Annotated in this window: 55 protein-coding genes and 2 tRNA genes; 23 read left to right on the forward strand and 34 right to left on the reverse strand. The window is 60.6% G+C overall.

Going from position 1 to position 56852, the window contains the following annotated elements; genetic code table 11:
* The 4 genes from QP908_RS06900 to QP908_RS11820 form a co-directional block, all read left to right on the forward strand.
* Positions 1-235, forward strand: a 235-nt coding sequence (locus QP908_RS06900; RefSeq protein WP_502868892.1) for a transposase, incomplete at its 5' end; no start/stop codon positions are given.
* Positions 216-593, forward strand: coding sequence for an IS3 family transposase (locus QP908_RS06905; protein ID WP_284771955.1), 378 nt, complete (start codon positions 216-218; stop codon positions 591-593). The genes QP908_RS06900 and QP908_RS06905, both read left to right, overlap by 20 nt.
* A gap of 49 nt (positions 594-642) precedes the next feature.
* Positions 643-900 carry a hypothetical protein gene (locus QP908_RS11815; protein ID WP_350338375.1) on the forward strand — a complete coding sequence of 86 codons (258 nt, stop codon included), beginning with the start codon at positions 643-645 and terminating at the stop codon, positions 898-900.
* Positions 901-911: 11 nt separating this feature from the next.
* Positions 912-1139, forward strand: a complete 228-nt coding sequence (locus tag QP908_RS11820; RefSeq protein ID WP_232207993.1) for an integrase core domain-containing protein — start codon at positions 912-914, stop codon at positions 1137-1139.
* A gap of 312 nt (positions 1140-1451) precedes the next feature.
* Here QP908_RS11820 and QP908_RS06910 read toward each other — a convergent pair whose 3' ends face one another.
* The 4 genes from QP908_RS06910 to QP908_RS06925 are packed head-to-tail and all read right to left on the reverse strand — an operon-like array spanning position 1452 to position 5418.
* Positions 1452-1826, reverse strand: a complete 375-nt coding sequence (locus tag QP908_RS06910; protein ID WP_005276566.1) for a hypothetical protein — start codon at positions 1824-1826, stop codon at positions 1452-1454.
* A gap of 56 nt (positions 1827-1882) precedes the next feature.
* Positions 1883-2632, reverse strand: a complete 750-nt coding sequence (locus QP908_RS06915; RefSeq protein ID WP_284771956.1) for a succinate dehydrogenase/fumarate reductase iron-sulfur subunit — start codon at positions 2630-2632, stop codon at positions 1883-1885.
* Positions 2632-4647, reverse strand: coding sequence for a fumarate reductase/succinate dehydrogenase flavoprotein subunit (locus QP908_RS06920; protein WP_284771957.1), 2016 nt, complete (start codon positions 4645-4647; stop codon positions 2632-2634). The genes QP908_RS06915 and QP908_RS06920 overlap by 1 nt, the downstream gene beginning before the upstream one ends.
* 15 nt (positions 4648-4662) lie before the next feature.
* Complete coding sequence (locus QP908_RS06925) at positions 4663-5418, reverse strand: succinate dehydrogenase cytochrome b subunit (protein WP_284771958.1); 756 nt, start codon at positions 5416-5418, stop codon at positions 4663-4665.
* 372 nt (positions 5419-5790) lie between these two features.
* Here QP908_RS06925 and ramB point away from each other — a divergent pair, with 372 nt between their 5' ends.
* Positions 5791-7200: an acetate metabolism transcriptional regulator RamB gene (gene ramB / locus QP908_RS06930; RefSeq protein ID WP_284771959.1), complete on the forward strand. Its 1410-nt coding sequence runs from the start codon at positions 5791-5793 to the stop codon at positions 7198-7200.
* 92 nt (positions 7201-7292) lie between these two features.
* Here the strand turns inward: ramB and lpdA are convergent, their stop codons facing one another.
* Positions 7293-8705: a dihydrolipoyl dehydrogenase gene (gene lpdA, locus QP908_RS06935; protein WP_005276561.1), complete on the reverse strand. Its 1413-nt coding sequence runs from the start codon at positions 8703-8705 to the stop codon at positions 7293-7295.
* Positions 8706-9364: 659 nt separating this feature from the next.
* On the opposite strand from lpdA, the gene QP908_RS06940 reads away from it, so the two are divergent.
* The 6 genes from QP908_RS06940 to rfbA all read left to right on the forward strand — a co-directional run bounded on the left by QP908_RS06940 (position 9365) and on the right by rfbA (position 16958).
* Positions 9365-10444: an alpha/beta hydrolase gene (locus QP908_RS06940; RefSeq protein ID WP_284771960.1), complete on the forward strand. Its 1080-nt coding sequence runs from the start codon at positions 9365-9367 to the stop codon at positions 10442-10444.
* 39 nt (positions 10445-10483) lie between these two features.
* Positions 10484-11809: a M1 family metallopeptidase gene (locus QP908_RS06945; RefSeq protein ID WP_239268889.1), complete on the forward strand. Its 1326-nt coding sequence runs from the start codon at positions 10484-10486 to the stop codon at positions 11807-11809.
* A gap of 163 nt (positions 11810-11972) precedes the next feature.
* The gene (locus tag QP908_RS06950; protein WP_239268890.1) at positions 11973-13529 is read left to right on the forward strand and encodes an HNH endonuclease signature motif containing protein; all 1557 of its coding nucleotides are present in this window, start codon (positions 11973-11975) and stop codon (positions 13527-13529) included.
* Positions 13530-13663: 134 nt separating this feature from the next.
* Positions 13664-14668, forward strand: a complete 1005-nt coding sequence (gene rfbB / locus QP908_RS06955; RefSeq protein ID WP_239268892.1) for a dTDP-glucose 4,6-dehydratase — start codon at positions 13664-13666, stop codon at positions 14666-14668.
* A gap of 2 nt (positions 14669-14670) precedes the next feature.
* Positions 14671-16107: a dTDP-4-dehydrorhamnose reductase gene (rfbD, locus tag QP908_RS06960; RefSeq protein WP_239268894.1), complete on the forward strand. Its 1437-nt coding sequence runs from the start codon at positions 14671-14673 to the stop codon at positions 16105-16107.
* A 2-nt stretch (positions 16108-16109) separates the two neighbouring features.
* On the forward strand, positions 16110-16958 hold the full coding sequence (rfbA, locus tag QP908_RS06965; protein WP_239268896.1) for a glucose-1-phosphate thymidylyltransferase RfbA: 849 nt from the start codon (positions 16110-16112) through the stop codon (positions 16956-16958).
* On the opposite strand, the gene QP908_RS06970 is transcribed toward rfbA, so the two are convergent.
* From QP908_RS06970 to QP908_RS06980, 3 genes are read right to left on the reverse strand one after another with little or no spacing between them, the layout of a single operon-like run.
* Positions 16955-17569 (reverse strand): MBL fold metallo-hydrolase, encoded by a 615-nt coding sequence (locus QP908_RS06970; RefSeq protein ID WP_239268898.1) that lies wholly within the window; start codon positions 17567-17569, stop codon positions 16955-16957. The genes rfbA and QP908_RS06970 overlap by 4 nt on opposite strands.
* On the reverse strand, positions 17569-18654 hold the full coding sequence (locus QP908_RS06975) for an S-(hydroxymethyl)mycothiol dehydrogenase (protein ID WP_284771961.1): 1086 nt from the start codon (positions 18652-18654) through the stop codon (positions 17569-17571). The genes QP908_RS06970 and QP908_RS06975 overlap by 1 nt, the downstream gene beginning before the upstream one ends.
* Positions 18655-18706: 52 nt before the next feature.
* Positions 18707-19525: a GDSL-type esterase/lipase family protein gene (locus QP908_RS06980; RefSeq protein ID WP_239268902.1), complete on the reverse strand. Its 819-nt coding sequence runs from the start codon at positions 19523-19525 to the stop codon at positions 18707-18709.
* Between the two features lie 152 nt (positions 19526-19677).
* On the opposite strand from QP908_RS06980, the gene QP908_RS06985 reads away from it, so the two are divergent.
* Complete coding sequence (locus tag QP908_RS06985; RefSeq protein WP_284771962.1) at positions 19678-21300, forward strand: AMP-binding protein; 1623 nt, start codon at positions 19678-19680, stop codon at positions 21298-21300.
* On the opposite strand, the gene QP908_RS06990 is transcribed toward QP908_RS06985, so the two are convergent.
* The 3 genes from QP908_RS06990 to QP908_RS07000 all read right to left on the reverse strand — a co-directional run bounded on the left by QP908_RS06990 (position 21284) and on the right by QP908_RS07000 (position 23247).
* Entirely contained in the window at positions 21284-21601 is a 318-nt protein-coding gene (locus QP908_RS06990; protein ID WP_284771963.1) for a hypothetical protein, read from the reverse strand. The genes QP908_RS06985 and QP908_RS06990 overlap by 17 nt on opposite strands.
* A 247-nt stretch (positions 21602-21848) precedes the next feature.
* Positions 21849-21924, reverse strand: a tRNA-Thr gene (locus tag QP908_RS06995).
* A 123-nt stretch (positions 21925-22047) separates the two neighbouring features.
* Positions 22048-23247, reverse strand: coding sequence for a DNA polymerase III subunit delta' (locus QP908_RS07000; protein ID WP_284771964.1), 1200 nt, complete (start codon positions 23245-23247; stop codon positions 22048-22050).
* Positions 23248-23284: 37 nt separating this feature from the next.
* Between QP908_RS07000 and QP908_RS07005 the strand changes: the two genes are divergently transcribed.
* Both QP908_RS07005 and QP908_RS07010 read left to right on the forward strand, forming a co-directional pair.
* Complete coding sequence (locus QP908_RS07005; RefSeq protein ID WP_034659466.1) at positions 23285-24817, forward strand: adenylate/guanylate cyclase domain-containing protein; 1533 nt, start codon at positions 23285-23287, stop codon at positions 24815-24817.
* A complete protein-coding gene (locus tag QP908_RS07010; RefSeq protein ID WP_284771965.1) occupies positions 24817-26025 on the forward strand; it encodes a DUF418 domain-containing protein in 1209 nt (402 codons plus the stop codon). The genes QP908_RS07005 and QP908_RS07010 overlap by 1 nt, the downstream gene beginning before the upstream one ends.
* Here the strand turns inward: QP908_RS07010 and QP908_RS07015 are convergent.
* A complete protein-coding gene (locus QP908_RS07015) occupies positions 26022-26795 on the reverse strand; it encodes a hypothetical protein (RefSeq protein WP_284771966.1) in 774 nt (257 codons plus the stop codon). The genes QP908_RS07010 and QP908_RS07015 overlap by 4 nt on opposite strands.
* 26 nt (positions 26796-26821) lie before the next feature.
* Entirely contained in the window at positions 26822-29827 is a 3006-nt protein-coding gene (topA, locus tag QP908_RS07020) for a type I DNA topoisomerase (protein ID WP_284771967.1), read from the reverse strand.
* Positions 29828-30073: 246 nt separating this feature from the next.
* Between topA and QP908_RS07025 the strand changes: the two genes are divergently transcribed.
* Positions 30074-30712 (forward strand): DedA family protein, encoded by a 639-nt coding sequence (locus tag QP908_RS07025; RefSeq protein WP_239268918.1) that lies wholly within the window; start codon positions 30074-30076, stop codon positions 30710-30712.
* A 14-nt stretch (positions 30713-30726) separates the two neighbouring features.
* Here the strand turns inward: QP908_RS07025 and QP908_RS07030 are convergent, their stop codons facing one another.
* Positions 30727-30930, reverse strand: a complete 204-nt coding sequence (locus QP908_RS07030) for a cold-shock protein (RefSeq protein WP_005276524.1) — start codon at positions 30928-30930, stop codon at positions 30727-30729.
* Positions 30931-31110: 180 nt separating this feature from the next.
* Between QP908_RS07030 and QP908_RS07035 the strand changes: the two genes are divergently transcribed.
* On the forward strand, positions 31111-33483 hold the full coding sequence (locus QP908_RS07035; RefSeq protein ID WP_284771968.1) for a DEAD/DEAH box helicase: 2373 nt from the start codon (positions 31111-31113) through the stop codon (positions 33481-33483).
* Here QP908_RS07035 and QP908_RS07040 read toward each other — a convergent pair.
* The 8 genes from QP908_RS07040 to QP908_RS07075 form a co-directional block, all read right to left on the reverse strand.
* Positions 33480-33803 carry an Rv3654c family TadE-like protein gene (locus QP908_RS07040; RefSeq protein WP_284771969.1) on the reverse strand — a complete coding sequence of 108 codons (324 nt, stop codon included), beginning with the start codon at positions 33801-33803 and terminating at the stop codon, positions 33480-33482. The genes QP908_RS07035 and QP908_RS07040 overlap by 4 nt on opposite strands.
* Entirely contained in the window at positions 33796-34110 is a 315-nt protein-coding gene (locus QP908_RS07045; protein WP_284771970.1) for a hypothetical protein, read from the reverse strand. The genes QP908_RS07040 and QP908_RS07045 overlap by 8 nt, the downstream gene beginning before the upstream one ends.
* Before the next feature lie 33 nt (positions 34111-34143).
* A complete protein-coding gene (locus tag QP908_RS07050) occupies positions 34144-34347 on the reverse strand; it encodes a DUF4244 domain-containing protein (RefSeq protein ID WP_284771971.1) in 204 nt (67 codons plus the stop codon).
* A 66-nt stretch (positions 34348-34413) separates the two neighbouring features.
* Positions 34414-35037, reverse strand: a complete 624-nt coding sequence (locus QP908_RS07055) for a type II secretion system F family protein (RefSeq protein ID WP_502868893.1) — start codon at positions 35035-35037, stop codon at positions 34414-34416.
* A complete protein-coding gene (locus tag QP908_RS07060; protein WP_284771972.1) occupies positions 35034-35813 on the reverse strand; it encodes a type II secretion system F family protein in 780 nt (259 codons plus the stop codon). The genes QP908_RS07055 and QP908_RS07060 overlap by 4 nt, the downstream gene beginning before the upstream one ends.
* A complete protein-coding gene (locus QP908_RS07065; protein WP_284771973.1) occupies positions 35806-37008 on the reverse strand; it encodes a TadA family conjugal transfer-associated ATPase in 1203 nt (400 codons plus the stop codon). Before QP908_RS07065 ends, QP908_RS07060 begins: the two co-directional genes overlap by 8 nt.
* Positions 37005-38075: a septum site-determining protein Ssd gene (gene ssd, locus QP908_RS07070; RefSeq protein ID WP_284771974.1), complete on the reverse strand. Its 1071-nt coding sequence runs from the start codon at positions 38073-38075 to the stop codon at positions 37005-37007. The genes QP908_RS07065 and ssd overlap by 4 nt, the downstream gene beginning before the upstream one ends.
* 350 nt (positions 38076-38425) lie before the next feature.
* The gene (locus QP908_RS07075) at positions 38426-39142 is read right to left on the reverse strand and encodes an oxidoreductase (protein WP_284771975.1); all 717 of its coding nucleotides are present in this window, start codon (positions 39140-39142) and stop codon (positions 38426-38428) included.
* Positions 39143-39268: 126 nt separating this feature from the next.
* On the opposite strand from QP908_RS07075, the gene QP908_RS07080 reads away from it, so the two are divergent.
* Complete coding sequence (locus QP908_RS07080) at positions 39269-39772, forward strand: phage holin family protein (protein ID WP_502868894.1); 504 nt, start codon at positions 39269-39271, stop codon at positions 39770-39772.
* 78 nt (positions 39773-39850) lie between these two features.
* Complete coding sequence (locus QP908_RS07085) at positions 39851-40759, forward strand: alpha/beta fold hydrolase (RefSeq protein WP_284771976.1); 909 nt, start codon at positions 39851-39853, stop codon at positions 40757-40759.
* Positions 40760-40813: 54 nt separating this feature from the next.
* Here the strand turns inward: QP908_RS07085 and QP908_RS07090 are convergent, their stop codons facing one another.
* The 4 genes from QP908_RS07090 to nth all read right to left on the reverse strand — a co-directional run bounded on the left by QP908_RS07090 (position 40814) and on the right by nth (position 44025).
* Positions 40814-42010, reverse strand: coding sequence for a MarP family serine protease (locus QP908_RS07090; protein WP_284771977.1), 1197 nt, complete (start codon positions 42008-42010; stop codon positions 40814-40816).
* Positions 42011-42072: 62 nt separating this feature from the next.
* The gene (locus QP908_RS07095) at positions 42073-42774 is read right to left on the reverse strand and encodes an NUDIX hydrolase (RefSeq protein ID WP_284771978.1); all 702 of its coding nucleotides are present in this window, start codon (positions 42772-42774) and stop codon (positions 42073-42075) included.
* Complete coding sequence (locus tag QP908_RS07100) at positions 42771-43367, reverse strand: TlpA family protein disulfide reductase (RefSeq protein ID WP_284771979.1); 597 nt, start codon at positions 43365-43367, stop codon at positions 42771-42773. Before QP908_RS07100 ends, QP908_RS07095 begins: the two co-directional genes overlap by 4 nt.
* A gap of 4 nt (positions 43368-43371) precedes the next feature.
* On the reverse strand, positions 43372-44025 hold the full coding sequence (gene nth / locus QP908_RS07105) for an endonuclease III (RefSeq protein WP_239268938.1): 654 nt from the start codon (positions 44023-44025) through the stop codon (positions 43372-43374).
* Positions 44026-44366: 341 nt separating this feature from the next.
* Here nth and glxR point away from each other — a divergent pair, with 341 nt between their 5' ends.
* Positions 44367-45050 carry a CRP-like cAMP-activated global transcriptional regulator GlxR gene (glxR, locus tag QP908_RS07110; protein ID WP_005276495.1) on the forward strand — a complete coding sequence of 228 codons (684 nt, stop codon included), beginning with the start codon at positions 44367-44369 and terminating at the stop codon, positions 45048-45050.
* A gap of 88 nt (positions 45051-45138) precedes the next feature.
* Here glxR and QP908_RS07115 read toward each other — a convergent pair whose 3' ends face one another.
* The 4 genes from QP908_RS07115 to QP908_RS07130 form a co-directional block, all read right to left on the reverse strand.
* Complete coding sequence (locus tag QP908_RS07115; RefSeq protein ID WP_284771980.1) at positions 45139-45975, reverse strand: MBL fold metallo-hydrolase; 837 nt, start codon at positions 45973-45975, stop codon at positions 45139-45141.
* An 18-nt stretch (positions 45976-45993) separates the two neighbouring features.
* A complete protein-coding gene (locus tag QP908_RS07120; protein WP_284771981.1) occupies positions 45994-46452 on the reverse strand; it encodes a RidA family protein in 459 nt (152 codons plus the stop codon).
* Entirely contained in the window at positions 46453-46611 is a 159-nt protein-coding gene (sp36, locus tag QP908_RS07125; RefSeq protein ID WP_126318073.1) for a Sp36 family protein, read from the reverse strand.
* Between the two features lie 90 nt (positions 46612-46701).
* Positions 46702-47025 (reverse strand): WhiB family transcriptional regulator, encoded by a 324-nt coding sequence (locus QP908_RS07130; protein WP_005276491.1) that lies wholly within the window; start codon positions 47023-47025, stop codon positions 46702-46704.
* Between the two features lie 145 nt (positions 47026-47170).
* On the opposite strand from QP908_RS07130, the gene QP908_RS07135 reads away from it, so the two are divergent.
* Complete coding sequence (locus tag QP908_RS07135) at positions 47171-49642, forward strand: transglycosylase domain-containing protein (RefSeq protein WP_284771982.1); 2472 nt, start codon at positions 47171-47173, stop codon at positions 49640-49642.
* A gap of 3 nt (positions 49643-49645) precedes the next feature.
* Here QP908_RS07135 and QP908_RS07140 read toward each other — a convergent pair whose 3' ends face one another.
* Entirely contained in the window at positions 49646-50110 is a 465-nt protein-coding gene (locus QP908_RS07140; RefSeq protein WP_023025025.1) for a GatB/YqeY domain-containing protein, read from the reverse strand.
* Positions 50111-50153: 43 nt separating this feature from the next.
* Between QP908_RS07140 and QP908_RS07145 the strand changes: the two genes are divergently transcribed.
* Positions 50154-51041 (forward strand): metallophosphoesterase, encoded by an 888-nt coding sequence (locus tag QP908_RS07145; protein ID WP_284771983.1) that lies wholly within the window; start codon positions 50154-50156, stop codon positions 51039-51041.
* Positions 51042-51108: 67 nt separating this feature from the next.
* Positions 51109-51182, forward strand: a tRNA-Pro gene (locus QP908_RS07150).
* A 64-nt stretch (positions 51183-51246) separates the two neighbouring features.
* Here the strand turns inward: QP908_RS07150 and QP908_RS07155 are convergent.
* Positions 51247-52611 carry a CitMHS family transporter gene (locus QP908_RS07155; RefSeq protein ID WP_023025023.1) on the reverse strand — a complete coding sequence of 455 codons (1365 nt, stop codon included), beginning with the start codon at positions 52609-52611 and terminating at the stop codon, positions 51247-51249.
* A gap of 351 nt (positions 52612-52962) precedes the next feature.
* Positions 52963-54426 (reverse strand): YhgE/Pip domain-containing protein, encoded by a 1464-nt coding sequence (locus QP908_RS07160; RefSeq protein WP_284771984.1) that lies wholly within the window; start codon positions 54424-54426, stop codon positions 52963-52965.
* A gap of 84 nt (positions 54427-54510) precedes the next feature.
* Here QP908_RS07160 and QP908_RS07165 point away from each other — a divergent pair, with 84 nt between their 5' ends.
* Positions 54511-55068 (forward strand): hypothetical protein, encoded by a 558-nt coding sequence (locus QP908_RS07165; RefSeq protein WP_284771985.1) that lies wholly within the window; start codon positions 54511-54513, stop codon positions 55066-55068.
* Positions 55069-55212: 144 nt separating this feature from the next.
* Here the strand turns inward: QP908_RS07165 and QP908_RS07170 are convergent, their stop codons facing one another.
* Positions 55213-56763 (reverse strand): catalase, encoded by a 1551-nt coding sequence (locus QP908_RS07170; RefSeq protein WP_284771986.1) that lies wholly within the window; start codon positions 56761-56763, stop codon positions 55213-55215.
* Positions 56764-56852: the final 89 nt, after the last annotated feature.

Raw genomic sequence — 56852 nt, forward strand, 5'->3', positions numbered from 1 at the left:
GGCAGTAGCTGCAAAGTTGGGGTTTCATGGCACACGGCTCGTCTATGGACTTAAGTCTGCTCGTCGTGCGGGAAACATCCCAGAACCTGTGCCTGAAGATTTGGCTGCCGAAAACGCGAGGCTACGCCGTGAAAATCACCAGCTTCGAGATACCAATGAGTTGCTGAAGGCTGCGTCAGCTTTTTCGCCTCACGACCAGGCCCCAAGCCTCGGTTATGATCCGGTTCATCGATGAATACCGGAATTATTTCTCTGTCGAGTTCATTTGTAAGACGTTGAAAAATAACCGGGCTGGTGGGTTTATCACCTCGCGTGGTTATCGCCAGTCCAAGGCCCGTGGGTTAAGTGCTCGTCGACTTCGCGATGCTGCGTTGGTTGAACGCATTAGTGCTGTTCATCGGGATAATTACGGTGTCTACGGTGTGCGGAAAATGTGGCATGCGCTTCACCGTGACGGAATCGACATCGGTCGTGAGCACGCTACCCGGCTGATGCGCCTGGCCGGTGTTTCTGGCAAAGGCACAGGCGGATCACCAATCACAACCCGCACACCTCAACGTGCCGGATCTGCGCCCGGATTTAGTGGGGCGTGAGTTCAAAGCCCAAGGCCCGAACAAGCTGTGGGTGGCCGACATTACCTACGTGCGCACGAAGAAAGGCTTTGTCTACGCCGCGTTTGTCACCGACGTTTACTCCCGACGGATCGTTGGGTGGGCGTTATCAGATTCCATGCGCACTTCAGGCATTGCCGCTGCAAGCACTCAATCAAGCGATTGTGAGTGCGAGGGAAACAACAGGTCTCATTCACCATTCGGATCACGGCTTATAGTACGTCAGCGTTGTCTACAACGAGCGTCTCGCCCAGCACGGCATTATCGCTTCTACTGGGACTGTCGGTGACTGAAATGACAATGCTTTGGCTGAAAACGTTAACGGCCCCTCATAAGAACGAACTCATCCATACTCGCAGGTGGGATGACGTTGTCGAAGTGGAAATCGCGACGTTCGAGTGGGTGTCATGGTGGAACGAGACAAGGCTCCACCAAAGCTTGGGATACCGAACCCCGGTCGAGGTCGAAACCGAGTTTTGGAAGCAGAACCCGCCACAGGCAATAATAGAAATCAAGGCAAATGCCTAGGAACAAAACCCGGGGCACTTCAACATGATTGCCGCGGTCAAACAAGGTTTCACCGAATAAGCGTGCCGTGAATGCGACAAGGCCGATTGATTTCAGGACTTAAGAGGTCTTCCTGTGTGCTTTTATGTCCTAGCTGAAGGAACCGGCTGTTCCCGGCAGCAGCCCCTCCCCTAACGCGAGCAGATGCGGGGTGTGGGGTACTAAGGGGGCATCGCCAAGCGCCAGCTCCCCGTCAAAACAGGAACAGCCCCGCCTCCTGGCATGTTCTCAATGCTATTGGAGGCGGGGCTGGAGGTGTTTTAAGAGCGAATACTAGTTAACTCGGCCGGTTTCCTTGCGGTACTGGCGGTAGTAGCGGCGTCCATAGTGGATGGTGCCGGCGGCGGCGATGGCCACCACAACCAGGGAAATGACGCCGATGGCGATGGTCAGACCGTAGTTGCCTTCACCTGCGGTACCCAGCGGGGTGTCCCAGACGCCGAGGCCCCAGATGAGGATGCCGGCTGCTGGCAGGCAAGACAGGATCAAGCCCATGCCGACCCACGTGGAGGTGCGGAGAAGGGAAGAGTGAGGAGCTGCGAAGGATACCGGGTCGTAGCCTTCGATGTAGTTGTCCTGAATCTTGCCGGAGAACTCCGGATACGTTTCGCTCTGGTAGTCAGCAACTACGTGGGTGTTATCGCTCATGGCGGAGTCTTTCTGTCTTTCTCTCGTTCCTAGTATTCCTACGGAATAACTCTAGCTTAGTCGTCCTTGCCACGGAAAGCAGCACGTGCACGTTCGCGGGTAACGGCAGACACTGCGGTCAGTGGGACGCCAGCCGGGCAGACATCGGCGCACTCACCGTAGAGGGAGCAGTGGCCGAAGTTGGATTCCAAATCAGCAACCATGTTGCGGGCACGGCTACCGCGCTCTTCCTTACCCAGCGGCATCATGGACAGGTGCACCAGCTTGGCACCGGTGAACAGGTGTGCCGCACCGTTCGGGCAGGCAGCAACGCAGGCACCGCAACCAATGCATGCTGCGTGGTCCAGCGAGTACTCGGCGGTCTCGTGGTTGATGTGCATGGTATCGGCATCCGGTGCGGTGCCGGCGTCCATGGATACGTAGCCGCCCTGCTCCATCACGTGGTCCAGTGCGGAGCGGTCAACCACCATGTCCTTGATGACGGGGTACGCAGCGGAGCGGAAGGGCTCCAGCTGAATGGTGTCGCCATCGTTGAAGTTGAACAGGCGCTGCTGGCAGGCAGGGGTGTTCTGGCCCGGGCCGTGTGGGCGACCGTTGACGGTCAAACCACAGGTACCGCAGATGCCCTCGCGGCAGTCAGAGGCGAAAGCGAACGGCTCTTCGCCGCGCTCAATGTAGCCTTCGTTGACGTGGTCCAATAGCTCCAGAATGGACATCTGCTCGGAGGCATCATCCACCTGGACGGTTTCGAATTTACCTTCCTGGGTGGGTCCGGCTTGACGCCAGATCTCAAGTGTCAATTTCATTACTTGTAGTTCCTTGTCATCAGCGGGATCGAGTCAAAGTACAGGGGTTCTGCGTGGCGGATGAACTCGTTCTTGTTCGCGCCCGGCTCCCAGGCGGAAACGAAGCACCAGTTCTCATCGTCACGCTCGGCTTCGCCTTCTTCAGAAAGGTGATCTTCGCGGAAGTGAGCGCCGCAAGACTCATCGCGGTCAAGGGCATCGATGCACATGAGCTCACCCAGGTCCAGGTAATCGGCAACGCGCAGGCCGTATTCCAGGACTTGGTTCATGTCATTCGCCTCACCAGGGATGCGGACGTTCTTCCAGAAGTCATCGCGCAGCGCGCGGATCTTCTCGATGGTGTCCTTCAGGTCATCGACGTTACGGGACACACCGCAGCCGAAGTACAGCAGGTCACCCAGCTGGCGGTGGTAGTGGGACGGACCGTGCGGGTCATCGCCCTGGACCTGCATCAGCTTATCGATGCGCTCCTGGGACTTCTGCACGGCTTCCTGTGCCTCAGCGGAATCCTCGGCCAGCTTGTCCTCGTTGAGGTGGTCAGCCAGGTAGTTCGGGATGGTAAACGGCAGGGTGAACCAGCCGTCAACGGAAGCCGAAAGCAGGGAGTTCGCGCCCAGGCGGTTAGCGCCGTGGTAGGTCCAAGAGCACTCACCGGCGGCAAAGAGGCCGTCAATAGAGGTCATCTCGTTGAAGTCGGTCCACAGGCCACCCATGGTGAAGTGGCAGGTAGGAGCGATGCGCATTGGGGTCTCGTAGGCGGACTCACCAATGGCCTCTTCATACATCTGAATGAGGTTGGAGTAACGCTCGCGGATCTTGTCCTTGCCCAGGCGCTCGATGGCGTCACGGAAGTCAAGGTAGACCGAGTTATTCAGCGGTCCAACGCCCAAGCCCTTGTTGATCTGCTGGGAAATTGCACGGGAGGCAACGTCACGGGGAACCAAGTTACCGAAGGCCGGGTAGCGGCGCTCCAAGAAGTAGTCGCGCTCTTCCTCCGGAATGCTGTTCGGGTCGCGGTCATCGCCCTCTTTCTTGGGGGACCAGATGCGGCCATCGTTACGCAGGGACTCCGACATCAAAATGGTCTTGGACTGCCAGTCGGAGTTGACTGGCAGGCCCGTTGGGTGGAACTGCACGAACGCCGGGGAAGCCAGGTAAGCGCCCTTGTCATAAGCGCGCATCATGGCGCTGGCGTTGGAGTTCTTTGCCAGGGTGGACATGTGGTAGACGTTGCCGTAACCACCGGTACCCAGGATGACGGCGTGGCCGGTGAAGGCCTTGAGCTCACCAGTAATCAGGTTGCGGGTGACAATGCCGCCCGCGCGCTTCTTGCCGTTGTCATCGTAGGTGATGATGTCCTGCATATCGTTGTGGGCAAAAAGCTCCACATTGCCCAGGCCGATCTGACGGTACAGTGCAGAGGTCGTGGACAGCTGCAGCTGCTGACCTGTTTGGCCACGGGTGTAGTAGGTACGGGAGACCTGCACACCACCGAAGGAACGGGTGGCCAGGGTGCCGCCGTACTCACGGGCGAACGGGGCGCCGATGGCGTTCATGTGGTCGATAACACGAACGGACTCGTTGGCCAGGCGCCAGCAGTCGGACTCGCGGCAGCGGTAGTCGCCACCCTTCACGGTGTCCTTGGTGTGGCGGTAAGCGGAGTCATTGTCCACCTTCTTGGCGCGGGAGGCGTTGACACCACCCTGCGCAGCAATGGAGTGCGCGCGGCGTGGGGAGTCGTGGTAGGTAAAGACCTTGACGCCGTAGCCCAATTCACCAAGGGCTGCCGCAGCAGCACCCGCGGACAAGCCGGTACCTACGACGAGGACCTCGAACTTGCGGCGGTTCAGTGGGGAGACCAAGTTCATGTGGTCAACGTGGTGAGACCACATATCCTTCATCGGCACACCGTGCGGTTCCTGGGATTCCAGGATATTACCAGCGGAGACGCCCTCAACGATGGACTTTGGGTGCGAGAAGTTGGGGTGTTCACGCTTGAGTTCAGTAGTAGTCATGGGTTCCTATCTCCTTTAGCTGACCAAGCCCAGGGCAACGGACAAAGGCATAACGATGTTGCCGATGCATACAACGGCCGGGATGATGTACGCCAAGACCAAGAAGGTCTGACGCCATTTTGCACCGGTGATACCCAGGTCAGATGCGGCAAGGCGGATGCCGTGGGTCAGGTGCAGGAAGAGGCAGCACATTGCCAGCACGTAGAAGATAGTGACCGGCCAACGGCTAAAGGTTTCGATCATATTGGCCTTGACAGAACCTTCAACGAAGGCCTCTGGGGCCACCGGCTGTACGCCCAAGGTGAGGTCCAGCAAGTGGAAGATGATGAAGAGCAGCAGCACTACACCGGTTACCAGCATGGACTTGGTGGCGAAGGAATCCAGGCCACCCATCAGGTTGGTGCGCTTGAACTTGCCGCGGGATGCCTTGGAGCGGGAAGCCAAGGTAAAGGCACCGTAGATGTGGGCAAGGATTGCCACGATCAGCACGATGCGGATGACCCACAGGGCAGAGCCGTGCGGCAGCAGCGGTTCACCCATAGAGCGCAAGAACTCGCCGTACTCATCCAGGGCAGGCTCACCGTTGTGTGCCGGCATGTACAGCTTCAGGTTGCCGGCCATGTGGCCGACCACGAAAAGCGCAAAGAGCAAACCGGTAACGGCCATGATGAGCTTCAGTACCCACGATGGCGTTCCGGGATTCTGACGAATTGGTTCATTAGTGATGTGTCCGTGAGCAATTGCCTCACGGTCCGGATTTTTTAAAGTCATGACACCTCCATAGTCATACTCACCTTAACCGGGCTTAACCGCTGGTTACTAGTTATTTTCGAGCGGTTATTTGCTCCCGGTTCGCAGGCACGATGAGGCGGTGAGATCTTTTAGGTAAGGGTATCCTGAGAAGCAGAATGCGAAAACGCTGTTACCTTGGGTACCTTCATTTCCGCAATGCAGATGTTTCATATTTGTGGACCAAACTGTGAGCTTCACCACCCCGTGTTACGTGAGTGATTAACCCACCCCTTTATGTGTCAAACTTTCGCATGAAACCCCACAAACCCTGTGTCCAGGTAGCGAAGAGTCTTCACAAAATTTTCGCCATAAAGATGCACAGCCGCGCTTTCTACTAGTAATCTTTGGCGCATGAGTAAGACGTATGTGGGCTCTCGCCTTCGCCAGCTTCGCCGTGAACGCGATCTCAGCCAAGCCTCCCTAGCTGGCACCCTCGGCCTTTCCGCCAGTTACGTCAACCAGATTGAACACGACGTCCGCCCCCTGACCGTGCCGGTGCTGCTGCGCATTACCGAGGTCTTTGGCGTCGACGCCACGTTTTTCTCCCGCGATGATGATTCCCGCCTCCTCGCGGAGATCCAGGACGTCATCCAAGACAAGGAGCTCTGCCCCTCCCCCGTGGAGCTCCAGGAGCTATCGGAACTGGTGTATAACCACCCCACGGTCGCCCGCACGCTTGTCGATGTACACCGCCGCTACCGCAATGTACGCGATAAGCTGTCGCTGGCTACGGATACGAGGAGGACATCGGAAAGCGCCGCTGCCCTATCCATGCCGCACGATGAGGTGCGGGACTTCTTTTACGCCCGGCAGAATTACTTGGACGGGCTGGACCATCACGCAGAGGAGCTTGCCGGTGACCTCGGCGTTTCCGGGTTCGGCATTCGCGATACCGAGCAAGCGCTGGCAAACCGGCTGCGCGAGAAACACAGTGTAGATATCGAGCTGACGGCGCAGATGGATGGCACTCTGCACCGCTTTGACCGCGAGAGCGGGCAGTTCACGCTCGCCTCGCGCCTGAGCGAGGGCCAACGCGCCTTCCGCATGGCCGCCGAGCTCGGCCTGCTCGAGGCCCAGGACCAGATCTCCGTGCTCGTGGCCGATGAGCCCTTTACCTCTGATTCCTCCCGCAGCTTGGCAAAACGCGGCCTGGCCAGCTACTTCGCCGCCGCCACACTCATGCCCTATACCATGATGCACAGCGAGGCCGAGCGCGCCGGCTACGACGTGGAATACCTATGCCAGGTCTTCGGCGTGGGATACGAGACGGTCGCCTCCCGGCTTTCCACCCTGCAGCGCGATAACCTGCGCGGCATTCCGTTTACCTTCGTGCGCGTGGATCGCGCCGGCAATATGTCCAAGCGGCAATCCGCTACCGGCGTACATTTTTCCAATAACGGCGGCACCTGCCCGCTCTGGAATGTCTACGAGACCTTCACCCGTCCAGGTGTCATCTCGCGCCAGCTCGCGCAAATGCCCGATGGCCGCAACTACCTGTGGATTTCCCGCGCCGTGCAGCACCATCAGGGACGCTACGGCGATACCAATAAGCTCTTCGCCATTGGCTTGGGCTGCGAGGCCCGCCACGCCGATCGCACGGTCTATGCGGAGGGCCTCGACCTCACCAATCTCCACGCCGCCACCCCCATCGGGCCAGGGTGTCGCACCTGCGCCCGGGAAAACTGCTCGCAGCGCGCTTTCCCGCCCATCAACGAGGCAATCAATATCGATATCCACCGCTCGGCGGTCGCGCCTTACTAGCTGGGCTTTATCCGCACACAGCGAAACGGCACCGCGGTCCTCCTTTCTGGAGAACGCTGCGGTGCCGTTATGCGGTATAGGGGGACGCTTGTTTAGAGGTTGATCATGTGGCCGCTGATACCTTCGGCGGCTTCCTTCATGGCCTCAGACAAGGTCGGGTGGGTGTGTACGTTGCGGCCGATTTCCTCAGTGGTCAGGTCGAAACGCTGCGCCAAGGTCAACTCAGGCAAGAGCTCCGAAACATTGGAGCCCACCATGTGTCCGCCGATGAGCTCGCCGAACTCGCCGTCAGCAATAAGCTTCACAAAGCCGGCGGTCTCATTCAGGCCGGCTGCCTTACCGTTTGCGGAGAACGGGAAGGTAGCAACCTTGATGTCCTTATCCGGGAACTTCTCCTTGGCTGCCTCTTCGGTGTAACCGAAGGATGCAACCTGCGGGTTGCAGAAGGTAGCGCGCGGCATGTTGTTGTAGTCACCCAAGAGTTGGGTTTCTGCATCAGCAATGGTTTCTGCCGCTACAACGCCCTGCGCCTCTGCCACGTGGGCCAGCTGCAGCTTCGCGGTGACGTCACCGATGGCGTAAATGTGGTCAACGTTGGTGCGCATCCGGTCATCGATGTCGATGGCACCGCGCTCAGTCAGCTCAACGCCGGTGTTCTCAAGGCCAAAGCCCTCAACGCGCGGGGCAAAGCCGATGGAGATCATGGCGCGATCCACGGTCAAGGTGTCCTGCTTGGAGCCATCCTTGGATTCCACCTCAACGGTGACATCGTCGCCGTTGTCCTTTACAGAGGTGGTCTTGTAACCGGTCAGGAGCTTAACGCCGAGCTTCTTGTACTGCTTGGCAATCTCCTTGGATACGTCCTTGTCCTCGTTCGGCAGGACGCGGTCCATAAACTCCACGATGGTAACGTCCACACCGTAGTTGGCCAGCACGTAAGCAAACTCCATGCCGATCGCGCCGGCGCCCACGATGACCATGGACTTCGGTGCTTCCTCGTTCAGGATCTGCTCCTCATAGGAGACGATATTGCCGCCGAGCTCAACGCCAGGCAGGGACTTGACCACGGAGCCGGTGGCGATGATGCAGTCATCAAAGGTAACGGTCTTACCTTCGTCATCGCCCTCAGTAATCTCAATGGTCTTATCGTCCTTGAAGGAACCCAGACCGTTGATCTCGGTGATCTTGTTCTTCTTCATCAAGTAGTGAACGCCCTTGACGATGCCCGAAGAAACCTTGCGGGAGCGCTTGTGGGCTACACCGAAATCAAAGGAAACATCGCCGGAGATGCCAAAAGCCTTCGCCTCGTGGTTGAAGGTGTGGGCAACCTCTGCATTCTTCAGCAGCGACTTGGAGGGAATACAGCCTACGTTGAGGCAGACTCCGCCCCAGTACTGCTTTTCAATAACAGCGACTTTCTTTCCAAGCTGAGCTGCACGGATGGCGGCAACGTAGCCGCCAGGGCCCGCACCGAGTACTACTACGTCATAATGTTCGTTAGTCACGCCCTACAGGATACGTAACTTTGTCCTGAATGTCGCGTAATTGGTCACACTTGGGGGGCACCCCACCCCAAGCCGCGGTGAGGATAGGGAAAGGGCCCTGCAAGGGGGCATCGGCAAGCAGCAGATACACCTCCGCAGGGCCCTTAAGCAATCTTGGACTTAAATCACGCCCAAGGATGCTAGCAGCTTGGAATATGCATCCATTGCAGAGTGGATGAATGGCCCAATGAATTCATTGAAGGACACGAGGGCGGAGTCAAAAAGGTTCATTGAAGTTCTTTCTCTTGATGGGGCGCGAGTAGACAATCTCGCTGCTTAGCTTTTCACACTAAAAGCACTAACGCAGCCGTTACTGATGTTATTACAGGTGTGTTATTACAGGTGCCAACCGCGTCACGCCGTGCTTCATTGGGAAATTATGACATAGAAACCTCAGTTGTCCCAGCGTTACTTATTATTGATAGCAGAAAAGGCAATGAAGGTATGCCTACCCCCACTATTCCCCCACATCAGTGAAAGTCTTTACCGCCAGGCGTTTATTGGGCACTATTAATGGTTAGGTCTACATGTAGGAATACTAAATATACTTCCCTCAACATGCCGATTTTTCGCGGCCGAAGTATAGTTATCGAGTCCACTCCCTACAGGAAAGAAGCACCATGAAGCGTCTCAATTCTGTCCTCGCGGCAGCTGCGGTTTGCACGGGCTTGGCTTATGCCCCCGTGGCAGGCGCGGCCGAGCTGACCCCGCAGCAGGTGGCGGGCGATGCCGCACAGTCCACGATTTCCCCGCTGGAGCCTACCCCGGAAATCGAGGGTAAGTCCTGGTACAAGAAGTACAAGGACGATGCGCGCGTTGAAAAGCTCGAGGCAACCTCACCGGCAATGAATGACCGGAAGATTCCGCTAGCCGTCATCCGCGCCAAGAGCGAAAACCGCCCAACCATTTACCTGCTCAATGGCGCAGGCGGGGCAGAACAAGACATGGATTGGCTGAAGCTTTCTGATGCCGTTGATTTCTACCACTCGAAGGACGTCAACGTCGTCGTCCCGCAGGCCGGCGCTTTCTCCTACTACACCGACTGGATCTCTGAGCCGAATTCGGGCTTCCTCAAGGGACCACAAAAGTGGGAGACCTTCTTGACCAAGGAGCTGCCGGGGGCCATCGAGAAGCACATCAATGCCGATAACCACCGCGCCATCGCGGGCATGTCCATGTCCGCCACCTCTTCCTTGCTGCTAGCTCAGCACAACCAGGGCTTCTACGATGCAGTGGGCTCATACGCCGGTTGTGCCGCTACCGCTTACCCGCTGGAGCGCCAGGCCGTAGAGCTGACCGTCAACCGCGGCGGCGGCAGCGTGGACCAGATGTGGGGCCCGTACGGCTCTGAGACCAACCGTTACAACGACGCCATGATGAACGCCGATAAGCTGCACGGTACCGAGCTATACATTTCTTCCGGTTCCGGCCTGGCAAGTGAAGAGGACACTTATAGCTACCTGCACTCTATGGGTCTGGACCAAGAAGATGCCATCCGTGGGTCTTCTACCCTGCAGGTTGAGGGCGGCGGCATCGAAGCTGGGGTGAACTACTGCACCCACAACTTCAAGGCCAAGCTTGACCAGGCCGGAGTGCCAGCCACCTACAACTTCCGCAATACCGGAACCCACTCGTGGCCGCACTGGAAAGAGGATCTGAAGGATTCTTGGCCAGTATTCGAGCGGGCATTCAATAGCTAAATTTCGGCTGCGCGTGACGGGCGGTAGGATCGCAATATTATGACATTGCTTCCTACCGCCTTTTCGCGTGCGCATACTGATCCCTATACCGGCGTGGACTTCAACCTTGGTTTTGAAATCACCCACTACACGCTGGACTTGAACTACCGCGTGGAGCCTAACCTGCTGCAGGGTGAGGCCATTTTAAGCGTGCGCGCGGTGGAAGAGCTGACCTCCTTAACTTTGGACCTCGGCGGGGCGATGGTGGCCCGGCGCGTGACCGCCAAGCATGCCCCGCGGGTGGCTAAGTTCCGCCAATCTTCCGGGAAGCTGCGTCTGCGTTTTGCGTCCGAGATCTCTGCCGGTACCGAGTTTGAGCTGCACATTCGCTACGGCGGCAGCCCGCGCCCCATCCGCACCACCTGGGGCGAAATTGGGTGGGAGGAAACCGAATCCGGCTCATTGGTGGCCAGCCAGCCCAATGGCGCGCCCAGCTGGTTCCCGTGCGATGACACGCCTTCAGAAAAGGCTCCGTATGACATCATCATCACCGCCGATAGCCCCTTTACCGTCATTTCCAATGGCGAGTTGGTCTCCCGCAAGGCCGGCGGTTCCACCACCCGGTGGCACTACCGCACTCGCCACCCCATGGCCACGTACCTGGCAACGGTGCAGGTAGGAGAGTTTTCTTCTTATTCGCTGGGGCCTGATACCCAGGCGTGGGCCTCGGCGTTCTTGCGCGAGCGCGTGCGGGAGGAATTTTCCCAGCAGCAGGAGATGGTGGATTTCTTCTCCTCTATTTACGGGCCTTATCCCTTCCCCACCTATCAGGTCGTCATTACCGAGGATGAGCTGGAGATTCCCCTCGAGGCCCAAGGCCTGTCCATCTTTGGTTCCAACCATGTGAAGGGTGATCACGCCTTTGAGCGGCTCATCGCACACGAGCTGTCCCACCAATGGTTTGGCAATTCCGTTGGCCTTTCTGAGTGGAAGGATATTTGGCTCAATGAGGGTTTTGCCTGCTACAGCGAGTGGTTGTGGGGTGAGCACAAGGGCGGCGCATCCGCGCGCGAGGCGGCGCGCTCGCATTATCAGGTCCTGTCCCGCAAGCGCCAAGACATCAAGGTTTCTGATCCGGGCGCGCGCGATATGTTCGATGATCGCGTGTACAAGCGCGGGGCCCTCGCGGTACACGCCATTCACCGGCTGCTTGGCGATGCCTTCTTCCCCACCCTCTCCTTTTACCTCACCCAGCATCAGCACTCCGTGGTCGAGCCCTCCGATCTCCTCTCCGCCTTCCGTGAGGCTGCGCCGGACGCCGCTCTTTTCGATGCCACCGTTGCCGCATGGCTCGATGAAACAGCGTTGCCCAAGTTTCCGGATTAGTGGTTTTGGGCGCTGTTTGGTGGGGGGTTGCTTGCGTTTGGTTGCGGCTGGGCCCGTTTAAGTGGGGAATGTACAGTCTATTGACCAATTCCTTTCTTGCTGTTGCGCTGGCGTTTTATTGGATTACAATAGAACATGAAAGCGAAACAGGAAGGAGGGAACCATGGAAACTGCCAAGCACACGGAAATCAATACAGCCATTTCAGATGTGGCTGCGGGGCTTACGCGCCTGCGCAACCTTATGCAGAATCCGGACGATCTCTCCTTCGAGTTGCTCCACCCCAACTTCGAACATTTAGAGCGGGCGTTGGGCAATAAATCCACCATCGATGCCGCCTTTGCCTTCATTGCAGAGCGCGATGATGCCGGCAGGCGGGTCGGCTCCTCTAAGGCCAAGGATTACTTAGTCGCCCGCCTTGGCCTCACGGAATCTGAGGCCGCCGCCCGCCTGCGCAATGGCAAGAACCTCTTTGCTCCCATCGAGGATCCTGAACCTACTCCCCCGCCAGAGGATGACGAGGCAGACGCGGCGGCGCAAAAGAAAGCCGAGGAGGAAGCGCGCCGCCGCGCCGATCGTGAGCGCCGCGCGGAAGAACAGCGCCGCAAGAAGCTCTTCGAGGAAGACCCTATCCCAGAGCGCGTCCTCAACCTCATCGAACGGGAACTGCGCAACCTCAATAAGTTCGCGGTTCCTGGGCCATGGGAGCTGCGCAATAAGGCCCTGGAAGAGGCCAAGCGCCGCTCCTATGAATCCCTGCGGGATTGGCTGCGTCAGGCCATCCGCAAGGCGAATAAGCATGCCGTGGATCCCTCCGGGAAGCGCGATCCGCACGCGGCCACCCGCAAGCGCCGCTTCAGCATTTCTCACCAAGATGCGGACGGTGGCGTGCACATCTCCGGCTACCTCGATGCCTCTGCCGCCGCGGTCCTGGCCAGTGCCTTCGCCCCTGCCAAGAATAAGGGCAGCGAGAGCCTGAGCCCCGAAGACGATACGCGTACCTATGCCCAGCGCATGGCGGATCAGTTGACCGCGGCACTAGGCAGCTACTTATCCGCAGGCCAAAAGAAATCGGACGGCCTCGGATCCTTCTTCGTGGCCACTACCCTTGAAGAGCTACAAGCGATGAACAGCGATACTCGCTTCACCACGAGCGTGGGAATCGACCTATCCCCGCTCGATCTTCTCCGCTTGGGCGCTGCGCGGAACGACTTTTTCTGCGCCGTCGATGACAAAGGCTTCCCGCTCGAGCTCGGCCGCACCAAGCGCACCGCGTCGCTGTGGCAAAAGCTGGCGCTCGCCGCCAGTGAAATCGTGTGCACCCACCCAGACTGCAACCGGCCGTGGCAAGACTGCGATGTCCACCACCTGCAGGCGTGGTCCCACGGGGGAGCTACAGACCTCCAGAACCTCACTCTGCTCTGCCGCCGGCACCACGTGGACAATAACGATAACCGCGATGGCCGCAATGGCATGGGGCATGCGGAAAGAGACCCAGAAACGGGCCGGGTGGGTTACCGCTCAGCGCATACCGGAGGGCTTTCTCCTTCGGTGGAGCTCAATAACTCCCCCGCTGCAGAGCAAGCCCCGGCGCGCAAGCTCGCTAACCCGCCTGCTCAGCCTCATGAACCGGTGGATTCACCACCCAGTTCCCCGGCCTATTCGCCACACACTTCCGGGACGGATTCACCACCTAGTCCACCACCTCCCGGCACAGCGTGAGCATGCCCTACTATCCACCCGCTACCGTGCCTTCAGGCCGTACGATCATGTCGTGCGGCCTAGAAGTGCGTGTACAAGCGTTTTGGGGCTGGCCACGCGCAGCGCTTGTACGGACTGCCCTACACTGGAGACTCATGCACACCATGCTCGTTACTGGCGGCGCCGGCTTCATCGGCGCCAATTTCGTGCGCCTCATGACCAAGGTGCGCCCAGATACCCGCATCACCGTCCTGGATAAGCTGACCTATGCCGGCAACCGGGATAACCTTGCGGGGCTCGATGTGGAATTAGTGGAGGGCGATATCGCGGATCCTACGGTGGTGAATCCGCTCGTCGCCAAGGCGGATATCGTCGTGCACTTCGCAGCCGAGTCCCATAATGATAATTCCCTGCGGGATCCCTCCCCGTTTATCCACACCAATGTGGTGGGTACCTATACCCTTCTAGAGGCCTGCCGGACATACGATGTCCGCTTTCACCACGTTTCCACCGATGAAGTCTTCGGGGACTTAGAAATTGGGGCGGATACCAAGTTCACGGAAGATACCGCATACGCGCCCTCCAGCCCCTATTCGGCCACCAAGGCGAGCTCCGATCACCTCGTGCGGGCATGGGTCCGATCCTTTGGCCTGCGCGCCACCCTTTCTAATTGCTCAAATAATTACGGGCCTTACCAACACATCGAAAAGTTCATCCCGCGCCAAATCACCAATATCCTCTCCGGGCATACCCCCAAGCTCTACGGCACGGGCGAGCAGGTTCGAGACTGGATCCACGTCGATGATCACAACGCGGCGGTGCTAAAAATCATCGAGGAAGGGCGGATCGGTGAAACGTATAATATCGGCGCTGACCAGCCGGACATCGATAATAAGCGCATCATCGAGATAATCTGCGAAATCATGGGACATACCCAGGGAGGTCGAGCCCTGTACGAGCACGTGGCGGACCGGCCCGGCCACGACCAGCGCTATGCCATGGACGCCTCCAAGCTACGCCGCGAATTAGAGTGGCAGCCCCGCTATACCGATATCCGGGCGGGTCTGGAAGATACCATCGCCTGGTATCGCGATAACGAAACGTGGTGGCGCTCCCAAAAGGATTCTGTAGAAGCCCGCTATAAAGAGCAAGGACAGTAATTATGCAGGTACACAACACCGCCATTGAAGGCCTACGCATCATCGAGCTGGACGTGCACGGGGATAACCGTGGCTGGTTCAAGGAAAACTGGCAGCGCGAAAAGCTTGGCGAGGCCGCGCCAGAGTTGGCTTCGTTCCAGCCGGTGCAAAACAATATTTCTTTTAACCGCACTGGTGCCACGCGCGGGCTGCACGCCGAGCCCTGGGACAAGCTCGTCTCCGTCGCGCACGGCAAGATCTTTGGCGCCTGGTGCGATCTCCGCGAAGGATCGGAAACCTTTGGGGAAATCGTCACCCATGAAGTGGGTCCGGAGACCGCCATATTTGTACCGCGCGGGGTTGCCAATGGCTTTCAAGCGCTCGAGGAAACTTCCTACTCCTACCTGGTCAACGAGCACTGGTCCCCCGAGGCGCGCTATACCGGAATCAACCTCGGCGCCGTGGAGTGGCCCCTCGAACCGCGTGAGGTATCAGAAAAGGATAAGCACCTGCCTGCGCTTGCCGACGTAGCCCCCATGCCTCCCCGCAAAATCCTCGTTACCGGTGCGAATGGCCAGCTCGGTAGGGCGCTGAAGCGGGTTCTTAAGAATGCCGAGTTCTGCACCCATGCGGAGTTCGACATCACCAATCCCCCGCAGCGCCAGTGGAAGCAATACGAGGCCATCATCAACTGCGCCGCCTACAACGACGTCAATGGCGCTGAGGACGATCGCGCCGCCGCCTGGGCCGTGAACGCCGACGCGCCGGCCAAGCTCGCCCGCATCGCTGCCGAAAACCAGCTGACCTTCGTGCACGTATCCAGCGACTACATTTTCGATGGTTCTAAGGAGCTGCATACCGAAGACGAGATTCCCTCGCCCCTTTCCGCCTACGGGGCGTCGAAGGCCGCGGGCGAAACCGCCGCGCAGACCGCACCGCAGCATTATGTCGTGCGCACCTCGTGGGTATTTGGCGATGGCCCAAACTTCATCGCCACCATGCGCCGCTTCGCCGAAGCCGATAAAGAGCCGAAGGTCATTCATGACCAGCGCGGGCGACCCACCTTTGCCGAGGATCTGGCGAAGGGCATCGCGCATCTCCTGCACACCCAGCCCGAGTACGGAATCTATAATATTTCCAATTCTGGCGATACCGTCGGGCGCGATGAAATGGCGATGTCCGTATTCATCGGCTTGGGCCATGACCCATCAGAGGTCACGCCGGTAAGCACCGAACAGTATCGGGAAATCGCTGGCCCCGAAGCACCACGGCCCAAAGAATCAACGCTTGCCCTAGACAAAATCGAGGCCACGGGCTTTTCCCCGCAGAATTGGCGGGCCGCACTCGCCTTGTACCTCGCGCTGTACCCTAGTGAGCCCAGCGATACTGGCAATACCAGCGAGCCCAGCGCCGCAGAAACCGCCAAAACCGCTGAGACCGCAGAGGCCAGCGAGGAGTAGCGATGAAAGGAATAATCCTTGCCGGTGGATCCGGAACGCGGCTTTATCCCATCACTAAGGGCATCTCTAAGCAGCTCATGCCCATTTATGACAAGCCGATGATCTACTACCCGTTGACCACGCTCATCCAAGCGGGCATTCGGGAGATCCTCATCATCACCACCCCAGAGGACGCTGGGGCCTTTCAGAGGCTCTTCGGGGATGGATCCCAACTCGGGTTGATGATCGATTACGCCGTCCAGCCCCGCCCAGAAGGGTTGGCGCAGGCCTTTTTGATTGGGGAGGATTTCATTGGTGATGACGGCGTTGCGCTGGTCCTCGGCGATAATATCTTCCACGGCTTCGGCGGGGAGCTAAGCCAGTGCCGCAATCCAGAGGGCGGCATCATCTTCGCCTATGAGGTATCGGATCCGCAGCGCTACGGAGTCGTGGAATTCGACCGAGCTGGTCAAGCACTGAGCATCGAAGAAAAGCCGGAGGAACCGCGGTCTAATCACGCCGTCGTCGGGCTGTATTTCTACGATAATTCGGTTATCGATATCGCTAAGTCCATCACGCCTAGCGATCGCGGGGAGCTCGAGATCACCTCCATTAACGAGGCCTACCTGCGCCGCGGCGCGCTGAGCGTGCAGCGCCTCCACCGCGGCAGCGTGTGGTTGGATACCGGCACCGTCGATTCCATGAGCGAGGCCGCCGCCTACGTAGAGGTGATGCAAAAAAGGACGGGCATCGTCATCGGTTCCCCCGAAGTGGCAGCCTATGAAGCCGGATTCATCTCGCAGGCGGAGCTGGAAGCGCTAGCCCAGCCCCTCCTCAAATCCGGCTACGGGGAGTACTTGCGCGATTATTAGTAGCCGCGCTCGATGTACTCGTCGATACGCGCCGCTTCCGCGCCCACCGTCGTGGCATCGCCGTGTCCCGGCAAGACCTTCGTGTCATCCGGCAGGTTGAATACGACGTTGCGCAGGGATTCGATGATGACATCGAAGTCCGAGTACTTGCGCCCCGTCGCGCCAGGGCCGCCGTTGAACAGGGTATCGCCAGACAGCAGGGTGCCATCGACGTAGAGGACAACGCAGCCCGGCGAGTGGCCCGGTGTGTGGTAGACAGTGATCTTCTCACCGTTGATGTCGAACTGGCCGTTATCGGCTAGGTCGATGTAGTGGGCATCGCCATTCGCCTCTCGCCAGAGCATGTCATCGTCCGGATGCATGTAGACATCCGTGTCGAAGCGCTTCGCCGCCTCCGGCGCGAGCTCGCAGTGATCGTTGTGGCCGTGGGTCAAGATGATGCCCTCAACCTTGCGATCGCCCACCAGCTCTGCCACGGCATCGAGGTCGTGGGAAGGGTCGACGATGTAGACGCTGGAGGCATCGCCAAGCACGTAGACGTTATTGTCCACGTCCCATTCGCCGCCATCCAAGCGGAACTTGCCAGAAGTTACTGTGCTTTCAATCTGCATTAAAATTCCACCACCGAACGTAGTACCTTGCCGTCCTTCATAGTTTGGAAGGAAGACTCGACATCGTCAAGCGCGATGCGCTCAGAAACGAACTTATCCAGCGGGAAGTTGCCGGCCTTGTGCAGGGCAACGTATGCGGGGAAGTCGCGCTCCGGCAAGCAGTCGCCGTACCAAGCCGGCTTGATGGAACCGCCGCGGCCGTAGAGATCGATGGCCGGGATGTCCACGTGATCGGTCAGGTTAGGCACGCCCACCATCACCATGCGGCCGGCATGATCGCGGGAGTAGAAGGCCTGGCGCCACGTCGGCTGGATGCCCACCGCGTCGATGGAAACATCCGTGCCGAAGCCGCCGGTGAGATCGCGCACCGCATCGATGACCTCCTGCTCCGACATGCCCTTCGAGCAAATGGTGTCGGTGGCGCCGAACTCGCGCGCGGTCTCCAGCTTGGACTCGTCGATGTCTACGGCGATGATCTTCGCCGCGCCCGCCAGCTTCGCACCGGCAATCGCTGCCACGCCAACGCCGCCGCAGCCGAAGATGGCTACGGACTCTCCCAGCTGGATATCGCCGGTATTGACGGAAGCGCCCAGGCCGGCCATGATGCCGCAGCCCAGCAGGCCCGCAGCAGCAGGGTCCATCTCATCAACCTTGGTGCACTGGCCCTCGTGGACCAGGGTCTTCTCCGCAAAGGAACCGATGCCCAACGCAGGGGTGAGCTCGGTGCCATCTTCCAAGGTCATGGCCTTGGAAGCGTTGTGAGTATTGAAGCAGTACTTGGGCTCGCCCTTCTTGCAAGCGCGGCACTCGCCACACACTGCGCGCCAGTTGAGGACGACGAAATCGCCCTCCTCCACGTGGGTGACCGCAGAACCTACGGTCTCCACCACGCCTGCCGCCTCGTGGCCCAGCAGGAAGGGGAAGGCATCCTCGATGTCACCATCGCGGTAGGCCAAGTCGGTGTGGCATACACCGCAAGCCTGCACCCGCACGATGACGTCATTGGGGCCGGGATCGGGAACGACGATATTTACGGTCTCAACTTCCGCACCCTTAGAGCGGGCAATAACAGCTTTTACAGTCATGTCCACAACCATACCTACATTTTCAATATGTCCGCGGTAATGAAAATGGTTGCTAGGAAGCCGCAATCACATTGGCCGCATGCTCGTGGCCACGCTGGTTCATATGGATGGGCAGGTTACCCGCACCCGCCGTAAAGTCCACCAGACCTGCCCACATGCGGTCATTCGCATTGGCACACATGCCGTTATTACGGGTCGATGGCTTCATATCCAGGAACTGCACGCCCGTGCGTGCCGCCAGATCAACCTGCATCCACTGCGCCTTATTCTCGTAGTCTTGAACCATGGGCAGGAAGGTCGAATCCAGCGGCGTCGGGCCAACGTGAACGAGGCAGTAGTGCGGACCCGATCCGATGGTGGGGTAGCCCACGATCTGGATGCGGGCATTCGGCGCGGCGTGCTTAATCCGCTCAACCTGCGGGGCGGTGCGATCCGTAAATTCCCGGCGGATCTGATCCATGTTCAGATCGCGGTGGTTATAGGTGTCGTTGAAGCCGGTAGTAATCAACACGCGCGCCGTATCTGGGGTCAGCGCGCCAGATCCGATGGCGGCATCAACCTGCTGCCAGATCTGCGGGCCATTGGACATCGACACCGCACCAGAGCAGGAGAAATCGCGCACCGGCAGGCCCATCTTGGCGCCAGCCCGCTTCGCATAGTTGAAGGAGGTGGGGCAGTTTTCCCCGATGACCCGCGTTGGATTGAAGCGGTCCTTCAAGTATTCTCCGCCGTTCGGATCCGCCATGACCGAGTCACCGAAGGAAACGAGATTGCGCTCCGCCGCGCTAGCCTGCGGCGCCGCTACCGCCACGCCCACCACCGCGATCGCGGAAGCGACGACCGAAAATGCCTTGAGTTTTAGGGATTTCATTGAGGGACCTTTTCTTCAAACCTTGTAACTTAAGTGTAGATTAGTCACTCCAGTAACATTTTTCGAGTTAGAAGCAACATCATCTTTCCTTCTAACGATATCGATCGTAGTTATATTTTTGTTATCTTCGCCTTTTCGGAGTTATCTCTTTCATGAAATTGTCTGATGTTTCCTTCCACGCGTCCGCGCTCAGCCAGTTCTTCCCTGCCCTCTTCAAATCGGGGCTGATTACCCGGCAAGGCGGGCTGAGCGGGCAGATCAAGCTCCTGCCCAACCTCGCGCGCTACCGCTTCACCACGGCGCGCGAAATCGAGCAGGCCTATTTAACCTGCCCCGATCGCCTCGCGCTTATCGATGACGACGGCACCCTCACCTACCGCCAGTTGCGATCCCACGCGCAGAATTTCGCCCGCTACCTAGAGTCCCTGGAACTGCCGGAAATCCGGCTCGGCGTCATGGCCCGCAACGGCCGAGGCATCATCATTCCCTTGGGCGCCAAGGGCTACGCCGGTGCCGGGATCTACCTGCTCAATGTCGGTTCTTCCCCAGAGCAGCTCGCCGGCTGCATCGAAGAAAATGGCATTAACGTCCTCGTCATCGATGATGAATTCATCGACCGCGTCAATCCCAACCTCGATATCCCGGTCATCATCGCCCACGATACGGGGGCAAGCGATCTACCCACGCTCGATAAGATCGTGAAGAACCCCCTGGATATCGAGCTGCCCGCCTTTCCCAAGCACGGCCCCATCGTGCTGATGTCCTCCGGCACGACCGGCATCCCCAAGGGCATCGTCCGCCCCGAGCCGACCTTGCCGGTTGTCCTCGCCTCCATCGTGGGCAATATCCCGTGGCGCGCCGATCAGCGCGTGCAGATGACGGCATCCATCTTCCACACTTGGGGCTGGGCTTGCATCAATATTGCCTTGGGGCTGCGCAATACCATCGTCACCCGCCGCGTTTTTGAACCGGAGCAGGTGCTTGATGATGTCCAACGCTACCGCCTCGACGGCATGCTCTCCTCCCCCATCTTTTTCAAGCGCTTGGTGGATCACGATCCCGAGGGCGCTTTCGATACCTCTAGCCTGAACTTCATCGCCTCCGCCGGCAATGCCCTTACCCCGCAGGTGGTCAAGGACACCAACGCGCGCTTCGGCCCCATCCTGTGCAACGTTTATGGTTCCACGGAGCTTGCTCTTGCCTCAACGGCCACGATGGAACAGGTCGCAGAAAACCCTGATGCGGTGGGCAAGGTAGCCAATGGCACCAAGCTACGCATCCTCGATGAGGAGGGCTACCCCGTTCCCCGCGGCGAGGTGGGCGAAATCTACCTCACCAATTCCACCGCCATGACCGGCTATACCAACCCTAAGCTCAAGCTCAATCGGATCGATGGGCTGTTGTCGATCGGCGATCTGGGGTACATCGACAAGCAGGGCTTCCTCCACGTCGTGGGCCGGGCCGATGACATGATCATCGTGGGTGGCGAGAATGTCCACCCCCAGTCCGTGACCGAGGTGCTCGAGGCCATGCCCGGCATCGATGAGGTGCACGCGGGTGGCGTGGAGGATAGCGAGACCTTCAGCCGCATCGCCGTATGGGCGGTGCCTACTGCCGATGCCGCCGGCCGCGATCTGACTGCCGATGCCATCCGTGCCTGGGTGCACGAAAAGCTCGCCGAGCACTCCGTACCCCGCGACGTACATTTCCTATCTAAGCTGCCGCGCAATGCCACCGGCAAGGTGGTTCCGCGCCTGCTTAAGCACGGCGATTAAGTTTTTCCATGCCCCACCACATCGGTGGGGTAAAGAGCACGGCAATAAGCCAATAAATCAACCAGAAGCTGCCGTTTAGCCCTACCACCGCGATGCTAACCATAAGGATCGCAGCCGTTACCGCACTGGCATATACGCATTTTCTTACATTATTATCGGACTGATTCCCAGACTCGGTTTTCGACTTCCCGCTGAGTTTCCGATCAACTGCGCGTATGATGTTGCCGCCAAAGACCAGCGAAAATGCGATATAAAAAGCTGCGAAACCGTGCATGAATCCCGCTTCGCCTTCGTTATGCATGGTGAAAAATGAGAAAATTAACAAGACTATGTCAATAATTGGCGTAGCGATAAAGAATGCCAGTCCAATTCTTGGGGCCTTAACGATGTATCGGAGAACACCGCCCAGAATAAGGCACGCCCAAAAGAGGATTTCTGCTGCGACGGTAGCAATAAGCAGTGTATCGTTCCTTCTCTCACCGAGGCCATATGGCCTGCTTCTATTGAAGGAGAGTTTATATTAAGGAAGAAACCCGCACATATAAAAATGGAGCCGCCTGCGAGAATCGAACTCGCGACCTTTTCATTACGAGTGAAATGCTCTACCGACTGAGCTAAGGCGGCGCGCTGCTTAAGCAGCACTGGCGATTCTATCGCAGGGGTGGCGCGGAAAAGAAATCGGGGCTCCGGGCCGGTTTTTGGCGGGGCCGGCGTTTAACACCGGCCCGGTACTAGACAGCCCCAGCGCTAGAGGCAGGCCCTGCGCAGCCTGCCCACCAAGCCGTCGAAGGCAATCTGCGTGCCCACGTTCTGGGTTAGCTGCTCGCGGCAATAAGAAATGGCGGACTGGCATTCCAAGAGGCCCTCCTCGCTCACCCGCTGCGCCAGCTCGCCAGATAGCCCCGCGAAATCCGGGTGGGTCATCTCCACCTGCGCGCCCACCTTTGTCATCAGCGCGTCGCGGTAGATTCCGGAGAGATCGACGAGCACCAAATCGAGGTTATCGATGACCCGTCTCTTCGCCCGCTTCTTGTGCTGTTCTTGTAGGTCCTTGATGGCGGAGCGGGCATCGCGCTGCGCCTTCGCCGCGCCCTTGCCCTTCGCGCCCACGCCAAAGGTATTTTCCAGCTTGGCCAGCTCCGCTTCTTCTTCCTCCTTGTGCGATTCCTTCGCCTCCGCATCCACCAGCTTGAGAAGCGAGGTCACCGCCTGAAAGCCCTGGGACTCGTGGAAGATGTCCTCGGCCAGGTTGATGGCCACCGCGCGGCGCTTTTGCACCGTCGGATCCGCCACTAAGTGGCGCGCCCTGCCCACGTGGCGCAGGGAGGTGACGGCGGCGAGGCGGGCATCGTGATCCGAGGCGCCTTCGCTCACCAACTGCGCGACGATATTGTCCACCGACGGCGAGGGGATGTACAGGTGCCGGCAGCGCGAGCGGAGGGTTTGGGAGAAGTCCTCGGGGGCATCGGAAGGCGCGCACATGATGATCACGGTGCGCTCCGGCGGCTCCTCCACCGTTTTAAGCAGCGCATTGGCGCCGTTATTGTTGAGGCGATCCGCGTTATTGAAGATCACGACGCGCCACGGGGCGACCGTGGGCAGGCTCGCGGCGCGCCCAATGACCTCGCGCACCGTATCCACCGGGATAATGACCTCCTGCGGGTCCACCAAGACCAAATCCGTGTGCTGCTTAGTCTCCAGCACGGCGCGGCAGGCCTCGCATTTTCCGCAGCCCGGCTCCTCTGGATCGGTGCACATGAGCGCGGCCGCGAAATCGATTGCGGCCAAGGAACGCCCGGAGCCGGGAGGTCCAGTAAAGAGCCAGGAATGGCTCATCGCCCGCGGATCTGCCCCCGGCATCCCCCGCGCCGCCCGCGCGGCACCCAAGATAGTGCGGGCCACACCTGGGGTATCTGCCAATCGTTGCGCAACGCTTCCCGTATTCACTCGCTCTAGCCTACTGGTCTTACTACAGTAAGTAGTTATGAACAGACTATTGCGTGGCGCTCGTTGGCTTATGGGAACCCAATGGCCGGTATACGCTGCCTTGGTCTTGGGCGCCAATATCATCGGCGCCATCGCGATCATGACCTTCATCCTCTATTTCCTACCCATGCCGGAAATCGAGGACTTTGCCGCCGAGCTGCCCAACCTCAAGGGCGTAGCGGCTGTCTACCTCATCTTTGCCGTCATCATCGGCATCGCTGCCACCCTGCTACTCTTCCGCCCCGTGCTGGACTGGCAGCGCAATCCCGATGCGCACGATCCAAATATGGTGCGCACCCTCGTGCTGCGCATCCCCGTGTACCAATCCCTGGTCGCGGCCGCGGTCTGGCTCATCGGCATCATCTTGACGGTGGCTATCTCCAGCGGGCAATCCGGGCGGCTCGGGCTCGTTGTGGGTGTCTCCACCACCCTGGCGGGCCTGGTGGTCATCATCTTGACCTACCTGCAGGCAGAGCGCCTCGTGCGGCCCGTCGCCGCGCAAGCCGTCGCCCGCCGCTTCGAAGATTCCACCGTCGAACCGCCCATCAAGTATCGCCTGTTTTCCACCTGGCTGATGACCTCCGGTGTGCCACTGCTCGGCATCGTGTTGGTGCTGCTGGGGCAGCACACCGGGCTCTTCTCCGGCGATGCCAGCGAAATCATCCCGGCCATCGTGGCACTGGCCCTCACCGCCCTGGCTACCGGGTTTATCGGCACCAGCTTCGCCATCATGAGCGTGGTCGATCCCATCGTAGAATTGCAGGATGCGATTAACCGCGTGCGCCGCGGCGAGGCCGATGCCGAGGTCGATATCTACGATGGATCCGAGCTCGGCGTCCTGCAGGCAGGATTTAATGAGATGATGCGCGGGCTGCGCGAGCGCCAACGCGTCCGCGATATCTTCGGCCGCTACGTGGGCACTGAAGTGGCCCAGCGCGCCCTTGATGAGCGCCCCGAATTGGGCGGCGAGGACCGGAAGGTCGCGGTGCTGTTTATCGATGTCATCGGTTCCACCACCTTTGCCGTCAACCACTCGCCCGAAGAAGTGGTCACGGAGCTCAATAAATTCTTCGAGCACGTCGTGACGGTGGTGCACCGCAATAAGGGCATCATCAATAAGTTCCAGGGCGATGCCGCCCTCGCCGTCTTTGGCGCGCCGCTCAACGTGTACGACTCAACCTCGATGGCCCTGCAAGCCGCCCGCGAGCTGCGCGGCGAATTGCGCGGGCTCGAGCTGCAGGCCGGCATCGGCGTCGCCTCTGGCCACGTGGTGGCCGGCCACATCGGCGGCGCGGATCGCTTCGAGTACACCGTCATCGGCGATGCCGTCAACGAGGCCGCCCGCCTAACCGAGATGGCCAAGGACACCCCCGGCCAGGTCTTGACCAACGCCGCTACATTAAAGACCGCCAACGAGGCCGAGCAGGCCCGCTGGACCGTCATGAAATCCATCGAGCTGCGCGGGCGCCGCCGCATGACGCAGTTGGCCCGTCCCATTCGCGCCAGCCTGGCAGAAAGGTGCGAAATCTAATGGCCAGCACCCGCCTCATCGTGCCCGACGCGGCGCGCGGAATGGCGCTTTTAGGCATCGCGATAGCGAATATGACCACCGCGTGGATCATCACCGAGGATCGCCCGGGCGCGTATTTCGGCGGCATCCTCAATGACAGCGTGCTGGATAAAATCGCCGTCATATTCGGCGCTTTCTTCGTGCACAACCGCGGCCTGCCCATGTTTTCTACCCTGCTGGGCTTCGGCGTGGGGCTCATCGCAATGAGCCTGTGGCGGCGGGGATTTCCGCTGGGGGAGGCAAGGAGGGTCATCGCCAAGCGCTATGGCTTCCTCGCGCTGTTGGGCGCGGTGCACATGGTGCTGCTGTTTTGGGGCGACATCATGTTTGTCTACGGCATTGCGGGCATAGTCATTGCCTTGCTGCTCACGCTGTACAATTCTACGCTGCGCAAGATTTCTTATATCGCGCTTGGGGTGCTGACGGTGCTCGGCATCGCCGCGTTTATTTTCTCCGCGGTGGACGGCGGGCTCGATATCCCCGTCGATGCCATCGGCACCGTGAATTCCTATGGTGACCTGCTGCTAAGCCAGCTTCTCACCCTGGGCGCACAGATCATCTCCGCCCCGCTCATCGTGCTGATGTACCTGCCGGTCATGCTGGTGGGCTTTGTGTGGGCGCGCGAGGGCGTGCTTGCTGATGTCCCCTCTCACCGCCCCCAGCTCCTGCGCTGGGTGGCCATCGCCGCGGCCGTAACGCTCGTCATTGGCACGTTCTGGTCTTTGGGCACCCTCGGGGTCATTGATGAGCGCTGGGCGAACGCCGCCAGTAGCGCCAATTCCACCCTCGGCGTGCTGACCGGCCCCGGAATCCTTGCCGGGCTCGCGCTTATCCTGCAGCCCGTACAAGAACGCCTTGCCGCCGGCGCCTCCGTGCCCGTGCTCTTGTGGCCCTTCGTCGCGCTGGGGAAGCGCTCTATGAGCGGTTATGTGGGCCAGTCGATACTGTTTTTCCTTATCGTGCACCCCTTCACGCTGGACTACGGCCACGACTTAGGGGCCTTCGGCCAAGCCGCCCTCGCCTGCGGCGTGTGGCTGGTGACCGTGATTGGTGCCTGCGTGCTCGAAGCGCTGGGCCTGCGCGGGCCCTTCGAGGTGGTGCACCGCCGGCTATCTTATGGGCCGAGCATGCAGCCGGAGCGGAGCTTACCTCGTCAGGGCCTTACCTAGTCAGGGCGTCGACACCTAGTCAGGGCGTCGACTAGTAGGAAGTGCCCCAGGGCAAAGGCGCCGGCCTCCGCTGCGCCCACCGCCCGGGCCGCCTTCGTGGGCTTGGCCTGTTTCTTGTTTTTCTTCAGTATCCGCGTCTTCTGCTGAGACTCAGCAAAAGACAGCCGCGCCCGCAGCGCCGTCAGGCCTTCCGCCGCAACCAAGAGGTTCGCGCCGTGGCTCAAGCCCTTCGTCGCATCGGTGCGCAGGCACGGATCGCTCGCCAGCGCCGAGGTCGTGAGCACCGCCGCGCCGCCGACCGCTACCGCGGTCCGGGTGGGCTGCTTGCGCGCAGCGACGATCGCCGCTACCCAAGCGATGGCGCGCAGGCCCCACCCGCGGGCATCGTTGCGCGCGCCGCGCCGATAAAGCACCCACGAATACGCCGCGTGGCTAGCGCTAACGCCAGCTACCCCGAGGAGGGAGGGGCGGTGCAAGCGGCGCGACTTTTCCGCCTGCCCCACCGCGCCGACCAACAGGGCGGGGCTCAGGGTGGGATCCTGCGCCTCCGCTGCCAGTAGCGGCAAAAGCGGCGCGCTCGTGACGGCGTGGGCCTTCTTCCAGCCAAAAAGGCGGGACCACACCGTGGACTCGCCTAGCGCCAGGTACGCAAAACGCCGCCAGCCCCGCGGCGTGCGCCGGGCTGGGTCGGTGACATCAGCAAAAGTTTCGGACACCGCGCGGGTCAAGGCCGCCGTGCCTTCCTCGGTGCGGGCAAGAAAATCATTCATGCCCGCCACCTTACTTATTACTGCACTTATTTCTTCCGCGAGCCGGCCTTCACCACGTTCTTCGTGCCGGGTGAGGGCTTCGTGCTGGATTTCTTGGCTGCCTTCTTAGTGGCCTTCTTAGTGGCCTTCTTGCTGGCCTTCTTGCTGGACTTCTTGGTCGCCTTCTTCGTCGACTTCTTTGTGCTCTTCTTAGAAGACTTTTTCGTTGATTTCTTCTTCGTCTCCCCAGAGGCCTCTTTGGCACGGCGCTCGGAGAGGAGCTCGTTGGCGCGGGCATCGGTAAGCTGCTCCGGATCATCGCCGCGGCGCAGGGACGCATTGGTGGTGCCGTCCGTGACGTACGGGCCGAAGCGGCCATCCTTAACGGTCATAGGCTTGCCCGAGACGTCATTATCGCCCAGCTGCTTCAGCGGCGGCTGTGCGGCCGCGCGGCCACGGCGCTTCGGCTCCGCATAAATGCGGCGGGCCTCTTCCAAGGTGATGCTAAAGATCTGCTCTTCCTTAGCCAGGGAGCGCGAATCCGTGCCCTTCTTCAGGTACGGGCCGTAGCGGCCGTTTTGGGCGGTGATCATCTCCCCGTCGTCCACGCCCACCTCGCGCGGCAAAGACAGCAGCTCAAGGGCCTGTTCCAGCGTGACGGTCAGCGGCTCCATCGAGCTAAAGAGCGAGGCCGTGCCCGGCTTCAGTTTCTCATCAATGTAGTCATTGATGCGCTTTTCCTTCTGCTTCGCTGCGGTCTTGGTCTCCCAATTCTTGGCGCGCTTGCCTTCCTCGGCGCGCTGCTTATCCTCTTCGGCGCGTTCCTTCGCGACGATCTCCAAGGCCTCCGCCTCAGCCTTCTCCCGCTCATCATCGCGCACGACCTCGGTGACATAGGGGCCAAAGCGGCCTTCCTTCGCCACCACCATGCGGCCGTTTTCAGGGTTTTCGCCCAGCTGGCGCCCGCCCTGCGAGGTGGCGAAGAGCTTTTCCGCCAGCTGCTCGTTCAACCCGTCCGGGGTCACGGTCTCCGAGAGGTTGGCGCGCTGGTATTCCACGCTGCCGTCCTCGTTGGTGCCGATCGCGCGCTCGATATAGGGCCCGTAGCGGCCGACGCGCACAAAGACCTCGCGGCCCTCCGAATCGGTATAGAGCTTCAACGAGTTGACCTTGCGGGCATCGATGGCCTCGAGGTTGACATCGATAAGCGATTTCAGCCCGCCATGCCGCGCGATGGATGCCGCCTTGTGCTCGTTGGCCTCAGCGTTGCCAAAATAAAAGCCGTTCAGCCAGTCCGTGCCATCCTCCGTGCCGGTGGCAATGGAGTCCAGCTCATCTTCCATGGAGGAGGTGAAGTCATAGTCCACCAGCTCGGTGAAGTTTTCCTCCAAAAGGCCCACCACAGCGAAGGCTACCCAGGAAGGAACCAGGGCGTTGCCGCGCGAGACCACGTAACCGCGGTCCTGGATGGTCTTGATGATCGAGGCATACGTCGAAGGACGGCCGATGCCCAAGTCTTCCATCTTTTTCACCAGGCTGGCTTCTGTATAGCGCGCCGGCGGGTTGGTGGAGTGGCCCTCTGCCGATACCTCTTCGGCCTTCAGATCGCGGCCCTCCTCCAAGTGTGGCAGGCGGTTTTCGCTCTTTTTGCTCGTATCCTCGTCGGCGCCGTAAGCCTTCAAGAAACCCGGGAAGGTAATGGTGCGGCCGGTTGCGGAGAACTCGACGTCATAGGCGCCATTATCCGTCGTCGCGGTGCCAGCCACGGCCACCTTCATGGAGGTGCCCTTGGCATCGGCCATCTGCGAGGCCACTGTGCGCTTCCAAATCAGGTCATAGAGCTTAAATTCCTCCGCATCCAGCTGGCTAGACAGCTGGCCCGGGGTGGCAAAGGACTCACCGGCAGGGCGGATCGCCTCGTGCGCCTCCTGCGAGTTTTTGACGCGACGGTCATAGACGCGCGGGGAATCCGAGACGTATTCTTCGCCATAAATGCTGGTAGCGGAGCTACGCGCGGCGTTCAAGCCCTGCTTGGACAGCGAAGAGGAGTCCGTACGCATATACGTAATGTGGCCGTTTTCGTAGAGGCGCTGCGCAATGCGCATCGTGCGCTCCGAGGTAAAGTGCAGGCGCCGGCCCGCCTCCTGCTGCAGCGTCGAGGTCATAAACGGCGCATAAGGCTTGCGGGTATAAGGCTTGTGCTCTACCCCGGCCACGGTCATGCCCGCGCCCTGCAGGGCCTTTTCCAAGGCCTCCGCCTGCGCCTGGGTGATGACGATGACGTCCTTTGTCTTCACGTTTCCGCGATCGTCGAAGTCGCGGCCCACAGCCACGCGCTTGCCATTAACCGCGGTCAGGCGCGCGTCAAAGGCCGACGGGCCCTCGCCGCTGCCGGTGCCCGCGTCCAAGGTGGCGAGCAAATCCCAGTAATCGGCGGAGATAAACGCCATGCGCTCGCGCTCGCGCTCGACGATGACCCGCGTGGCCACCGACTGCACGCGCCCAGCCGAAAGGCGCGGCATGACCTTCTTCCACAGCACCGGCGAGACTTCGTAGCCGTAGAGGCGGTCGAGGATGCGGCGGGTTTCTTGGGCATCGATAAGGTCATAGTCCAAGTCGCGGGTGTTTTCCGCCGCCTCCAAGATGGCGGACTTGGTGATCTCATTAAAGACCATGCGGCGCACCGGCACCTTGGGCTTTAAAACCTCCAATAGGTGCCAAGCAATGGCCTCGCCCTCACGGTCCGGGTCTGTTGCCAGCAAGAGGTTATCGCACTGCTTCAGCTTGGATTTGAGGTCGGCGACCTTTTTCTTTTTATCCGGGCTAACGACGTAGAGCGGGGCGAAGTCATCTTCCGGGTTAACACCCAAGCGGGCCCAAGATTCTTTCTTGAACTTCGCCGGCACGTCGGCAGCGCCCCGCGGGAGATCGCGGATATGCCCCACGGAGGCCTCCACGATGTAGTTATCTCCCAGGTACGGCTGGATCTTTTTCGCCTTAGTTGCCGACTCCACAATCACTAAAGTTTTGCCCGGCTCGGCCGCTTCTGCCACTTCGACTTCATCCCTTTCGATGATGCGAACATTAAAATTTGTGCGCTTTCAGCAATCGCCCCTAGCGTACACAGGTGGTTTATACCGTTCTTCGCACCATATACTTGGTACTACCAAAAGGCTTAGTAGGGGGCGCTTCGCACCCCCACCGAACCGGTCTATACTGACCTTTTTAGAAAGTCCAGCAGCTGTGAAAGCATTGTTGGGGACGATAGCACACCCACAACACACCCCGTGGAGGATTAGATGGTTGACACAGTAACGATGTGGATTGAAGCCATCATGGGCACGGAGTGGGTTTATCCCATCGTGGGCCTGCTCATTTTCGGGGACTGTTTCTTTCCAGTGCTTCCCTCTGAAATCCCGCTGAATATGGTCGGCGCTTGGGCCGGTTCGCAGGGATTTCCGCACCTGCCCACCATGTTCTTTGTGGCGCTCGTAGCCGCCATGCTGGGTGATAACCTGTGCTTTTTGCTGGGAACGCGGTTTATGCCGCTGCTTAACCGCATTCAAAAAGGAACGAAGGCCTACGAGGCCCTCACCTGGGTAAAACGCAATGTGCGCCGCGGCGGTGGAGCGGCCATTATCATTGCCCGCTTCATCCCCTCAGCCAGGCTCTTTATGACCATTTTGCTGGGGTCAATGCGCTTTCCCTGGCCGGTCTTCCTCTTCTTCGACACCATTGGCGTAATGCTCTGGATATTCCAGGCCTTGGCCATTGGCTATGTGGGCGGCATGGCGTTCTCCGATACCCCACTGTTTGCGATGGTTATCAGCATTATCGCCGCCGTATTCATCGGCTTGGGGCTGCAAAAGGCCCAAAACAGCATCATAGAGTGGTGGGACACCCGCCGCGGCTACGCCGAAACGCCCTACGGCGCTTAAAACCCTAGAGAATTTTAGAGAATGGAAACGGCCTGCGCCTGGTCGCCCTTCGGGCCGGATCCAACCTCGAAGCTGACCTTCTGGTTTTCTTCCAAGGTGCGGAAACCGCTGCCCTGAATTTCGGAGTAGTGCACGAAGATGTCTCCGCCGCCGTCCTCGCGCTCAATGAAGCCGTATCCCTTTTCGGAGTTAAACCACTTAACGGTTCCTTGTGTCATGGTGAACTAAGTTCCTTTTCTTAAAGAGGTAGCGCGGAATGCCGCGCCGGTAGTTATTCGGTAAATGGGTCCTCGAGCAGTACCGTGAAGTATAAAACCGCACCAAGACAACATTGGCCTGTCAACAGTGTGACACGTTCCACGCCAAAGCGATAGATTTAACTCACAAGGGGGTAAAAATTGTCTCACCCGGCTGGTGATAACCCCATTGGTGAAGAGCTCCTAGAACTCATCCAGCGGCGCCTTTCTGAGTCCACCCTGACGTTTCACACCACGCTCCCGGCAAAACGGGCGCGCTACGCCGACTGGCCAGAGTGGGTGCTGCCGGGGCTGAAGGAGAAGGTGGTAAATGGGGGCATCGGCAAGCTCTATGCCCACCAGGCCGAGCTCGCCGAATGCGCGTGGCAGGGCCGCGACGCCGTGATTTCTACCGGCACCTCCTCCGGCAAATCCTTGGGCTACCAGCTTCCCATCCTCACCCGGCTGGCAGAGGATCAGACCGCGTGCGCTCTCTACCTCACCCCCACCAAGGCCCTGGGATCGGACCAGCTGCAGTCCGCGCTCGAGCTGTGCCGCGGGATTCCGGAGCTTAAAAACGTGGTGCCCGCTCCCTATGACGGCGATACGCCTCAGGAGTCGCGGGCGGGCGTGCGCGATTATTCGCGCCTGGTGTTTTCCAATCCCGATATGGTGCACATGTCCATGCTGGCCGCGCACGCGCGGTGGGCGCGGGTGCTGCGCCACCTGGAGTTCGTCGTCATCGATGAATGCCACTCCTACCGGGGCGTATTCGGCGCCAATGTGGCTCTGGTTCTGCGCCGCTTGCTCCGCCTGTGCCGGCACTATGGATCGCGGCCGACCATCATTTATGCCTCCGCAACGATGAATGACCCGGCCCGGCATGCCGAGCGCCTGACCGGCCGCCCGGCGCACGCTATTACTGAGGATTCCGCCCCCACCGGCGCGCGCACGGTCGCGCTCTGGGAACCTGGGTTTCTGGAGGGCGCGGAGGGCGAGCACGGCGCCCCCGTGCGGCGCGCGGCCACCACCGAGGCCGCCGAGATGATGGCGACCTTCATCGCGGAAGGCGCCCGGACCATGACCTTTGTGCGCTCCCGCCGCTCCGCCGAGGTCGTGGCGATGGTAACCGCCGAGACCCTCTCCGGCAGTTTGGGCCGACCTGATTTCGCGCAGCGCATCGCCGCCTACCGCGCCGGCTACCTGGCCGAGGACCGCCGCCGGTTGGAGCAGGCGCTTGACGATGCCTCCCTACTAGGCGTCGCCACCACCTCTGCCCTCGAGCTGGGCATCGACGTCGGCGGGCTCGATGCCGTGGTCACCGCAGGGTTTCCGGGCACGGTGGCCAGTTTTTGGCAGCAGGCCGGGCGCGCGGGCCGGCGCGGGCAAGGCTCGCTCGTGGTGCTTGTCGCCCGCGATGAACCCATGGATACTTTCCTGGTGCACCACCCCGATGCGCTCTTGGGCAAGCCGGTGGAAGCGAGCGTGTTCAACCCCACGAATCCCTATATCCTCTTTGGCCATATCTACTGCGCGGCGGTGGAAAAACCGCTGGATGATGCCACCATTACTGAGTGGGGTGCCAGCGAGGTCATCCACCAGCTTGCAGAGCAGGGCCTCGTACGCCGCCGCGAGCGCGGGTGGTTTGCCGTGCCGATTCCCGCCTCCAGCGCGGAAGAGCTTTCGCCAGAAACCGCCCACTCAGCGGTATCGCTGCGCGGTGGGGCGGGCGAGGAGGTCATGATCGTGGATGCCTCAGATGGCCGGCTCTTGGGCACCATCGATGCAGCACGCGCGACCAGCCAGGTCCACCCCGGCGCGGTCTACCTGCACCAGGGCGAAAGTTTTGTCATCGAGGAGCTCCTCTTAGCCGATTATGTGGCGCTTGCCCGCCCGGAGACTCCCGAGTATTCGACCACCCCGCGTTCCACGACGGATATTCGCATCGTGCGCGAGGCCGATAACCTGGTCAATTACTCCCCGGGCCTGTGGGTAGCGGACGTGGAGGTCGAGGTCACCGACCGCGTCACCGGCTACCAGGTGCGGCTTGCCGATGGCACCATCGGCGACGATATCCCCCTCGATCTCCCCGAACAGCGGCTGACCACCCGCGCCGTGGCCTATACCATCGACCCACTGGCGCTTTCTGCGATGGGTATTACCGCCGCCGATATACCCGGCACCCTGCATGCGGCAGAACACGCCGCCATTGGACTGTTGCCGCTTATCGCCACCTGCGACCGCTGGGACATCGGCGGCGTTTCCACCGCCCTGCACGCGGATACGCAGCTTCCCACCGTCTTTGTCTACGACGGCCACCCCGGCGGCGCCGGGTTTGCCGAAGAAGGCTTCCGCCGCTTCCCCGAGTGGATCGCGGCCACCTTTGAGGCGGTGCGCTCCTGCCCCTGCGAGGCCGGGTGCCCATCGTGCGTGCAATCGCCCAAGTGCGGCAACGGCAATAATCCGCTGAGCAAGGACGGTGCCATCAAGCTGCTCGGCGCGCTCGTCACCATGACGCAGGAGGCCGCGGTTTAGACCGGGCCCGCCTTGGCCGTGGCGCTCTGGCCGCGCACCGCGGCAACGGCGATGATATCGGGTGCATTGTCGGTGCATTCCTCGAGGCTCGCGCCATTATCCCGCGCGGTGCTTTCTGCGGCCGCGCACGCATCCTTGCCGGTGGCCAAGGCCCACGCGCCGGCCACGGCGGCAAGGTCCGCGGCTACCTGCGCTTCGTGGCGCGCGGTCACGCGAGACCCCACCGCCGCGATGACCAGCAACAAGCTGATGATGGCGACGATGATTCCGGTGGCGGCGATGGTGGCGTATCCTTCCTCACCGCGCAGTTTGCTAGTCATTGCCAGCCACCTCCGCGGGAAAGACCGCCTCCGCGCTCATGGTGCCGATGGGAGCATCGACGCTTACCGATGCCCTGATAAGCCCCGCGCTTTCCCGCACGCTCCCCCGGGCATCCTCGCGGGCCGGTTGGTACTCGACGCCGATGGCGTGCGACCTCGCCGCCGCGCCCGCCATATCCACCGCCGCGATATAGGACGCCATCGTCGCGATCGCGCCGATGATGCCCGCCGCCACGAGAACGAGGGAGCTTAATGCCAGGGCGGCTTCGATGGTCACGGAACCATCGTCATCGACTACCGTGTGCATGATTCCTCCTTTCGTGTGTTCTAGTGCGCGCGGTTAGCTCGGGGTATTCGATAGCGCATCGGTGATAATTCCCTCGATGGCATCGACCACGCCGCCGCCGTTGATGACCATGTACAGCACGCCGGCAAGTGCCGCGGCCGCGAGCGATCCCATGGCGTATTCAATGGTGCTCATTCCTTCATCGTTGCGGACGAGGGCGCGGGTGAGCTGGGAGTACTTAATAATTAGTGCAGACATAATGGAGAGTCCTTTCTTAAAAGGTGTGGTGGTTGAGTGGTTGAGTAGAAGTGAACAATGGTGCATCTAGAAAAGCTGCGCGCCCAAGCTGATTACTACGGGCGCGAGGCCAAGAACGATGAATGCTGGCAGGAAGCACACTGCCAGCGGGAGGGCAATGAATACTCCTGCGCGCTCTGCTTTAGCCGTAGCGTGAGCAGATGCTTCGGCGCGCAAAGAAGTACAGATTCGCGTGCATCCGGCGGCTATGGTGGCGCCGGACTGGCCCGATAAGATGACAAGCCCCGCCACGTCCTCTAGTCCCGCATGGCCCTTCATGTGGTCCCATGCAGATTCCGTGGGCACGCCAACTCCTAGGAGCGCGGATACCGTCTCCCACAGGTGCTGGGTATCGGCCGCTGCCGTGCGCGCGACCGCCGTAGCAGCGGCGTGCACCGTCAGGCCCGCACTCAGGCAAGCTGCAAAAAGTTCGATATCCCCGGCCACAAGGAGTGGATCCACGGTGGTAGAGGGCTGGAGTTTGCTCATCAATCCCCCGCGCACTGTCGCGCCATCGCGCTTCGTCGGGCCGGCGCGCGGGGTCTTCGCCGTGTGCTGCGCTGAGTTTTGTACCGTAGCCGGTCCCAGCCGCCCCGTGGTGGCCGGCAGCCCAACCAGCACGGCCAGCGCTAAGCAGATAAAGGCCATCACGGTGCCGCCTTCCTGATGATGACGCGGGACCAGGCAAAGCCGCCGCAGGCAAGCCCCACCCCGATGACCAGCAGGATTCCGCCTAATCCCCCGCCGAGCAAAAAGCCCAGCGAATTGGCCCCCATCGCCCCGCCCATGGCGATGCCCGCGATGGGAAGGCAGGCCAAGACCGTGGCCGTTGCTTGGGGTCCCTGCAACCCGGCCGCGGTGGATTGGTGGTGGCGGCGCAGCGCATCCATCCGGCTTTGGGCCTGCTCAAAGAGGCTGGCCACCGCGATGCCGTGCTGGGTGGATAATTCGAGCAGGTGGCCCAGCCGGGTTAGTTCTGCATCCGCATGGGTGCCAGAGAGCGCCACGTGTGGGGGCGCACCGCGCGCCGCCGCCGTAGCGGTGGATTCTAAGGCCGCGCTCATATCCCGCGGCGTCGTCGAGGGAAGGGACTCCGCCCCGCGCGTTAGCGCACTTGCCAGGGTTGCCCCGGCGCGCAGGTCAGCGGTGACGACCCCGAAGTATCCGGCCAGGGCCTCGCGGCCGCGCCGGCGCGTGCGGGCGGCCATGACGTCCTTGATATACCACGACACGCACCAGGCGATGATCGCTGCCGCGACCGCAATGCTTATCCGGCCGACCGAGAAGAAAACCAAGCTGCCACAGAATACGGCCCCCAAGATGACCAAGGAGCTGGCCTTTATACGGCCGTCCTTTCCGGCGATGCGGGCCGCGCTCGAGGGCGCAGACAGCAAGAGGGCTGCGGCGAGAAGTAAGAAACTAAGCATCCGCCTGACCTCCTTCTTCTTCGTGCGGGTCATCCAGCAGCGAAGCAGAGAATTCCGCAAAGCCAGGCGCGGGCCCCTCGGTCGCGCTCCAGACAATGCGCGGGGTGACCGGATTGCCTTCTAAGACGCCGATATGGGCCAAGCGCCGGCCGTGCGGCGTGCGCTCCATGGTGAGGACCACGCTGACGGCGGCCGCCAATTGCGAGTGCAGGGCGCTGCGGTCCAGGCCGCCGAGCGCGCCGAGGGCCTCCATGCGGGCGGGTACCTCAAAGAGGGAATTGGCGTGCAAGGTACCCGCGCCGCCATCGTGGCCGGTATTCAGTGCGGCGAGCAGATCGACTACCTCTGGACCGCGAATCTCGCCGACGACGATGCGGTCCGGGCGCATGCGCAGCGCCTGCCGCAGCAATTGCGCCATCGTGATTTCGCCGCTGCCTTCCGCGTTTGCCCGGCGCGAGACGATGCTCACGCAATGCGGGTGGTGGGGTGATAGCTCCGCCGTGTCTTCGATGACCACGATGCGCTCGCGCTCGGATACGGTTCCCAATAGCGCCGAGAGCAGCGTCGTCTTGCCGGAGCCGGTACCGCCGATAACGAGGAAGGACACTCGCTTATCCACCATCGCGGCAAGCAGCTGGCCGATGTCCTCCGGCACGGTGCCATTGGCCACCAACTGCGGCAGGGTGGTCTGCGCCTGCCGCAATACGCGCAGGCTAATGCACGTCCCGCCCACTGCGGGTGGGCTTAAAAGGGCATGCACGCGGAGCACGACGCCATCGGGGCGCGTGACGCGGCCATCGGCAAAAGGCTGGGCATCATCAAGCCGCGTGCCCGAGGCCGCGGCCAGGCGGGAGGCGAGCTGTCGCACCTCCCCATCGTTACGAAAGGTGATATCGCTGCGCTCTAATCCTTCACCGCGGTCCATAAAGACGTCTTCGGGCCCGTTGACCACGACATCGGTGACGCCCTGCCGGGCCAATAAGGCATCCAGTGGCCCCATGCCGGTGGCATCCTGGCGCAGGCGCCGGAGCAGATCCACTACGGCGACGTCACTGATAACCCCTGCTTCCTCCCGGATCCGCCGCGCCAGGCTAGAGGCGTCGTGCACCAGATCCGGCTCGGCGGCAATGACGCGCTGCATCTTCTCCATGGTCTTTTCCATGTTTTCGGCCGAGCTATCCATCGCCGCGCTCATACCCCTACCTCCTCGCGCACCACACGGGCGGTTTTGGCAAGTGCTGCGGGAAGCCGGGCCGGTAGCCCACCGATCTCGATGCTGCGGGTGAGCCCGCGCACGGTGGGCAATTGGGCGCTAACTCGGTGGTGGATGATGTCTTCTACCTCTGGCGCGCTGAGCGCCGCCCACTGCCGTTGGCGCAGGACCACCACGATGTCGCGTCGCGTCTCATCCAGGCGCAGGATGAGTTGTGCGGCCGCCGCTGCCGAGCGCACCTCCGCTGCCACCACCAGCACCACGTGTGTGCAGGAAGCAGGGATATTTTCGGCCGTGCAATCCACCACCCACAGGCCCTCGCCCGCGTGCGCCGCAGACGTCACCGCCGCCAAGAGCGTGGCATCTAGCGTGAAGGTGTCTTTCACTGTACTGCGCGCTGCCGATAGCACCGCTATGCCATCGGCGGTAGACGGCAAAGCGCGGTACAGATCAGCAGCATCGATGCTGCCATCGCCAATATTGAGCTCCGGCCAGCGGGCGCCTGGCAAGGTCTCCACGCCGAGGAGGAGATCGAGGCCGCCGGAGTGCGCGGTGGCATCGACAAGCAGCGCCCGCGCCTGCTCACCCGCCGCGCAGTGGGAACGCGCCAGGGCTGCGGCAAAGGTAGAGGCACCCACCCCGCCGCTGGCGCCCACCACCGCGATGGTGGCGCTACCGAGGTGGTCTTCCGGTGGGTGCGCGGCTTGGGCGATTGCCGCCAGCAGGTCTTTAATCTCCGCGGGGATAATAAAGGCGCGGTCCGCATGGCAGGCAAGTGCCGCCTCATAATCGATGGGCCCCGGGTCCGCGGCGAGGAAAAGCACCGGGGCGGGCGCGATCTGTGCGGCTTGGGCCGAGGCGAGGACGCGCGCCATGAGCGCATCGACCAAGACCGTATAAGCCCCGGCGAGGCTGCGCGGAATATCGCGAGGATCGGCGACCGCAATGACCTCGTGGCTGGTCGCCGCAGCGGCATGAACCGCCTCGGCGCGCAAGGCTTCCTCGCCTATGGCAACGACGATGGTGGAGCGAGACTGTGCTGTATTCATGCCCCCTAGCCTGAAGCACCCGCTCCACCTACACTAGGGATGGAACTTCCCGTCTGTGGATAAATGCGCGAAAGGCACCACCTAGCGCTCAGTTAGTTGCATTTTCAACTAAGCCTTGTGGATAACCGTAGATATAGGTGACGACCCGCGCATCGGGGGGTGCGCGCGGGCCGTCAGTAACCCGGCCTCGGGGGGCGAGCCGGGGCAGGCCACACTGTATATCGGGGCCTTGCACCGCTTATTATGACACGTTCATTACCCGATCACAACAGCTAAGAAAAACTATCTACCTGCACGGCCCTGACCTGCACCGAATGGATGTTCACTGCCCACCGGGGACGGGCGTACGGTTAAGCGGCGCGGGCGATGGCATCAGCCTCTTTGCCACCTACCTCCCAGGCGGAAAGGTGAAAAAGCACCACCTCAGCAGGCTTGTCGCGGTAGTTCGCGCGGCACTCGTGGTAGGCCGTGGAATGGCGGTGGAAATACACCTCTGGAACGGCGAACCCGCGAGGATCAAAGCCGGTGTGTATGGCGGCCAGGCGGGCCGCAACCCGCGCCACCACGCCGCTGCGCGGGCCAAAGAATTCACCGGCCGCGATTTCGGCATGCACGACGCTCGGCAAAAGATCGCGGAATGCGGGGCCGCTGCCCTGCGCAATCAGGCGTGCCAGGCCCTGCAAGCGCGCGCTATCGCCGCTGGGGATCCCGTTGCCGCCGGCCGCAACGTCGATGCGCGCGAGCACTTGCAGCGGCGCGCGGGCAAAGGAGCGGACGGTGGAATCTACCACCTCAGGTGCTACCACGGAATACGCGCTGACCGCGCCGGCGAGCGGCCCGCTTTCCACATCACCCGGGCTAGGATGCGGGGGGATGGAATGCCCATCCAAGGCCACGCTGGCGCGCGCCCCGCGCATCAAGGACTCCGCGGAGATGACCTCATACCTGCGCAGCCCGGCGGGCCTGCGGTGGGCGCGCGCGATGGCAGCCGCGGCCTTTTCCGCACCTTCTTTCACCCCCGGGAGGCGAAATAGCGGGGATAACGCGTCATTTTCTGGCATATACATTAGGATAGCCCTAGACGCCCCGAGCCCCGAAGGCCCCCTATCGTTGGCGCGGCACCATAAAACCGCGCTGTATCTATTATCATTGGGGCCGTTACAAGGTTTAGATGAAAACGAGGAGAATTAATCGTGAGCAACGATGGATTATTTACTGACGGCACCGATCAATTCGCACCAAAGGTTAATTCGATTCCTTTGAGCGATGCTGATGCATCGTCCTCCGAAACCTCCATCGGCAAGTTGGTCTCCAATGCCACCGAGCAGATGTCCCAGCTCGTGCGCTCTGAAGTAGAGCTCGCCAAGACGGAGCTGGCGGAGTCCGCCAAGAAGGGCGGCATCGGCGCCGGCTTCTTCGGCGCAGCCGGCACCATCGCGCTGTACAGCTCCTTCTTCTTTTTCTTCTTCCTCGCTGAGCTCCTCGCCCTCTGGCTGGACCGCTGGGCTGCCTTCCTGATCGTCTTCCTCGTGATGATCGTCGCGGCCGGTGCCCTTGCCCTGCTCGGCGTCAAGAACGTCAAGAAGGTCAAGGCACCGCAAAAGACCATAGATTCCACCAAGGAACTCAAGAACCTGATTCCGGGCAAGGCGCAGAAGTCGCTGGACCGCAAGGACACTCACGGCCTGTACACCTAAACCGCACGCACCATTAGATCCGCCTCAGCCTTTCCTGGGGCGGATTTTCTGTACACATAGAAAGGCGCCTTGCCCTCCATGGCCTTAGCACCACTTCCCCCCTCCACGGTTGAGCTGGAAGGACCCTTTGCGCACGAGTTTGTCCACACCCGGGGCATCCGCCTGCACGTGGCCATAGCGGGCGATAGCGCCGATCCCCTCGTCGTTTTTATTCACGGCGCTTTTGGCGGCTGGTTCGATTTTCAGGAGGTCATCGGGCCCCTCGCCCAGTGCGGGTACCACGTTGCCGCGGTGGATATGCGCGGCTTTGGCATGTCCGATAAGCCGCCCATCGATCCCGGCCAGGATATCCGCACCTTGGTCGGGGATCTGGATGGCCTCATCCAGGCATTGGGCCACGATGATGCCTATATCGTCGGCGCCGATACCGGTGGCGCGGTGGCGTGGTGCCTGGCCGCCGAGCGCCCCAACCGCGTCCGCGGCCTAGTCTCCGTCTCGGCCGCGCACCCCGTGGATATCCGCCGCGCCATCGCCGCCCGCCCCTGGGACTTTGGGTGGATAATCCTGCGTTCCCTCCTCTGCCACCTGCCAAAGGTCACCCGCGCGAATACCTTGCTGCTCAGTCCCCGGGCCTACCGCAAGGAGCTCAGCCTGGATACGGGGCCCGCGCTTGCCGATGCCACCTTAGAGTCCATCCTTGCCCTGCGCCTGCGCGCCTCCCAGATTGGCAAGGTGCGCCGCGGCATCCTGTGGAATCATCGGATGCGCACCGCCGTGGTGCCCTTGAACTGGTCCGAATTAGCCGTAAAACGCCCCGTCCTTTTCATCCACGCCCAGCAGCGCTTGTGGAACCCCGTCATCCAGCGAGCCGCCCTCCGCGCCCGCGCCGGATTTAGTGCCACCTCGATTCCAGGTGCCAAGAACCTGCCCTTCCTCGAGGCCCCCGAACGGTTCGTCGACGAGCTGCGCCGGTGGCTGGGTGCGTAGGGCGGCGCATGGGGCGCGTAGGGCGGATAGCCCTACGCGGATCTAGTACGAAAGCTAGTGCGCCACGCACTCGCCCGTTTCTACCGGGCGCTTCAATTGGGTGACATCCCCAATGTGGCCGATGACCTCGTCTGCGGTCAGCGCGTATCCGGTCTCAGAATCATCCACTGAGGCACCGAAGATAACGCCCAAGACCTCACCCGCGGTATTGACCAAGGGGCCGCCAGAGTTGCCCTGTTGGATATTGCCGCGCACCGTATAGGAATCGCGCTCTACCCGGCCTTGGGAGTAGATATCTGGCCCGGCGATGGTGATGCGATCGCGCACGCGTGCCATTTCCGCATTAAAGGGGCCGGAGTGTGGGAAGCCCATGACCATGGCATCGTCGCCGGTCTGGGCCGGCTGCTGCGCCCACGGCAGGGGTTGGATGCCCAAATCCGGCGCGTGCAAGACGGCGATGTCGACCTCTGGGTTGTAGTAGACCACCGTGGCGTCTTTCAGCCCGAGCTTCGTATCCAACCTCACCGTTTGGGTGCCGGCCACTACGTGCGCATTGGTGACCACGTAGTCATTATCCACCACAAAACCGGAACCCATGAGGCGGCGGGAGCATTCTTCGGCATCGCCAAGCACATGAATGATGGACGGGCGGATGCTGCGCACCAGCTCCGGATCCTGCACGTCTGGGGCGGGGTCCTCAACGTCCTTGCCGCTGATGGAATTTTCCCACGGCGAGACCAAGGGCGGAAGCCCCGATTCATTGAGCAACGCCGCCACGCCATTGGGAAGGGAAGCCAGGCGCGTCGGTGCGGCCGCGTTGAGGTTGCTCAGGATGCGGGAATCGCGCAGCCCCTGCCCCGCGGATCCGCCCAAATTGGTGGCCACGGGAATGGAAATCATCCAGATGACAATGAGCGCGATGAAGGACTGAAAAACCGCGCCGAATAACGAATCTATCCGCTGGGTGCTGCGCGCCTTCATGCGATCGCGCACGCTGGTGCCCAGGGAGGAACCGATGATTTGCCCAATGCCCACCAGCAAAACCAGGATGCCAACGAGCAGGAGCAGGCGCAGCGAAGGCTCGTCTACCTTGCGCAATACGCTAGGCGCTACGGCGATGCCCACCACAAGGCCCGCGCCCACGCCGATGGCAGAGAGCACCGCGGCGAGCGCGCCATTGCGCCAACCACTGAGCAGTGCTGCTAATACGGCAAGCACGATCAAGCCGTCAACAATGAGCGCAGCAGTCATGGATTTGGTTCTTTCTTCATCGAAATCTCGTGCGTCCCCCGACGCCTTAAGCGCGCGGGCAATTAGGACATCTTCTCATTATTGCGGGACTTTTTGAGGGTGTCACGCAGGTCTATGACCGAATTGTTATCCCACGGTACGCTCCACCCAGAATGATCCAATAACGCTGCCAGCACCCCGGCAGTAAAGCCCCAAATCACGTAGTCATTGGCATAAAACGCCGGCCCTTGCCACTGCTTGAAGCCCACCAGCAGGCGGTTGCGGGGATCAATGAGCTCCTTAATCGGAACGAAAAACACATCGTCGGTCTCCGCCGGGCTTGCGGGATAGACCTCGCCCGGCTGCTTCCAGTGGGCCAAAATCGGGCTTACCGGATTTCCAGTGGCGCGAATGTGCAGCTGTTCCCACTGTTCTAAGGGCGTGACCGTGTGGCGCTGCAGGTCGGTTTCCTCCCATGCCTCCCGCAGCGCGGTGTCTACCAGCGAGGTATCGCCCGGATCCCGCCGACCGCCAGGAAAGGCAATCTGACCGGAATGCGAGCGCAGGGACGGCGAGCGGTGCGTAAGCAAAATTTCGCCATCCTCCACACTGTTCCCGCTCAGCAGCATCAGCACAGCGGCTTCTCGCTTGATCGGCACTTCTTCCTCCGAGCCATTGAGCTGCGATGCCTGCCGTTTACCAATGAGCTCTTGCACCTGACTCGTATCGACGCCCAGCGCGGGTTTTATCCACTCGGGTGCGTACTCGGGCCATAATTCACTCATCCGGCGAGCGCCTCCTCAACCGTTTTTTCGATCTCGCCCGCAGAGGTAAACGGCTGGGCTGCCTGCTTAACCACTTCCCCATCGCGGAGAATCACGGTCACGGGAACCACGCCCGGCAGGCCCAGCGTGCCCGCGAAGCTATTATCCGGATCCTGGAAGCTCGGCAGGTCTACCCCCACGTCATTGAGGAACGCGGCCCCGTTGGCGGCGTTTTTATCCGCGTGCACCCCAACGACCTTCCAGTCAGGGTGGGACTTTGCCACCTCGTCCAGGTGGGGCAATTCCGCGCGGCACGGCTCGCACCACCACGCCCACACATTGGCGATGGTAATGCCTTCATCCGCCTTGTCCCCTTCGCGTGCATCATCGCCGCCCAAGCATTCCAGATCCACTCCGGCGATGGGCCCTGCGGGGCAATCTGGGCGTTCGGCCACGTCCTGGTCACCCGCCGAGCCCGATTCCGATCCCGCGCCAGGGGCCTGCGCCGAATCGCCCGTGCTGTTGTCATCCCCACGCAGCTGCATGACCCCCACCACCACGAGGGCTGCGATGACAATGGCCGCAATGACGGTGCCGAAGACGTATTTTTTCATACCGCTAGCTTAATGCAGCCGGGCACAGATCCCGCACCACACAATTCCCACACTCCGGGTTCCGGGCATGGCAGATCCGCCGGCCGTGAAAAATGACGCGGTGGGAAAACATCGTCCACTGTTCCTCTGCAATGAGCTTGGCGATGTCCCTTTCTATCTTCACCGGCGTCTTCTCCCCCGTCAGCTCCAGGCGCTGCATCAGGCGGCTAAAGTGTGTATCCACGGTAAGGCCCGGTACCCCGAAGGCATCGCCCAGCACCACCAGCGCCGTCTTGCGGCCCACCCCAGGCAGGGAGGTCAGTTCCTTTACGGTCTGTGGCACCTCGCCATCGAACTCAGAAACTAGGCGCTCGCCGATACCCATGAGATGCCCCGCCTTCGCCCGCTGAAACCCCAGCGGCCGCAGGATCGCCTCCAGATCCTCCCGGCTGGCTGCCGCAAAATCGGCCGCGGTGGGATAGGCGCGAAACAGCTCAGGGGTTACCGAGTTCACGCGCGCATCCGTGCACTGCGCGGAAAGCACCGTGGCCACCAAAAGCTGGAGGGGAGAATCGAAATCGAGCTCGCACCGCGCATCGGGGTGTTCGCTTGCCAATCGCTCGTTAATGATGGGCGCTCTCTTACTCGGGGCCGCGGTGGCCGACAGTGATGAACTCATGCCGCCAAGCTTAGTAGGATAGGAATACATGATTTCACTTGTTATTTTTGTACCGCTTGGCATCGCCCTTTTCGCCCTCCTCATGGAAAAATTGGAAGCAGTTGTCTTCGCCGATTAGCCGGAAACCCGCTGGCTGTAACGCTAGGGGCGTAAGTGAACCCATTTCTGTCGTGTGACCATTATGGGGACAGTGCCCAAAAGTGACTAACTGCACTGTAAAATGGGGTACGCTAAAAATTGACCCCGCTTGTTCCGCATTAGCGTGCCTCCCTGGAGCCCGCAAAAGGATGTGGCCCAAGCACTTTAGTGACTTTTCGCAGTCGACATCCAAGGAGTAAAACGTGGAAGGCGTACAGGACACCCTCTCCCGCGCCGGAATCTTCCAAGGCGTTGATCCCGTAGCAGTGCAGAATCTTCTCGAGCAGATGGAGACAGTGCGCTTCCCGCGCGGTACCACCATCTTCGATGAAGGCGAGCCCGGTGACCGTTTGTATATCATCACCTCCGGCAAGATTAAGCTGGCCCGCCACGCCCCGGATGGACGCGAAAACCTCCTGACCGTGATGGGCCCCTCCGATATGTTCGGTGAGCTCTCCATCTTCGATCCGGGCCCTCGCACCTCGTCTGCCGTCTGCGTGACCGAGGTCCAAGCCGCCACCATGAACTCCGAGCTGCTGGATAAGTGGGTCAGCGATCACCCCGCCATCGCCCAGCAGCTGCTGCGCGTGCTGGCCCGCCGCCTGCGCCGCACCAACGCCAACTTGGCGGACCTCATCTTCACCGATGTGCCCGGCCGCGTTGCCAAGACCCTGCTGCAGCTGGCTAACCGCTTCGGCGTCCAGGAAGGCAGCGCGCTGCGCGTCAACCACGATCTCACCCAGGAAGAGATTGCCCAGTTGGTGGGCGCTTCCCGCGAGACCGTCAACAAGGCCCTAGCCACCTTCGCCCACCGCGGCTGGATTCGCCTCGAGGGCAAGTCCGTGCTCATCGTCGATACCGAGCACCTCGCCCGCCGAGCGCGCTAAAACCAAACAATTCCCTCCGTCCCCCGTGCATAAGCACTAGGGGTGGAGGGAATAAACGTTTTAAGCCGGCTGCCTGCCGCGCAGCGCGTTAGTTTTCGGTACCGGTACCATCGGTACCGGTACCGTCGAGGTACTTCAACGCGGTGCGCGTGGACTGCTCTGCGGCATGGCGCAGCACCGGATCCACATCGTCATACATTTCATTGACCAAGGTGGTCAGGTCCACGTCATCGCCCAGCCGGGAGCGAATTTCCCGGATCTGGTCGAGGCGGTAGTGGCGGCGGTCAATGTACTTGCGCGCCACCTGCGAGGTATCCTCCAAATCCGGCCCGTGGCCCGGGAAGAGCGGAACATCCTTGCCGCGAGATTCCAGCACATCCAGGGTATGCAGGTAATCGGCCAAATCGCCGTCCGTTTCTGAGAGCAAAACGGTGTGGCGCCCCGCGATGGTATCGCCGGTGATAATGCCTTCTAGCCGGGAATGTTCTACCTCACCGCTCCACACGAAAAAGGACGTGGAATCCGCGGTGTGGCCCGGCGTGTGCAGGACCTCCAGTTGCGGGGTGATGCCTTCCAAAGTCAGAATTTCACCATTCTGCAACGCCTCCGCGCCATTGCAATAGCTGGGATCGAAGGCGCGGATGGGCGCGCCGGTCATCTGCCGAAGCCGTTGCGCGCCCGAAGCGTGGTCATCGTGGCGGTGGGTAAGCAGAATTAAAGCCACCTCACCGGCATGGCGATGCACAACGTTGAGGTGGCCTTCATCTTCCGGCCCCGGGTCTACGACGATCGACCGAGAGTCTTCAGAGGCACTGATAATCCAGGTATTCGTGCCCTCGAGGGCGGTATAGCTGGGATTATCACAAAGAACTACGCCAACGGATTGGCTTACGGGACGCAATTGACTGTATGCGGGGTGCTCCATGCCTACCAGCCTAACCGATCACTCAGCGATCTCTACGATCAATTCGATCTCCACCGGGGCATTCTTTGGCAAGGCAGCTACGCCGACTGCAGAACGCGCATGCGTGCCAGCCTCGCCGAATACCTCCCCGATGAAATCCGATGCCCCGTTGACCACCGCGGGCTGTTCTTCGTAGCTGGGATCCGAAGCCACGAAGCCAACGATCTTGATCACGCGGGAAATATTGTCCAGCCCGATCTCCGCATCGACAGCCGCCAACGCGTTGAGCACGGCGGTGCGAGCCTGTTCCTGGGCCTGCTCCGTGGTGACTTCAGCACCAACCTTGCCGGTCACCGGCAGGGAGCCTTCCACTAAGGGAAGCTGGCCAGAGGTCCATACCTGGTTGCCCACGCGCAGCGCCGGCACATAGGAAGCCAGCGGCTTAGCGACGCCCGGCAGCTCCACCCCTAATTCTTTCAAGCGAGCGGAAAAGCTCATTTACTCTGCCACCTCGCGCTTGAAGTAGGCCACCACGTTCTCTGGGTTCGGGCCAGGGGTGATGGAGACCAATTCCCATCCATCTTCGCCCCAGGAGTCAAGAATCTGCTTGGTGGCGTGGGTCAGTACTGGTGCGGTTGCGTATTCCCATTTAGTCATGGGTTTTATTCTAGCGATTTAATACGACTTATGCCGCCCCTATTGCGCAGCGCTGCCGCCGCTGCGCGGGCAGTCACGCCTCTGACCGCCTTAAATGCCGACGAGTTCGCCACCCTTAGCCAGGTAATTGGCCCAGTCTGTGATGTGGGGGTTCTTGCGCAGGAGGGCGCGGCGCTGGCGCTCGGTCAACCCACCCCACACGCCAAATTCCACGCGGTTATCAAGGGCGTCTGCGCGGCATTCCGTTAATACGGGGCAGTGGCGGCAAATGACGGCGGCTTTGCGCTGTTCAGCGCCGCGCACGAATAATGCGTCTGGGTCCTCATTGCGGCACTTTGCCTGAGTGACCCACTCACCACGCTCGGGATTTCGGGCTGTATTGGACATTCCCGCAGTCTTCACTCGAACGGTCATGGGTGAGTGTGCTCCTTCCCAGACGGAATACTATGTACCGAGGCCTGAGTCTATTCACTAGAACGCAAGATTGTCTACGAGGTCACACTTTAGGGGGTGCAGGTCACCTTCCCCATTGCTAGGCATACCACGTAGGGTATTGGGCGTGACTGTCTTCAAATCTTTGTCCAAGATAGCCCTGTCCACGGTCTTGGTAGCCGCGCTCATCGCGCTCGCGCTTGCCCCCTTCGCGGGCATTTCCGGCGTAGCGATCGCCCGCACCAACCAGACCATGCAATCGGACCTGCAAGACCTAACAGCGGGCAATATCCCTGGTGTTACCACGGTGCAGGATGCCTCGGGCAAAGATATGGCCTATGTCTATAGCCAACGCCGCCACCCCGTAGACGGTGACGAGATTTCGGACGCGATGAAAAACGCCATCGTCTCCATTGAAGACGAGCGCTTTTACGAGCACGGCGGCGTTGATCTCCAAGGCAATTTCCGCGCCTTGTGGACCAACCTGACCTCCGGCGGGGTATCTCAGGGTGCGTCCACCATTGACCAGCAGTACGTCAAGAACTACCTCCTGCTCGTCTCCGCGCAAAACGATGAAGAACGGGCCGCGGCGACCGAGCAATCCGCCACCCGCAAGCTGCGCGAAATGCGCATGGCAACGCAGATGAATGAGGAACTAGACAAGTCGGAAATTCTCACAAATTACCTCAACCTAGTCTCCTTTGGTAACCATGCCTACGGCGTAGAGGCCGCCGCGCGAACCTACTTTGATAGCCACGCCGCGGACCTCACGGTGCCGCAGGCGGCGATGCTGGCCGGCATGGTGCAGTCCTCGGAGCGCCTCAACCCCTATACCAATGAGGAAGAGGTGCTTGACCGCCGCAACGTCGTGCTGCAATCCATGGTGGATAATGGCTATCTCGAGCAGGCGGATGCGGATGAGTATAAGGGGGAAGAATTGGGCGTCGGCAAGCGGCCCAATACCCTGGACAATGGCTGTATCGGCGCAGATGATCGCGGCTTTTTCTGTGACTTTGTGCTGCAGTACCTTGAGCAAAAGGGTCTAGACCAAGACCAGCTCGCCCACGGTGGATATACCGTAAAGACCACGCTGGACCCGCAGGTGCAGGATACGGCGCTATCTGCGGTGCAGTCGCGTACCAACCCGGATGCCCAGGGCGTCGCTGAGGTGATGGACGTTATCGAACCGGGCACGTCAGACCGCAAGGTCTTGGCCATGGTCTCGTCCCGTGCGTACGGGCTGGACCAGGACAATAATGAAACCCTGCTGCCGCAGACCAACTCCTTGGTGGGCAATGGCGCCGGCTCGGTTTTTAAGGCCTTTACCGCCGCGGCCGCCCTCGAGGCTGGCTACGGCATTAAGAATACGGTGGACGTGCCCACCCGCTATGAAGCCGAAGGCCTTGGCCATGGCGGCGCTGATAACTGCCCCGCCAACCGCTACTGCGTGGAAAACGCGGGCAATTATAAGGCCACGATGACGCTGCAAGAGGCCTTGGCCCACTCACCCAATACACCGTTTATCAAGCTCACCGAGCAAGTTGGCGTGGCACCCATCGTGGATATGGCGGTGCGCCTCGGCCTGCGCTCCTACGACGAAAAGGGCACCTTTGATAAGGACACCTCCATCGCGCAGCGCACGAAGGACGCCAATTCCGGTTCCTTTACCCTGGGCCCCAATCCGGTAAATCCGCTGGAACTATCCAATGTCGGCGCAACGATTGCCTCCAATGGCCGGTGGTGCGAGCCCAATCCCATTGACAAGGTCCTAGATAAGAACGGCAACGAGGTCTACCTCAAAGAGACCCCGTGCGAGCAGGCGGTAGACCAGGATGTCGCCCACGCCCTGGCCAATGCGCTATCTGAAGATGCCAAGCAGGGCACCGCTAAGGATGCCGCCCAGGCCGCTGGCTTTAGCTCCCCCATCGCCGCCAAGACCGGTACCACCGAGTCCAACCAGTCCTCGGCATTTTTGGGATTCAACGACGGGCTCGCCGCCGCTCCTTATATTTATAACGACGGCACCGATACCCAGCCTCTGTGTACCTCCCCCGTGCGCCAGTGCACCGGTGCTGGCAACCTCTTTGGTGGCTTAGAGCCCGCGCAGACATTTTTCACCATGGCATCGCAGCTACCGCAGGCTACTCAGAGCGGTCTGCCCAATTACAATAAGAAATACGATGACGGCACCACCGGGGATAAGTTGCTCGATAGCTTGCGCGGCAAAAACGAGTCACAGGCCCGCAGCACCCTTGAAGCCAAGGGCTATGTGGTAAAAACCTCCCGCGTCGTCGGCGGGGATGTCCCCTACGGCCGAGTGGTGCGCGCGATTACCGGGAAGGATGGCAAGAAGGACGGCGCCGAGATTACCCTGCAGCTTTCCGATGGCACCTCTGCCACCCAATCCCCCTCCAGCGGCGTGGGCAGTGCGAATACGACCGGCGCACAAAATAACACCGGCAGCGCGAACACTACCGGTGTGAGCAACTGGGGAGGAAATAACGGCGGCGGATTGAACCTCAGCCCAGAGGACTTTGGAATCCGCCAAGAAGATATCGATAACTTCCGCAACGATATCCGCAATCTCCTCGGCCGCTAAAGATTAGTTAAGCTGGCCCTTTACCTCTGCGGAAAGGCGCTTGCCGTCGGCCTGGCCGGCGGCCTTTGCGTTGGCCACCTTCATGACCGCACCCATCTGCTTCATGGTGGGTGCTTCGCCGTTTTCCTTTTCTACCTCAGCAATTGCTTCTTCTACCAAGGCCTTAAGCTCCGCATCATCGAGCTGGCGCGGCTGGTAGGCCTCGAAGAAGGGGACATCGGCAAGCTCAGCCTCTGCCAATTCCGGGCGGCCATTTTCTTCATAGACCTCTGCGGACTCGCGACGCTTTTTAATCTCGCGCGCGATGACCTTGAGGATGTCTTCATCCTCTAGCTCGTGGCGGGACCCAGTGGTTTCCTCGGCCTGGATTGCCGCCAGCAACGCGCGAATGGCGCTGGTGCGCTGCTTTTCCTTGGCCTTCATCGACGTTTTCAGATCTGCTCGAATAGTATCTTTTAGCTCGCTCATGCCTTTCAATATACGTCCATTTAAGGCAGGTAGTGTAGAAGCTGTGAAACTTCAACGGATTCTTGGCGGCGTCGCCGCCGGCCTAGGTGTTGCTGCTTGGGGCTTTAGCGAGCTCACGAAATTCGAACTCAAGGAATTTACCCTTCCGCTCCTGCCCAAAGGCACCCTGCGCGGCGAAGAAGAGTTCCGCCTGCTGCACATTTCTGACCTGCACATGATCCCGGGCCAGCAGACGAAGATCGATTGGGTCTCCGCCCTCGATGCGCTGGAGCCAGACCTCGTGGTCAATACCGGCGACAACCTCTCCGATAAGCAGGCCGTGCCCGATACCCTGCGCGCGCTCGGCCCGCTGCTCGTCCGGCCCGGCGTCTTCGTGTTCGGCACCAATGATTATTGGGCGCCGCGCCCGGTCAACCCCTTCAAATACCTGCTGGGCAAAAAGCGCGAGCCCTCCTACGTGGATCTTCCTTGGCGCGGCATGCGCGCGGCCTTTGTGGAGCACGGCTGGTACGACGGCAACCAGGCCCGTCACGAGTTCAAGGTGGGCAATGTTCGCCTCGCCGTGGCCGGTGTGGACGATCCGCACCACGACTTGGATGATTACTCCGAAATCGCCGGCCCGCCCCACGAGGACGCCGATCTCTCGCTCGCCCTACTCCACGCCCCCGAGCCGCGCGTGCTCGAAAAGTTCGCCGCCGATGGTTACCAGCTCTCCCTTTCCGGCCATACCCACGGTGGGCAAATTTGCCTTCCTGGTTCGCGCGCCATCGTGACCAATTGCGGCATCGACCGCCCGCGCGCACAGGGCCTGCACGATTTCGGCCCGATGAAGATGCACGTCTCCAATGGCTTGGGCACGTCCAAATTCGCCCCGGTGCGTTTATTCTGCCGCCCCTCAGCCACCCTGTTGAGGATCACTGAGGTGGACTAGACCTGCCGTTTTGTCGATCTCATTCACCATGCGTTAAAGTATCTCAGTACTGCTTTTAAGCAGTGACCGGGATATGGCGCAGGTTGGTAGCGCGCTTCGTTCGGGACGAAGAGGTCGCAGGTTCAAATCCTGTTATCCCGACAATAGCCCGCAGGAAACTGCGGGCTATTTCTATCCCTATAGGGCCCTTGGATTCCAGGCCCGCTTAGGCCAGCATCCCGGTAAAGAATGCGATGGCGACGAGGATAATGGAAAATATCCATGCGATGGGGAAGGCTATCTTGAGGTACTTGCCCATCTGACCATCCGCCAGTCCCAGCGCCAGCCACAGCGCTGGCGAAAATGGGGAGACGAAGGTTCCCACCACGTTGCCGATAATGAGGGCGCTCGCAGCGCCCATTCCGCTGACGCCGAAGGACTCCACCGTGCCTTGGACAATGGGCAGTACCGAGAAGTAATACGCATCCGTGGAGGTCAACAGGTCTAGCGGAACCCCAAAGAATCCCACGATGACGTGCAGATACGGTGCCACTCCTTCCGGCAGAATATTCACCAGGCTCAGCGCGATTTCTTCTAGCATCTTGGTCTCATTGAGCACGCCCAAAAACATCGCGGCCGCAATGATCACTCCGGCCATGGACAAAGCGTTGGGGGCGTGGCGCCGCAAGGCATCGCCCTGCTCCATCGCGCCGTCGAAGTTGACCACCAAGGCAATGGTGGTAGCAATAAGGAACGCGGGCGCCGGTGGCAGCAAGCCCGAAAGCAGGGCAGCAAGCACGGCCAAAGCAACGACGATATTCGCGATGGTCACCCACCGGGATTTCCTGTACCTGAACCCGAGTTTCTGCTGTTCCTCGGCCTGCTTGGCGGAAAAATCATCCGCCAAGGAATTCACGTCCACAGAGATAGAGCCCTTGATTTCGCCGCTTTCCTGCAGCTTGACCAAACGGCGCTTTTCGCGCCATCCCAACAGGGCGGCAATGGTGAAGATGAGGACCACTGCCACACCTTGGATGGGCAATAAGTGCAGCCAGATATCGTTGGGGTCTTGCTCAACCACCGCACCGGCACGCCCCAGTGGCCCGCCCCACGGGACCATATTCATCACCGAAGCGGCTAGGGCCACGATGGTAATCAGCACATAGCGGGACATGTGCAGCGCCCGGTACAGCGGCAGCAATGCGGGAATCGTAATAAGAAAGGTCGTGGAACCCGATCCATCGAGGTGCGCCACGATACCGATGGCGGCCGTGCCAATGGTCACGGCCATGACATTGCCGCGGGTCGCCTTAATGAGGCTGCGGATCACCGGAGTAAAAAGTCCCACATCTTGCAAAATGCCGAAGAAAATGATGGCGAAGATGAACATCACCACGACGTTTATGACAGAGCTTAAGCCTTCGCCGAAGAAATCCGCTATATCTTCTACGCCGAAACCGGCTATCACAGCGCCGATGACGGGCACCAAGGTCATGGGAATAATGGGATTAACGCGGCCCCGGATGAGGATGCCCACCGTCACAAAGATGATGGCCAGTCCCATCAGGGTCAGTCCCAGGGAGGTCTGCATTGCGCTCCTTTAAAAGTCACTGGCGCCCGCCTGGCGCACGCCATTAGCCAATAGACGTATAGCTAATGTTAAACACTGCTGTGTGGTAGCGCACATTCCTGCGGTGAGCCGCACATATCACCCTAGACCGCCGTGGATATATAGCTTTGGGTAAAACGGGAAACGACGCGGCGCCCCTACAGCACCGCGTCGTCCCTATTCCCTATCACTCACAACGGCGCAAGCCGTTCGCCTACCCCCCTAAGTAGGCGGCGTGAGCACTAGTAAGAATAACACTCCTCGCATTCCAACCATAGCGATGGCAAATATTGCCAGCTTTATACAAGCTTTTGGCTATTTAAGTATAAAATTTCAGACTTTAGCGCCTGTTTTTGAGTCCTTCCTGGCAGGCACGAACCATTTCACTGCACTCAGACCTACAAGAGTGATAGCGCCCAAGACGGCAATACCGGTCCACAGCACCACTGCCTCACCATCGTTGCCCGCCACGGTGACGGCGGCCGTTGTCCAGTTGAGCGGCAAAAGGTTAGCTACTACCTGCCATACCTTATCCACCCCGGCGATGGCCGCGGATTTCCACAGCCACCCCACCAACGCGGTCTGCCCAATGCCAAAGATTGCGGCGAGGATGGACCCCACGGTCATGCCACACAGTTCGAGCAGGCCCCGCACGATAAGCGCGGAGGACAGGGCACCCAAAAACAGCGCCCCGCCGGCGGCCACGGCGGCGATAGGGGTAAGGCCGATGGACAAGACGAAGAGCAGGATCTCCCCGATGGCCACCGCGGCCAGCGATCCGCCCAGGACCATCAGCCACGGGCGGAATCCCAATTTCCACGCCACTCCGGCCGCGGAGCCAGCCAGCAGGACGAGCGCGGAAATGAGCATGGCGATGACCGGGCTCAGCTGGCTCACATCCTCCTCCGGCCCCACGTGTGCGGGCGGCAACGAGCGCTGCACCTCGCCCAGGTTCGATTGGTTTTGTTCCGCCATGCCGGTGAGCTTGCCGGCGCCATCGTCAAGCTGGCCCACCCCATCGAGCGCCTCATCCACGCGGCTATTAAGCTCCGCGATGGACTGGTTGAGCTGCTGCGCGCCTGCCACGGCCTGGTTGATGCCATCGTGATAAGCATAGCCGCTTACCGCCAGCTGGTTGGAGAGATCGCGCGAGCCATCCTTCAGCTTCTTCAGCTCCCCGGTCAGGGATTCATCGAGGCGGAAGTTTTCTACCTGCTTGCGCAGATCCCCCAGCTGGGAGCGCACTTGCTTCGCTTCCTTGGAATCATTTCCCTCCAGGTCGCGCACCGTGCCATCGATGGCCTCCAGAATCTGGCCCTGGACCGCTCCCAGGCCCACGACCTGGTCGACGGCCCCACCGACGGTATTGGCCAGCTCTGTCGCCCCTCCGCCGAGGGTATTGGTCCCTGACTGCAGCTGGTTAAGCCCCGACACCAGCTCTTGCGAGCCGCCGGCGAGCTTGTCGACGCCCTCTCCTAGCTTCCCCGCGCCCTTATCCAACTCGCTGGTGCCCTTGTTTAAGCGATCCGCGCCGGATTTCAGGATGCTGGCCTGAGCTTGGGCGCGGCTGGCGGCCTCGGCGGCTTCCTTGAGCTCTGGCGATGCCGAATTCGCCTGCGGTGCGCCATAAGGCTGCGCGGCGTTCGACCACGCATGCGCCGGTTCCCACTGCGACCAGGCCGCCACTGCGGTACCAACGATAAGCGGTACGGCGAGCAATACGAGCAGTAAGAAGTTGCGCCACCGCGAGGAACTCGCAGACGCGGTGGGCGCGGTCGAGGCAAGGCGTTTGGTCATGCTAGTAAACTATCGCTGCAGGTCATTCCCTTTCCGCAGGCGCGCCGATCCCCACGCATAACAAAGAGAATCTACTATTAAGACATGCCTAATTCTCTAAAACTCTCTCACTCCCGCGCTTTGGCGTGCGCGGCCGCGTTTCCGCTGTGCATGGCATTGGTGTCCTGCGCCGATGACGCCGATAACTCTGTCGATTCCAGTGAGCCCCAGTTTTCTGACGCCGTGGCACAATCCAGCTCTAGCTCCAGCCCTACAAGTTCCACGGAGCAAACGGCGACTACGACCGACTCGCCCACAACCTCCCCGGCAGAGACTACTGCACAACCACCTGCACCGCAGGAGACAACAGTCACTACCACTACCACGCAAGCCAAAGGTGATTGCTCCCCAAGCGCCTTCTCTTCTCTAGAGCCCGATATGGGCAATATTTTGGTGTCGGATTGCGACGGGGAATGGGCTCATTTTGGCAAAGACAGTACAGATTGGACCGCCTGGGCGCGCTTTAACGATGGCGCATGGACAACTATTGAGCCCATCGGTGTAGCAAATAGTGGTTTGACCGCACCGTGCTATGACGTGGACAAATGGATCGATCAGGGCGCGCCTAGCTTTGTTGCAGACAATATGCGCCGCTGCGATTAATCTCGCCTAACGCACAAGCCGCCTTCGACCAATTACCCCACCGCACCCATCTCACAGCAGATCGCTGTGGGGTGAGGACGCGGGGATGGTCGAAGGCGGCCTTGTATTTATGCCCCTAAGAAGCAGTACAACCGCAGTGGCGTGCTACTTCTTTTCAGCGAAGACCTCGCGCACGCGCTGGCCCAAGTCCGGGTGAACGTTGGTCCAGTACTGGTACACGCGCTCTTCGGTTTCTTCGGACACGCCGGCCATCGCGTTGGTGATATTGGTAACCAAGCGCTCCTTGGCGGCGTCGTCGTAGACGTTTTCGTACAGGTCGCGCGCTTGGACGAAGTCATCGTCTTCCGCGTGGCGCACGTACGGCGCGCGGACCAAGTCCTGGCCGTGGGGGTCCGGGTTCACGTAGAGGTCCGCCGCGGTGGTGGTCTCTAGATCCTCGCGGTTGTTCACTGCGGCATCGTCAAGCACGCCCGTACCCTTCACATGGCGGTTGGGCGAGTACACCGGATCCTCTGGAGCATTGTAGAAATACTGCATGGGGCCCTCGTGCTCGTAGGTATTGACCTTCTCCGCATTGCGCGGCTGGTTGACCGGCAAGTGCTTGTAGTTCGGCCCGATGCGGTAGCGCTGCTGATCCGCGTAGGCAAAGACGCGGGCCTGGAGCATCTTGTCCGGGGACAGGCCAACGCCCGGCACGATATTGGAGGGATCCAGCGCAACCTGCTCGATCTGGGCAAAGAAGTTGCGCGGGTTGCGGTTGAGCTCAAAGTAGCCCACATCGTGCAGCGGGTAGTCCTTCTTCGACCAAACCTTGGTCAGATCGAAGGGGTTGAAGCGGTAATCTTCAGCCTCCGCAAGCGGCATGATCTGTACCTTGACATCCCAGATGGGGTAGTTGCCCTCTTCGATGGCGTTATAAAGATCCTCGCGGTGGCTATCCGGGTTCTGGCCAGCTTCCACGGTTGCCTCTTCATCGGTGAAGTTCTCTACGCCCTGGCGGGAGATGAAGTGGTACTTCACCCAGAATGCCTCGCCGTCTTCGTTGACCCACTGGAAGGTGTGGGAACCGTAGCCATTTTGGTGGCGGGTGGTCTTCGGGGTGCCGCGGTCACCCATCAGGTAGGTCACCTGGTGGGCGGATTCCGGGTTGCGGGTCCAGAAATCCCACTGCATATCGGCATCGCGCAGGCCATTGGAGCCCAGGCGCTTTTGAGAGTGGATGAAGTCCGGGAACTTCATGCCATCGCGCAGGAAGAATACCGGGGTGTTATTGCCCACGATGTCGAAGTTGCCGTCTTCGGTGTAGAAGCGGAGGGCAAAGCCGTGCACGTCGCGCCAGGTATCCGGGGAGCCCTGCTCGCCGGCGACGGTGGAAAAACGGCCCATCATCGGGGTGACGGTGCCCTTCTGGAAAACCTTTGCCTTGGTGTAGGCGGACACGTCTTCGGTGATGTGCAGCTCACCGTAAGCACCGTGACCCTTGGCGTGCGGGGTACGCTCGGGCACGCGCTCACGGTTGAAGTGGGCGAGCTTTTCAATGAGATGAATATCGTTGAGCGCGACCGGACCCTGGGGACCGGCGGTCACGGACGTGTTCTCGGAAGGCACGGGCTGGCCGGACGGGCGGGTAGTATTGCCCTTACCTGCGGGACGTTGTCCCTTGTTCAGGATGTCATCAGCGGTGGAATCAGTCATGGTAAGTCTTTGCCTCCTGGCAATCAGTTGATAATTTGGGGTCAATTATCAATCACGGACAACCCATAGCTTACTACGTATAACGGCAC

Source organism: Corynebacterium sp. MSK204 (assembly GCF_030229885.1).
Classification (GTDB): Bacteria; Actinomycetota; Actinomycetes; order Mycobacteriales; family Mycobacteriaceae; genus Corynebacterium.

Bases quoted from the DNA above. Each gene is read 5' to 3' on its own strand.
- QP908_RS06905 (WP_284771955.1), top strand. From the start codon at position 216: ATGATCCGGTTCATCGATGAATACCGGAATTATTTCTCTGTCGAGTTC.
- QP908_RS11820 (WP_232207993.1), top strand. From the start codon at position 912: ATGCTTTGGCTGAAAACGTTAACGGCCCCTCATAAGAACGAACTCATC.
- QP908_RS06910 (WP_005276566.1), bottom strand. From the start codon at position 1,826: ATGAGCGATAACACCCACGTAGTTGCTGACTACCAGAGCGAAACGTAT.
- QP908_RS06915 (WP_284771956.1), bottom strand. From the start codon at position 2,632: ATGAAATTGACACTTGAGATCTGGCGTCAAGCCGGACCCACCCAGGAA.
- QP908_RS06920 (WP_284771957.1), bottom strand. From the start codon at position 4,647: ATGACTACTACTGAACTCAAGCGTGAACACCCCAACTTCTCGCACCCA.
- QP908_RS06925 (WP_284771958.1), bottom strand. From the start codon at position 5,418: ATGACTTTAAAAAATCCGGACCGTGAGGCAATTGCTCACGGACACATC.
- ramB (WP_284771959.1), top strand. From the start codon at position 5,791: ATGAGTAAGACGTATGTGGGCTCTCGCCTTCGCCAGCTTCGCCGTGAA.
- QP908_RS06940 (WP_284771960.1), top strand. From the start codon at position 9,365: ATGAAGCGTCTCAATTCTGTCCTCGCGGCAGCTGCGGTTTGCACGGGC.
- QP908_RS06945 (WP_239268889.1), top strand. From the start codon at position 10,484: ATGACATTGCTTCCTACCGCCTTTTCGCGTGCGCATACTGATCCCTAT.
- QP908_RS06950 (WP_239268890.1), top strand. From the start codon at position 11,973: ATGGAAACTGCCAAGCACACGGAAATCAATACAGCCATTTCAGATGTG.
- rfbB (WP_239268892.1), top strand. From the start codon at position 13,664: ATGCACACCATGCTCGTTACTGGCGGCGCCGGCTTCATCGGCGCCAAT.
- rfbD (WP_239268894.1), top strand. From the start codon at position 14,671: ATGCAGGTACACAACACCGCCATTGAAGGCCTACGCATCATCGAGCTG.
- rfbA (WP_239268896.1), top strand. From the start codon at position 16,110: ATGAAAGGAATAATCCTTGCCGGTGGATCCGGAACGCGGCTTTATCCC.
- QP908_RS06970 (WP_239268898.1), bottom strand. From the start codon at position 17,569: ATGCAGATTGAAAGCACAGTAACTTCTGGCAAGTTCCGCTTGGATGGC.
- QP908_RS06975 (WP_284771961.1), bottom strand. From the start codon at position 18,654: ATGACTGTAAAAGCTGTTATTGCCCGCTCTAAGGGTGCGGAAGTTGAG.
- QP908_RS06980 (WP_239268902.1), bottom strand. From the start codon at position 19,525: ATGAAATCCCTAAAACTCAAGGCATTTTCGGTCGTCGCTTCCGCGATC.
- QP908_RS06985 (WP_284771962.1), top strand. From the start codon at position 19,678: ATGAAATTGTCTGATGTTTCCTTCCACGCGTCCGCGCTCAGCCAGTTC.
- QP908_RS06990 (WP_284771963.1), bottom strand. From the start codon at position 21,601: ATGCATAACGAAGGCGAAGCGGGATTCATGCACGGTTTCGCAGCTTTT.
- QP908_RS07005 (WP_034659466.1), top strand. From the start codon at position 23,285: ATGAACAGACTATTGCGTGGCGCTCGTTGGCTTATGGGAACCCAATGG.
- QP908_RS07010 (WP_284771965.1), top strand. From the start codon at position 24,817: ATGGCCAGCACCCGCCTCATCGTGCCCGACGCGGCGCGCGGAATGGCG.
- QP908_RS07015 (WP_284771966.1), bottom strand. From the start codon at position 26,795: ATGAATGATTTTCTTGCCCGCACCGAGGAAGGCACGGCGGCCTTGACC.
- QP908_RS07025 (WP_239268918.1), top strand. From the start codon at position 30,074: ATGGTTGACACAGTAACGATGTGGATTGAAGCCATCATGGGCACGGAG.
- QP908_RS07030 (WP_005276524.1), bottom strand. From the start codon at position 30,930: ATGACACAAGGAACCGTTAAGTGGTTTAACTCCGAAAAGGGATACGGC.
- QP908_RS07040 (WP_284771969.1), bottom strand. From the start codon at position 33,803: ATGACTAGCAAACTGCGCGGTGAGGAAGGATACGCCACCATCGCCGCC.
- QP908_RS07045 (WP_284771970.1), bottom strand. From the start codon at position 34,110: ATGCACACGGTAGTCGATGACGATGGTTCCGTGACCATCGAAGCCGCC.
- QP908_RS07050 (WP_284771971.1), bottom strand. From the start codon at position 34,347: ATGTCTGCACTAATTATTAAGTACTCCCAGCTCACCCGCGCCCTCGTC.
- QP908_RS07060 (WP_284771972.1), bottom strand. From the start codon at position 35,813: ATGCTTAGTTTCTTACTTCTCGCCGCAGCCCTCTTGCTGTCTGCGCCC.
- QP908_RS07065 (WP_284771973.1), bottom strand. From the start codon at position 37,008: ATGAGCGCGGCGATGGATAGCTCGGCCGAAAACATGGAAAAGACCATG.
- ssd (WP_284771974.1), bottom strand. From the start codon at position 38,075: ATGAATACAGCACAGTCTCGCTCCACCATCGTCGTTGCCATAGGCGAG.
- QP908_RS07075 (WP_284771975.1), bottom strand. From the start codon at position 39,142: ATGTATATGCCAGAAAATGACGCGTTATCCCCGCTATTTCGCCTCCCG.
- QP908_RS07085 (WP_284771976.1), top strand. From the start codon at position 39,851: ATGGCCTTAGCACCACTTCCCCCCTCCACGGTTGAGCTGGAAGGACCC.
- QP908_RS07090 (WP_284771977.1), bottom strand. From the start codon at position 42,010: ATGACTGCTGCGCTCATTGTTGACGGCTTGATCGTGCTTGCCGTATTA.
- QP908_RS07095 (WP_284771978.1), bottom strand. From the start codon at position 42,774: ATGAGTGAATTATGGCCCGAGTACGCACCCGAGTGGATAAAACCCGCG.
- QP908_RS07100 (WP_284771979.1), bottom strand. From the start codon at position 43,367: ATGAAAAAATACGTCTTCGGCACCGTCATTGCGGCCATTGTCATCGCA.
- nth (WP_239268938.1), bottom strand. From the start codon at position 44,025: ATGAGTTCATCACTGTCGGCCACCGCGGCCCCGAGTAAGAGAGCGCCC.
- QP908_RS07115 (WP_284771980.1), bottom strand. From the start codon at position 45,975: ATGGAGCACCCCGCATACAGTCAATTGCGTCCCGTAAGCCAATCCGTT.
- QP908_RS07120 (WP_284771981.1), bottom strand. From the start codon at position 46,452: ATGAGCTTTTCCGCTCGCTTGAAAGAATTAGGGGTGGAGCTGCCGGGC.
- sp36 (WP_126318073.1), bottom strand. From the start codon at position 46,611: ATGACTAAATGGGAATACGCAACCGCACCAGTACTGACCCACGCCACC.
- QP908_RS07130 (WP_005276491.1), bottom strand. From the start codon at position 47,025: ATGACCGTTCGAGTGAAGACTGCGGGAATGTCCAATACAGCCCGAAAT.
- QP908_RS07140 (WP_023025025.1), bottom strand. From the start codon at position 50,110: ATGAGCGAGCTAAAAGATACTATTCGAGCAGATCTGAAAACGTCGATG.
- QP908_RS07155 (WP_023025023.1), bottom strand. From the start codon at position 52,611: ATGCAGACCTCCCTGGGACTGACCCTGATGGGACTGGCCATCATCTTT.
- QP908_RS07160 (WP_284771984.1), bottom strand. From the start codon at position 54,426: ATGACCAAACGCCTTGCCTCGACCGCGCCCACCGCGTCTGCGAGTTCC.
- QP908_RS07165 (WP_284771985.1), top strand. From the start codon at position 54,511: ATGCCTAATTCTCTAAAACTCTCTCACTCCCGCGCTTTGGCGTGCGCG.
- QP908_RS07170 (WP_284771986.1), bottom strand. From the start codon at position 56,763: ATGACTGATTCCACCGCTGATGACATCCTGAACAAGGGACAACGTCCC.